This window comes from Streptomyces sp. NPDC103540 (assembly GCF_055584445.1).
In genome coordinates this window covers 1-55,626 of sequence record NZ_JBVJMA010000020.1, presented here as the reverse complement: position 1 = coordinate 55,626, position 55,626 = coordinate 1, and the positions used below count along the sequence as shown (strand labels likewise).

General features: G+C 72.2%; 52 protein-coding genes and 1 pseudogene (1 of these 53 only partly in view). 30 read left to right on the top strand and 23 right to left on the bottom strand.

Annotated features, from left to right (window positions below):
• On the bottom strand, positions 1-19 hold the start of the coding sequence (locus ACZ6ZI_RS34960) for a hypothetical protein (protein WP_469527925.1). 296 nt of this gene lie to the left of the window's left edge; the window shows 19 of its 315 coding nt (coding positions 1-19); the start codon lies at positions 17-19; its stop codon lies off the left edge, out of view.
• A 462-nt stretch (positions 20-481) separates the two neighbouring features.
• Between ACZ6ZI_RS34960 and ACZ6ZI_RS34955 the strand changes: the two genes are divergently transcribed.
• Positions 482-2,101: a hypothetical protein gene (locus tag ACZ6ZI_RS34955; protein ID WP_469527923.1), complete on the top strand. Its 1,620-nt coding sequence runs from the start codon at positions 482-484 to the stop codon at positions 2,099-2,101.
• Positions 2,102-2,112: 11 nt separating this feature from the next.
• On the opposite strand, the gene ACZ6ZI_RS34950 is transcribed toward ACZ6ZI_RS34955, so the two are convergent.
• Entirely contained in the window at positions 2,113-2,622 is a 510-nt protein-coding gene (locus ACZ6ZI_RS34950; protein ID WP_469527921.1) for an SCO4225 family membrane protein, read from the bottom strand.
• Between the two features lie 391 nt (positions 2,623-3,013).
• Positions 3,014-3,481: an HIT family protein gene (locus ACZ6ZI_RS34945; protein ID WP_469527919.1), complete on the bottom strand. Its 468-nt coding sequence runs from the start codon at positions 3,479-3,481 to the stop codon at positions 3,014-3,016.
• Positions 3,482-3,504: 23 nt separating this feature from the next.
• On the opposite strand from ACZ6ZI_RS34945, the gene ACZ6ZI_RS34940 reads away from it, so the two are divergent.
• From ACZ6ZI_RS34940 to ACZ6ZI_RS34925, 4 genes are all read left to right on the top strand, one after another.
• Positions 3,505-3,672, top strand: a complete 168-nt coding sequence (locus ACZ6ZI_RS34940; protein WP_469527918.1) for an RICIN domain-containing protein — start codon at positions 3,505-3,507, stop codon at positions 3,670-3,672.
• 77 nt (positions 3,673-3,749) lie between these two features.
• On the top strand, positions 3,750-4,232 hold the full coding sequence (locus ACZ6ZI_RS34935) for a WapI family immunity protein (protein WP_469527916.1): 483 nt from the start codon (positions 3,750-3,752) through the stop codon (positions 4,230-4,232).
• A 118-nt stretch (positions 4,233-4,350) separates the two neighbouring features.
• Positions 4,351-5,283 carry an NUDIX hydrolase gene (locus ACZ6ZI_RS34930; protein ID WP_469527914.1) on the top strand — a complete coding sequence of 311 codons (933 nt, stop codon included), beginning with the start codon at positions 4,351-4,353 and terminating at the stop codon, positions 5,281-5,283.
• Positions 5,284-5,811: 528 nt separating this feature from the next.
• Positions 5,812-6,309: a DedA family protein gene (locus ACZ6ZI_RS34925; protein WP_469527912.1), complete on the top strand. Its 498-nt coding sequence runs from the start codon at positions 5,812-5,814 to the stop codon at positions 6,307-6,309.
• Between the two features lie 17 nt (positions 6,310-6,326).
• Here ACZ6ZI_RS34925 and ACZ6ZI_RS34920 read toward each other — a convergent pair whose 3' ends face one another.
• Positions 6,327-7,025, bottom strand: coding sequence for an alpha/beta fold hydrolase (locus tag ACZ6ZI_RS34920; RefSeq protein WP_469528072.1), 699 nt, complete (start codon positions 7,023-7,025; stop codon positions 6,327-6,329).
• A 13-nt stretch (positions 7,026-7,038) separates the two neighbouring features.
• Between ACZ6ZI_RS34920 and ACZ6ZI_RS34915 the strand changes: the two genes are divergently transcribed.
• Positions 7,039-8,229, top strand: a complete 1,191-nt coding sequence (locus ACZ6ZI_RS34915) for an ArsR/SmtB family transcription factor (protein ID WP_469527910.1) — start codon at positions 7,039-7,041, stop codon at positions 8,227-8,229.
• 636 nt (positions 8,230-8,865) lie between these two features.
• On the opposite strand, the gene ACZ6ZI_RS34910 is transcribed toward ACZ6ZI_RS34915, so the two are convergent.
• The 3 genes from ACZ6ZI_RS34910 to ACZ6ZI_RS34900 form a co-directional block, all read right to left on the bottom strand.
• Positions 8,866-9,114, bottom strand: coding sequence for a helix-turn-helix domain-containing protein (locus ACZ6ZI_RS34910; RefSeq protein WP_469527908.1), 249 nt, complete (start codon positions 9,112-9,114; stop codon positions 8,866-8,868).
• Positions 9,114-9,605: a DUF2975 domain-containing protein gene (locus tag ACZ6ZI_RS34905; protein ID WP_469527906.1), complete on the bottom strand. Its 492-nt coding sequence runs from the start codon at positions 9,603-9,605 to the stop codon at positions 9,114-9,116. Before ACZ6ZI_RS34905 ends, ACZ6ZI_RS34910 begins: the two co-directional genes overlap by 1 nt.
• 340 nt (positions 9,606-9,945) lie before the next feature.
• Positions 9,946-10,659 carry a DUF1963 domain-containing protein gene (locus ACZ6ZI_RS34900; protein ID WP_469527904.1) on the bottom strand — a complete coding sequence of 238 codons (714 nt, stop codon included), beginning with the start codon at positions 10,657-10,659 and terminating at the stop codon, positions 9,946-9,948.
• A 532-nt stretch (positions 10,660-11,191) separates the two neighbouring features.
• Here ACZ6ZI_RS34900 and ACZ6ZI_RS34895 point away from each other — a divergent pair.
• Both ACZ6ZI_RS34895 and ACZ6ZI_RS34890 read left to right on the top strand, forming a co-directional pair.
• A pseudogene (locus tag ACZ6ZI_RS34895) lies at positions 11,192-12,291 on the top strand (serine hydrolase domain-containing protein).
• Between the two features lie 148 nt (positions 12,292-12,439).
• The gene (locus tag ACZ6ZI_RS34890) at positions 12,440-12,805 is read left to right on the top strand and encodes a hypothetical protein (protein WP_469527903.1); all 366 of its coding nucleotides are present in this window, start codon (positions 12,440-12,442) and stop codon (positions 12,803-12,805) included.
• 15 nt (positions 12,806-12,820) lie between these two features.
• Here the strand turns inward: ACZ6ZI_RS34890 and ACZ6ZI_RS34885 are convergent, their stop codons facing one another.
• Together ACZ6ZI_RS34885 and ACZ6ZI_RS34880 are read right to left on the bottom strand one after the other, a co-directional pair.
• Positions 12,821-13,114, bottom strand: a complete 294-nt coding sequence (locus ACZ6ZI_RS34885; RefSeq protein WP_469527901.1) for a PH domain-containing protein — start codon at positions 13,112-13,114, stop codon at positions 12,821-12,823.
• 307 nt (positions 13,115-13,421) lie between these two features.
• Complete coding sequence (locus tag ACZ6ZI_RS34880) at positions 13,422-13,898, bottom strand: DUF7919 family protein (RefSeq protein WP_469527898.1); 477 nt, start codon at positions 13,896-13,898, stop codon at positions 13,422-13,424.
• Between the two features lie 129 nt (positions 13,899-14,027).
• On the opposite strand from ACZ6ZI_RS34880, the gene ACZ6ZI_RS34875 reads away from it, so the two are divergent.
• The 3 genes from ACZ6ZI_RS34875 to ACZ6ZI_RS34865 all read left to right on the top strand — a co-directional run bounded on the left by ACZ6ZI_RS34875 (position 14,028) and on the right by ACZ6ZI_RS34865 (position 17,828).
• Positions 14,028-15,395 (top strand): tetratricopeptide repeat protein, encoded by a 1,368-nt coding sequence (locus ACZ6ZI_RS34875; protein ID WP_469527896.1) that lies wholly within the window; start codon positions 14,028-14,030, stop codon positions 15,393-15,395.
• A gap of 202 nt (positions 15,396-15,597) precedes the next feature.
• Positions 15,598-16,782, top strand: coding sequence for a ParA family protein (locus tag ACZ6ZI_RS34870; protein ID WP_363058881.1), 1,185 nt, complete (start codon positions 15,598-15,600; stop codon positions 16,780-16,782).
• Positions 16,779-17,828 carry a ParB/RepB/Spo0J family partition protein gene (locus ACZ6ZI_RS34865; protein WP_469527893.1) on the top strand — a complete coding sequence of 350 codons (1,050 nt, stop codon included), beginning with the start codon at positions 16,779-16,781 and terminating at the stop codon, positions 17,826-17,828. The genes ACZ6ZI_RS34870 and ACZ6ZI_RS34865 overlap by 4 nt, the downstream gene beginning before the upstream one ends.
• A 259-nt stretch (positions 17,829-18,087) precedes the next feature.
• Here ACZ6ZI_RS34865 and ACZ6ZI_RS34860 read toward each other — a convergent pair whose 3' ends face one another.
• Positions 18,088-18,915, bottom strand: coding sequence for an oxidoreductase (locus ACZ6ZI_RS34860; protein WP_469527892.1), 828 nt, complete (start codon positions 18,913-18,915; stop codon positions 18,088-18,090).
• Positions 18,916-19,026: 111 nt separating this feature from the next.
• Here ACZ6ZI_RS34860 and ACZ6ZI_RS34855 point away from each other — a divergent pair, with 111 nt between their 5' ends.
• Complete coding sequence (locus ACZ6ZI_RS34855; protein WP_469527889.1) at positions 19,027-19,479, top strand: MerR family transcriptional regulator; 453 nt, start codon at positions 19,027-19,029, stop codon at positions 19,477-19,479.
• 219 nt (positions 19,480-19,698) lie between these two features.
• Here ACZ6ZI_RS34855 and ACZ6ZI_RS34850 read toward each other — a convergent pair whose 3' ends face one another.
• A complete protein-coding gene (locus tag ACZ6ZI_RS34850) occupies positions 19,699-20,487 on the bottom strand; it encodes a YwqG family protein (protein ID WP_469527886.1) in 789 nt (262 codons plus the stop codon).
• A gap of 946 nt (positions 20,488-21,433) precedes the next feature.
• On the opposite strand from ACZ6ZI_RS34850, the gene ACZ6ZI_RS34845 reads away from it, so the two are divergent.
• The 5 genes from ACZ6ZI_RS34845 (at position 21,434) to ACZ6ZI_RS34825 (ending at position 30,073) form a co-directional block, all read left to right on the top strand.
• Positions 21,434-22,489, top strand: coding sequence for a bifunctional DNA primase/polymerase (locus tag ACZ6ZI_RS34845; RefSeq protein WP_469528070.1), 1,056 nt, complete (start codon positions 21,434-21,436; stop codon positions 22,487-22,489).
• Entirely contained in the window at positions 22,486-24,066 is a 1,581-nt protein-coding gene (locus ACZ6ZI_RS34840) for a DNA primase family protein (protein WP_469527883.1), read from the top strand. The genes ACZ6ZI_RS34845 and ACZ6ZI_RS34840 overlap by 4 nt, the downstream gene beginning before the upstream one ends.
• Positions 24,067-24,229: 163 nt before the next feature.
• Positions 24,230-24,610 (top strand): DUF6009 family protein, encoded by a 381-nt coding sequence (locus tag ACZ6ZI_RS34835; RefSeq protein ID WP_363058894.1) that lies wholly within the window; start codon positions 24,230-24,232, stop codon positions 24,608-24,610.
• A gap of 1,433 nt (positions 24,611-26,043) precedes the next feature.
• Positions 26,044-28,479 (top strand): trypsin-like serine protease, encoded by a 2,436-nt coding sequence (locus tag ACZ6ZI_RS34830; protein WP_469527882.1) that lies wholly within the window; start codon positions 26,044-26,046, stop codon positions 28,477-28,479.
• 202 nt (positions 28,480-28,681) lie between these two features.
• Complete coding sequence (locus ACZ6ZI_RS34825; protein ID WP_469527880.1) at positions 28,682-30,073, top strand: hypothetical protein; 1,392 nt, start codon at positions 28,682-28,684, stop codon at positions 30,071-30,073.
• Between the two features lie 33 nt (positions 30,074-30,106).
• Here the strand turns inward: ACZ6ZI_RS34825 and ACZ6ZI_RS34820 are convergent, their stop codons facing one another.
• Complete coding sequence (locus tag ACZ6ZI_RS34820) at positions 30,107-30,562, bottom strand: hypothetical protein (protein ID WP_469527877.1); 456 nt, start codon at positions 30,560-30,562, stop codon at positions 30,107-30,109.
• Positions 30,563-30,626: 64 nt separating this feature from the next.
• A complete protein-coding gene (locus ACZ6ZI_RS34815) occupies positions 30,627-31,301 on the bottom strand; it encodes an NAD(P)H-binding protein (RefSeq protein WP_469527875.1) in 675 nt (224 codons plus the stop codon).
• Positions 31,302-31,473: 172 nt separating this feature from the next.
• Here ACZ6ZI_RS34815 and ACZ6ZI_RS34810 point away from each other — a divergent pair, with 172 nt between their 5' ends.
• Positions 31,474-32,124, top strand: coding sequence for a uridine kinase family protein (locus ACZ6ZI_RS34810; protein ID WP_469527872.1), 651 nt, complete (start codon positions 31,474-31,476; stop codon positions 32,122-32,124).
• 123 nt (positions 32,125-32,247) lie between these two features.
• Here ACZ6ZI_RS34810 and ACZ6ZI_RS34805 read toward each other — a convergent pair whose 3' ends face one another.
• A complete protein-coding gene (locus ACZ6ZI_RS34805; protein ID WP_469527869.1) occupies positions 32,248-32,883 on the bottom strand; it encodes a histidine phosphatase family protein in 636 nt (211 codons plus the stop codon).
• Positions 32,884-33,035: 152 nt separating this feature from the next.
• On the opposite strand from ACZ6ZI_RS34805, the gene ACZ6ZI_RS34800 reads away from it, so the two are divergent.
• A complete protein-coding gene (locus ACZ6ZI_RS34800) occupies positions 33,036-33,857 on the top strand; it encodes a leucine-rich repeat domain-containing protein (RefSeq protein WP_469527867.1) in 822 nt (273 codons plus the stop codon).
• 40 nt (positions 33,858-33,897) lie between these two features.
• On the opposite strand, the gene ACZ6ZI_RS34795 is transcribed toward ACZ6ZI_RS34800, so the two are convergent.
• Both ACZ6ZI_RS34795 and ACZ6ZI_RS34790 read right to left on the bottom strand, forming a co-directional pair.
• Positions 33,898-34,476 carry a TetR/AcrR family transcriptional regulator gene (locus tag ACZ6ZI_RS34795; RefSeq protein WP_469527865.1) on the bottom strand — a complete coding sequence of 193 codons (579 nt, stop codon included), beginning with the start codon at positions 34,474-34,476 and terminating at the stop codon, positions 33,898-33,900.
• Positions 34,473-34,826, bottom strand: coding sequence for a DUF1304 domain-containing protein (locus ACZ6ZI_RS34790; RefSeq protein WP_469528067.1), 354 nt, complete (start codon positions 34,824-34,826; stop codon positions 34,473-34,475). Before ACZ6ZI_RS34790 ends, ACZ6ZI_RS34795 begins: the two co-directional genes overlap by 4 nt.
• 378 nt (positions 34,827-35,204) lie before the next feature.
• On the opposite strand from ACZ6ZI_RS34790, the gene ACZ6ZI_RS34785 reads away from it, so the two are divergent.
• The 3 genes from ACZ6ZI_RS34785 (at position 35,205) to ACZ6ZI_RS34775 (ending at position 39,673) form a co-directional block, all read left to right on the top strand.
• Positions 35,205-36,839, top strand: a complete 1,635-nt coding sequence (locus ACZ6ZI_RS34785) for an MFS transporter (protein WP_469527862.1) — start codon at positions 35,205-35,207, stop codon at positions 36,837-36,839.
• Positions 36,840-37,103: 264 nt separating this feature from the next.
• A complete protein-coding gene (locus ACZ6ZI_RS34780) occupies positions 37,104-38,618 on the top strand; it encodes a cytochrome ubiquinol oxidase subunit I (RefSeq protein ID WP_469527860.1) in 1,515 nt (504 codons plus the stop codon).
• Positions 38,615-39,673, top strand: coding sequence for a cytochrome d ubiquinol oxidase subunit II (locus ACZ6ZI_RS34775; RefSeq protein ID WP_469527859.1), 1,059 nt, complete (start codon positions 38,615-38,617; stop codon positions 39,671-39,673). The genes ACZ6ZI_RS34780 and ACZ6ZI_RS34775 overlap by 4 nt, the downstream gene beginning before the upstream one ends.
• 62 nt (positions 39,674-39,735) lie before the next feature.
• On the opposite strand, the gene ACZ6ZI_RS34770 is transcribed toward ACZ6ZI_RS34775, so the two are convergent.
• Together ACZ6ZI_RS34770 and ACZ6ZI_RS34765 are read right to left on the bottom strand one after the other, a co-directional pair.
• Entirely contained in the window at positions 39,736-40,368 is a 633-nt protein-coding gene (locus tag ACZ6ZI_RS34770) for a hypothetical protein (protein WP_469527858.1), read from the bottom strand.
• A gap of 54 nt (positions 40,369-40,422) precedes the next feature.
• The gene (locus tag ACZ6ZI_RS34765; RefSeq protein ID WP_469527856.1) at positions 40,423-41,001 is read right to left on the bottom strand and encodes a TetR/AcrR family transcriptional regulator; all 579 of its coding nucleotides are present in this window, start codon (positions 40,999-41,001) and stop codon (positions 40,423-40,425) included.
• 97 nt (positions 41,002-41,098) lie between these two features.
• Between ACZ6ZI_RS34765 and ACZ6ZI_RS34760 the strand changes: the two genes are divergently transcribed.
• Positions 41,099-41,545 carry an anthrone oxygenase family protein gene (locus ACZ6ZI_RS34760; protein ID WP_469527854.1) on the top strand — a complete coding sequence of 149 codons (447 nt, stop codon included), beginning with the start codon at positions 41,099-41,101 and terminating at the stop codon, positions 41,543-41,545.
• Between the two features lie 41 nt (positions 41,546-41,586).
• Here ACZ6ZI_RS34760 and ACZ6ZI_RS34755 read toward each other — a convergent pair whose 3' ends face one another.
• A complete protein-coding gene (locus ACZ6ZI_RS34755) occupies positions 41,587-42,240 on the bottom strand; it encodes a response regulator (RefSeq protein ID WP_469527851.1) in 654 nt (217 codons plus the stop codon).
• Complete coding sequence (locus tag ACZ6ZI_RS34750) at positions 42,237-43,460, bottom strand: sensor histidine kinase (protein WP_469527850.1); 1,224 nt, start codon at positions 43,458-43,460, stop codon at positions 42,237-42,239. The genes ACZ6ZI_RS34755 and ACZ6ZI_RS34750 overlap by 4 nt, the downstream gene beginning before the upstream one ends.
• 249 nt (positions 43,461-43,709) lie before the next feature.
• Between ACZ6ZI_RS34750 and ACZ6ZI_RS34745 the strand changes: the two genes are divergently transcribed.
• From ACZ6ZI_RS34745 to ACZ6ZI_RS34730, 4 genes are all read left to right on the top strand, one after another.
• Entirely contained in the window at positions 43,710-44,615 is a 906-nt protein-coding gene (locus ACZ6ZI_RS34745; RefSeq protein WP_469527849.1) for an SDR family NAD(P)-dependent oxidoreductase, read from the top strand.
• 68 nt (positions 44,616-44,683) lie between these two features.
• Positions 44,684-45,799: a hypothetical protein gene (locus ACZ6ZI_RS34740; RefSeq protein WP_469527848.1), complete on the top strand. Its 1,116-nt coding sequence runs from the start codon at positions 44,684-44,686 to the stop codon at positions 45,797-45,799.
• 151 nt (positions 45,800-45,950) lie between these two features.
• Positions 45,951-46,493, top strand: a complete 543-nt coding sequence (locus tag ACZ6ZI_RS34735; protein WP_469527847.1) for a PH domain-containing protein — start codon at positions 45,951-45,953, stop codon at positions 46,491-46,493.
• Positions 46,490-48,067 (top strand): PH domain-containing protein, encoded by a 1,578-nt coding sequence (locus ACZ6ZI_RS34730; RefSeq protein ID WP_469527844.1) that lies wholly within the window; start codon positions 46,490-46,492, stop codon positions 48,065-48,067. The genes ACZ6ZI_RS34735 and ACZ6ZI_RS34730 overlap by 4 nt, the downstream gene beginning before the upstream one ends.
• A gap of 147 nt (positions 48,068-48,214) precedes the next feature.
• Here ACZ6ZI_RS34730 and ACZ6ZI_RS34725 read toward each other — a convergent pair whose 3' ends face one another.
• A complete protein-coding gene (locus ACZ6ZI_RS34725) occupies positions 48,215-49,426 on the bottom strand; it encodes a pyridoxal phosphate-dependent aminotransferase (RefSeq protein WP_363057893.1) in 1,212 nt (403 codons plus the stop codon).
• 117 nt (positions 49,427-49,543) lie between these two features.
• Here ACZ6ZI_RS34725 and ACZ6ZI_RS34720 point away from each other — a divergent pair, with 117 nt between their 5' ends.
• Positions 49,544-50,194 carry a winged helix-turn-helix transcriptional regulator gene (locus ACZ6ZI_RS34720; protein ID WP_469527842.1) on the top strand — a complete coding sequence of 217 codons (651 nt, stop codon included), beginning with the start codon at positions 49,544-49,546 and terminating at the stop codon, positions 50,192-50,194.
• Between the two features lie 62 nt (positions 50,195-50,256).
• Here ACZ6ZI_RS34720 and ACZ6ZI_RS34715 read toward each other — a convergent pair whose 3' ends face one another.
• Both ACZ6ZI_RS34715 and ACZ6ZI_RS34710 read right to left on the bottom strand, forming a co-directional pair.
• Positions 50,257-50,412, bottom strand: a complete 156-nt coding sequence (locus ACZ6ZI_RS34715; RefSeq protein WP_469527838.1) for a hypothetical protein — start codon at positions 50,410-50,412, stop codon at positions 50,257-50,259.
• A 71-nt stretch (positions 50,413-50,483) separates the two neighbouring features.
• Complete coding sequence (locus ACZ6ZI_RS34710; RefSeq protein ID WP_469527836.1) at positions 50,484-53,318, bottom strand: tetratricopeptide repeat protein; 2,835 nt, start codon at positions 53,316-53,318, stop codon at positions 50,484-50,486.
• A 127-nt stretch (positions 53,319-53,445) separates the two neighbouring features.
• Between ACZ6ZI_RS34710 and ACZ6ZI_RS34705 the strand changes: the two genes are divergently transcribed.
• Positions 53,446-53,646, top strand: a complete 201-nt coding sequence (locus tag ACZ6ZI_RS34705; RefSeq protein WP_469527834.1) for a hypothetical protein — start codon at positions 53,446-53,448, stop codon at positions 53,644-53,646.
• A gap of 195 nt (positions 53,647-53,841) precedes the next feature.
• Positions 53,842-55,494, top strand: a complete 1,653-nt coding sequence (locus ACZ6ZI_RS34700; RefSeq protein WP_469527833.1) for a carbohydrate binding domain-containing protein — start codon at positions 53,842-53,844, stop codon at positions 55,492-55,494.
• The last annotated feature ends 132 nt before the right edge of the window (positions 55,495-55,626 follow it).

Genomic DNA, 55,626 nt, shown 5'->3' with positions numbered 1-55,626 from the left:
ACAGCGCGAGATCGCTCAACGCGTCGACACTCGTCCTGGCCTCCCCCCACGCCACCCGCGACAGGCGGCCCGGAACATCCTGCGCGGACCCGTAGGCATGCGTCAGTTCATGCCACCGCACACGGCTCATGGCCTTGAGGATCGTCCCCACCAGGACCCTGCCCCCTGTTCCCCTGTTGCTTGTCCCCGGTGTGACTCGCCCCTCCGGGTGAGGTCGCCCGCACCCGCCCACACCGCGCTGAACGCGAGGGTAGTTCCCGTCGGGGTCGGCGTGCACGGCATCTTCCGGAGGGGCTCGGGCCGTGGTTCGCGCAAGGCCGTCCGGCAGTTCGACCACCCCACGGATGAACAGGGCCGATTCCGCCGCTCATCGGGGTGTCCGACGCGTACGGTGGGCCCCGCCATCGCGTCCCGTCCTGCGGGTGGTGACGGATGAGGTGAGGGCGGTCGGGCACACCGCGCGGGTGGAAGGAGAAGCGGGATGACGGAGGCCACGGCGAACGAGCCGGACGAGCGGGTGCTGGGGCGCAGGTGGACGGTGCGGCTGGACCCCGTCGGCCGTGGCAGTACGGCGGTACGCGTCTCGTGCAGCCGTCCGTCCTGTGCCGAGCAGCGCCTGCCGTCGGCGGCGGCCGGGCGGGCGGCCGCGGTCGAGCACCTCAAGGCGCACCTGCGGAGCGTTCCCCGGCCCCGGGCGGAGGCGTACTGCGCCTGCCGGGCCGACAGTTGCCACACCCACCTCCGTCCCGAGGATCGGCAGGAGCGCGGCCGGCCGTGGCGGTGCGGCGGGGCGGTCGTCCTGGCCGTGGTCACCGACCGGGAAGGCCGCTGGTGGCGGGCCATGGAGTGCTGCTCCCGCTGCGTGGCGGCCACCCCCGGCGCGCGGACGGTCAGCTCCGCACCGCCGGCCGACGCCCCGCCCGCGGGCACCGCGTCGGCAGGCGCCCCGTCGGCCGCCTCCCCGTCGGCCGCCCCACCGGGTGCCGTCGACCGCCCCCCGGTCGTCTCCCCCGTCGGCGCCCCGCAGTTCTCCTCCGCCGCTCCCCCGCCGGCCGCGACCGGCCAGCAGCAGGTGCCGGGGCCGCGCACGCGGCCGGTGCGGCGCCGGCACCCGTACGGGCGGATCGCGCAGCGGGACATCCCGTACGATCTGCGACCCACCGCCCTGCGCGACGAACTCGGCGCCCTCGGCGACCGTTTCCGCACGTACCAGCAGCGCCCGGAGCCCGACCTCGCGATCCTCGCCGACCTCCAGGAGCGCAAGGCCCGCGCCTTCAGCGCCTGGGCCGAGGTCACGGGTGACCCCACTCTGCGGAGCGAGGCCGAGCGCGCCGAGCAGGCCGCCACCACCGCCCGCCTCCAGCACCAGCAGCGCACCGGCGAGAGCGCGGACGGCAGCGGGCCGGCGGTGGCCCGGTTGCTGACCGCGCCGGCCCAGTGGGAGCAGGCGCGCGCCGTCCTCGCGCACGTGGCCGGGCACGGCCCGCTGCCCGATCCCGAGGCACGGCTCCTGGCGGTGATGGTGACCCTCCGTACCGCCCTCACCGGCGTCGGCAACCTGGTCGGGCAGGACGTCGCCGCCCTGGGGCTGACCGACGCGCGGGGTCTGATCGAGAGGCTGACCGGCTGCGGCTGGCTGGTCGTCCCCGGAACGGCCGACGACCTGCTCGCCTCCCGGCCGGAGAACCCCACGCCCATCACGGTCCCGTCCCTGGTGCCCCCCGAGGACGGCCCCGGGCCCCTCGTGTTCGGCAAGAAGCTGCGGCCCCGGCTCTCCGGGTGGGCGCAGCGGATCGTCACGGACAAGAAGCTCCGCAAGGCCAAGGCCGGCGCGGCCACCCGGCTGCTCGCCCTGACCCTGGCCACGCGAGTGGGCCCCGACGGCCGACTCGGCGCGGGCGGCGACGACACCGAGGGCGGGGAGGGCGTCGAGCTGGAGGCGCTCGTCGCCTGGTGCGGCCCGCTGGGTCCCGAGGGGCTGCGGGGCCTCGTCGACGAGCTCATCGCGGCGCAGTGGATCGACGAGGCCACCCTCACCGACACCCACCTCACCGGCCGGCTGCACGAACGCGCCCTCCCGCTCACCTGCCCCCTGCCCTGACGGGCGGGACCCTACGCCGCCCCCGCACCCGGGGTCGCCGCCGGGCCGGGCTCCCGCCGTCGGCGCGCGAGGAGCCCGCTCAGGCCGCGTCCCAGCGCCCAGAGCGCGGTGGCGTTGGCCAGGGCGCAGGCCAGGACGACACCGTAGAAGCCGAAACCGAGCCAGGCGTCGGACAGTTCGGCGCCGCCGCCCGCCAGGTCCGGCATGGCCTCGGGCATGGCCTCAGGCATCGCTTCCGGCATCGCTTCCGGCAGCGCGACAGGGGCGGGCAGGGGCTCCGGCGGCACGGGGCCCGTGTGGACGGGCGGCGCGGCTTCCGCGGCCCCGAGCGAGGCGGGATCGGGCACGATCAGCCCCAGGGCGAGGACGCTGAGCGGCGCGGTGGCCAGCAGCGGCCAGACGCCGGCGAAGCCGGCGTCACCGGTCCGGACGAGAACGTCCACCCAGACCAGCAGCCCGACCACCAGGGCCAGGTATCCGGCCGGCACCCACACGTGCAGTCTTGCTCTTCTCGGTCCCACGACTCTCCCCCGTTTCGTCCGCTACGACAGCCAGTATCGAAACGGCGGAGACGGCGCGCCTGAGTACGCCTACTCAACCGCGCGTGCGCACCCGCGCACGCACTCGCACTCGCACACCGACGCGGTCCGTGATGCCGAAGCGGTGGAACAGCGCGCCGGAATCCGATCGGATGATCCGTCGGGACGGAGCGGGGCGCCCCGGGCCGAGGGGAGAGGGGATGGACAGACCAGGGCGCCTTCCGAGGCCGTTGAAGGGCCCCGGCGCAGTGGGCGGCGCTCGCGGCCCTGGTCGCCGTCCTCGTCGTCGCCGACCAGGCGGACCGCGCGCACGACGGGGCCGACACCGCCGCACCGTCCGAACTCGGGTTCTGGCTCACATTCCGTGATCTGCTTACCGAGCGCTGGGGTGCTCCTGAAGTTGCGCTCGGACAGACCGGGCCACCTGGTCTGCCCGGTCAGCTGTTACGTGCTCCTGCACGGGCCGCCTGAGCAGCTCGAAAACGCCCGGCCCACGATGCTCTGGTTGCAGATCCGCCATGCGCGGAACGATGTGGAAGTGCACGTGTGCGAAGCCTTCGGCTTCGGCGAACTGGACGACGTAGGTCTTGGCGCAACCAGTCACGCTCTGGAGAGCCCGCGAGAGCTTGACCTGCCACATCCCCAGGGCGGCTGCCTCGGCATCGGTGAGCTCATGAACTGCGGCAACATGGCGCCGAGGCAGTAGCACCAGCCAGCCGGGCGTTGCGGTGTTGATGGCGTGGGCTACCCGCCAATGCTGGTCGTGGACCACGCACTCCCTTGGCGGAAGGTCGTCGAACTCTGCTTCCTTGCTGCATGCGTAGCAGTCGAGAGTCGTCATGAACCTGATCGTAGAACTGTTTCATGGACCGCCGCGTAGGGATTCCCGTCGGTGCGCCGGCGCGGATCGTGAACCGGAACAGCGGTCTGTACCTGACGGTCGCGGGGTCGGACACCCCGCAGACCGCGGCGGTCGTCCAGTCCCCGTGCGGGAGCCGGCCCGAACGCCAGCGGTGGCTGACCGCCCGCTGACCGGCGTACGGAGCAAGGGGTGGGCGTACCGTCGTCCCCGACCCGGCCGATGGGCCCGCGTATGACATTCTGCGGTGATGCTCTTGAGTGATCGGGCCGGCAGTGTCGAGCTGCTCCCCCTCCGGTACCAGTTCTCCGCGACGCGGGGCGACGCGTACGACGACAACTGGCTGGTGATCGGCGGACGGCTGACGACCCCCGAGGGCAGCTGGTCCTTCACCGACCCGTGTCTGCTGACCGACGAGGCCCGCCGGCTGGCGCCCTGGCTGCGCGCGGTGGCCGCCGGGGCGGTGCCCGTGACGGAGCCGGACGACGACGGCGAACTCTCTCCGGACACCTCCTTCATCGAGCCGGTGCTGGCCTTCAGCCTCGCCGGGCGAAGCGAGACGGAGGCCGTGATCCGCGTGCACCTGTCCTTGGAGGCCGCGCCCCCGTGGCGACGGGACGACGACGGCGTGGACATCCACCAGTACGCCGTGGAGGTGCGGATGGGCACGGCCGCGCTGCTGGAAGCCGCCGACCGGTGGGACCTCGCCCTGGCCCCCTTCCCGCCGCGCTGATCCACGCTGATCCGCGCCAATCCGCGCCGATCCGCGCACCTCCACGCGCCCTTGCCACGGCCGGCCCACCCGAACGATCCTCCAGGTGACGCGCCCGCGAACGATCCGAGGAGCCCACGTGACCCTCCCCACCCCCGAACCGCGCGGCACCGCCGCGCTGTTGGTCAACGCGCGCGGCGAGTACCTCCTGCACTTGCGGGACGCCAACAAGCCCCACATCTGCGACCCGGGTACGTGGTCGATCCCGGGCGGCAACCGTGAGGACGAGGAGTCCTGCCGCCAAGCGGTGGAACGCGAACTCCGCGAGGAGACCGGCCTGACGGTCCCGCTGGAGCCGCTCGCCGTCGTCGACGCCAAGGGACCCACCGGCGGGGGCAGCCTGATCCAGGTGTACGTCGGCACCTGGGACGGGGACGCGAGCGGCCTTCCCTGCCCCGAGGGCATCATGTTCAAGTGGTTCCCCGCGGCCACCACCGCCTGGCTGACCATGTGCCCCTGGACGGCCCAGGTCATCGCCCTGCACCAGCGGACGGCCCCCGCCCTCACCCCCTCACCCGCCCCTCGGCCCGAAGCCCCGCCGGCCCGCGCCGGAGAGGGCCGGGCCCGCCCGAACGTGCTCGGCGTCCACCTCTACCTCCAGCGCGAGGACGGGCACGTCCTCCTCGGCCTACGCCACCCGAGCCTCCCCTTCGCCGGCCGGACCTGGCACTTCCTCGCCGGCCACTGCGAGACGGAAGGGGCGCTGGCCTGCCTGGTCCGGGAAGCCGAGGAGGAGGCGGGCCTGACGATCGCCCCCGAGGACGTCGAACTCGTCCACACCGTGCACGTACGGGGCGCCGACACCCACGCCGACGGCGAACGGCACCCACGACTCCAACTCGTCTTCCGGGCCCGCGCGTGGTCGGGAACCCCCGAGGTCCGCGAGCCGGACAAGTGCCTGGAGTGGCGGTGGTTCGACCCGACCCGCCTCCCCGAGCCCCTCGTCCCGTACACCCGGACCGCCCTCGACGGAATCCGCACGGGCCGCGCCTACTCCGAGCTGGGCTGGTGACCCCGGAAGAGGCCACCCCGATCGGGCCGGCCGTCCCTCTTCCCACCCTGCTCGGCGTGTTCGCGCACCCCGACGACGAGGCGCTCCTCGCCGGAGGGCTCCTCGCCCGGCACGCCTCCTCGGGCGCCTCCCCGCCCTGCTCTCCCGCCTCCCTCCCGAGGTCCGCGCCCGGATCATCGGCACGGAGTACTTCACCGCCGCCCACCGGGCCCGGGAACCGGGCGACCGGCTCACCCGGCTGACGGCCGGGGGCGGTGCCGGGGGCGGTGCCGGTGCGTCGGACCGTACGGGCTGACCGGGTGCCTGCCACCCCGTATGCCCGTTCGGTTAGGCTTACCTGGCCTGGCGTCCAGGTTCGCGTTCCCCTGTCGCAGGTGGCACGTGACACGTACGGATCGAAACGGCAGAGGCAGAGGCAGAGGAGGGCGCAGGTGAGGGTCGGTGACCGGGCTTGCGCCCGCCGGGGTGGGACGCCCGTAGGGGCGACGGGCATCGTGGGTTCAGGCCCCCGGTCGGGAATGAGGCGTCGTGGATAAGATCGCGTTCACGGCCGGCGCGCTGTACTTCATAGTCCTGCTCCGGGCCGGTGGCACGTTCGCCGTCGGGTGGCTCGCCGGCGCCGGGGCCCGGCGCAGCCGGTTCGCCGAACGGATCTCCTCGGCCAAGTTCCAGCGCGCCGAGCGGGCGATCCAGCGGTGGGGCGCCCCGGTGGTGGCCGTCTCCTTCCTGACGATCGGCTTCCAGACCGCCGCCAACTTCCTCGCGGGCAGCATGCGCATGCCGTTGCGGCGCTACATCCCCGCCCTGGTGGTGGGCGGAGCCGCCTGGGCCCTGATCTACGCGACCGCGGGCATCGGCGTGCTCAAGGTGCTGGGACGGCTCTTCGCCGAGCACACGGCCCTCGGGGTCGCCGCTGTGGCCGCGCTCCTCCTCGCGGTGTGCGCGGTGGTGCTGTACCGCAGGAAGCGGGCGGCGTCCCCGGCCCGCGCCAAGGCGACGGCCGAGCCCGCGACCGAGGAGTCCTGAGGGCACCCGTCCCGTGCTCAGGGCGTTTCGACGCAACGACCGCCACGCCCGCCACGCCCGAGGAAGCGTTCCACGGTCTCGGTGATCCCCCGGGCGTCGTCCAGCCACGGGTAATGACCGGCACCCGCCTGGACGGCGAGGCTCACCCGCGGGAAGAGCGCCGCAGCGTCGGCGGCGGACGCGGCGGTGGGCCACAGGTCCACCTCGCCCGCGAGGAGCAGGACCGGGCATTCCAGGGCGCCCAGGCGGCGCCGGAGGCCCTCGGTGTCGGGCGTGTAGCCCTTGTAGTAGTGCTCGCTGACCGCCAGTGCGCGCTGGGCCGGGTCGGACGCCGCGTGGGCGCGGGCCGTTTCGTCCCAGCGTCCGTACATCAGCGGTTCGAAGGCGAGCCGGTACGGGGCCGCCTCGGCGAAGGAGCGCGCGCTCTTCATGTGCCGGTACGCCGTCACGGCGTCGGCGTACCAGGGCTCGGCCGCGCGGGCGGCGATCACTTCCTCCGCGCCGGTGTCGGAGGGCTGTCCGACGGCGGCGAACGAGGGGGTGACCAGGGTCAGGCTGCGCAGCCGCTCGGGGTGGGCCGCGGCGTAGAGCATGGCGAGGCTGCCTCCGGCGGAGTGGCCGAGCAGGTCGAAGCGGTCCAGGTCGAGGTGCTCTCGCAGTGCCTCGACGTCGGCGGTCGGACGGTCGACGCGGTAGCCGGCCGGATCGTCGGGTATCGCGGAGGCCCCGGTGCCCCGGGTGCGGCCGGCGGTGTCGCCGCTGGCCGAGACCGTGCTCGGGGTACGGGCCGTGCTCGGGGTACGGGCCGCGCTCGCCGGGCACGGGCACGAAGTGCACCGGGCGTGGGTGCGCGAGGCGCGGCCGGTACTGGCCGGGGAGCCGGAACTGCCGTTGCTGCGGACCCCGCTCGGGGGCTGCCTGCCGTCGTTCCTGTTCCCGGTGCCCGAGGAACGGCTGCCCGCGTTCGAGGCCGAGCCGGCTCGCGTACGGGCCATGGACGCGGCGTACGTGCAGGCCGAGTGCGTCGCCGCGGTCGGTTCCGCCCGGGCGGCTGAACTGCCGCCCCCGGCCGCGCTGTTGGAGCGCGTGGCCGACGCACTGGCGCGCTGCCACGACCGGCTGGTGGCCCCGCACTGGGGGCGCATGCGGACGGTGCTGGAGGCGGACGTGAGCCGGCGGGCGGTGGCCCTGGTCGACGGCGGGGTGGAGGGGCTCTTCGCGCAGCCGCACGGCGATGTGGTGTGGCGGGAGGGGGAGTTGGTCGTACGGGGACGGCGCCGCGCGGGCGGGACGTGGACGGTCGGGGCGGGCGGTCACGGGCTGGTTCTGATGCCGTGCGTGTTCGGCCGGCCGGACGTCATCGTCGACCACTCCCCCCGCGCCGCCGCCTCCATCCGCTACCCGGCGGCCGGCGTCGGGTTGCTGTGGGAACAGCCCGGCCCGACGTCCGCCGGCCTGGCTGCCGTCCTCGGTCGCACCCGGGCCGCGCTCCTCGCCGAACTCGGCGAACCGCTCGCCACCCCCGACCTCGCCGCTCGTCTGGGGGTCACCGCGAGCGCGGTCTCCCAGCACCTGGGCGCACTGCGCGGTGCGGGGCTGGTGACGACCCGCCGCACGGGCCGTACGAACGTACGGCCGTACACCTGCGCACCCGAACAGGTACGGCGCTCACGGCCGAGCCGCCCGCCTGACGCGAGGGGGCGCGATGGCTCCGGAGGCTATCGCGGAACCACGTCGAAGGCGACGGTCGTGCTCCCCTTCTGTCCCCAGTCGGTGGTGATGTCGGCCGTCAGGGTGTACGCGCCGACCTGGTCGAGGGTGTCGCCGAAGCTGAAGAGAGTGATGCCGGGCGGCCTGCACCGCTCGCTGCGGGCCAGCTGTACGACCTCACCGGCGCGTTTGACGGTCCACTGGACGTAGCAGCCCCGGTCCAGTCGGCCTCCGGAGTCGTTCACGACGGTGTTGGCGCCGGGGGTGGACCGGGCCCGCCAAGTGGTCGGGCCCACCTTCCCGCTGGTCCCCATGTCGATGCGTACGAGCAGGGGGCCCGAGTGGGCGGGCGGTTGTGCCGCGGGGGTGGGTACGGTGGCCCGTCCGGGCGTCGAGGGCACGGATCGCGTCGGGCGGGTCTCCGGCTCGACGGTCTCCTCCTCCGGTTCGGGGAAGACCTCGACCGACCGGGTCCGGGTGGGTGACGGCCTCGACGTCGGCGTCGGCGGGGAGTCGTCGGCGCCGGCCGGGGGTGCCGGGGCGGGCACGGAGGCGGGTGCCGATCCCCCGGCTCTGGGCGGCGGATCGTCCGAGGAGAACAGGTCCTTTCCGGCAGCCAGGGCGCCGATGATCGTGGCGATCACGCCCAGGAGGATCAACACGGGGTGTTCGGTCAGTTTGCGCTGCGCACCACTCAAGGCGGCCTCCCTCTCCCCTTGGCCCGGCCGGCCTCCTGCCCCATGACCGTCGGGCCACCACTGTGCGCTGCCGACCTTAACGCTCCGTGGAACGCGCCGGTGGCCGAATGTGGAAGCCCGAACCCTCACGTGTAAGCCCTCGGGCGCGTCACGCGCCCCCGCCGACCCTCTCCTCCTCCAGCTCCTCGGCTTCCTCGGCTTCCCAGCGCAGGAGTTCGCCGGGCTGGCAGTCGAGCACCTCGCAGAGGGCGGCGAGGGTGGTGAAGCGTACGGCCTTGGCACGACCGTTCTTGAGTACCGCCAGGTTGGCGGGGGTGATGCCCACCCGGTCGGCGAGCTCGCCCACGGACATCTTCCGCCGGGCGAGCATCACGTCGATGTCGACGACGATCGGCATCAGATGACCTCGTCCAACTCGGCCCGCATCCGGGTGGCTTCGCCGTCGCGGTCGACGGCCTGGGCGAGGAGCGTCCGCAGGACGTGCACGATGAGCGCGACTCCGAGGATGGCCAGACCGATCCCGGCCATGATGACGGTGACGCCCGGGTCTTCCCGTTGGCCGGGCGCGTTGAGGGCGGTGACCACGAACCACAGGAGGGCGATCGCGACGATCGCCCCGATCACGCGGTCCACGTACCGGAACGCGGTACGGGAGAAGACGGTCCCGCGCCGCACCATCGTCACCAGCCGCCACACGCAGACCAGGGCGACCTGTACCGCCACCATGCCCAGGATCGTGATCACGCGCATCGGGGTCAGCGGGAGCGACCCGTCCTCCGGGTCGTTGCCCGAGATCACCATCCACGCCATCCCCGCCTGCACGAACACGGTGCCGACGAGCACCACCGCGAGCACGGCGCGCAACGCGTGCACTGCCAGATTGCCCATGACTCACCCTTCCATCGATTTACGATATGAATCTATCGATTTTCGATAGACGAGGCAAGGGACGCCGCAGAAGCCGCATAACGGACCTCCTCACCTCGCGCCGAAGTGCGTCGAGCCCTCCAACCCATGCCCCGAACTGCATAATTCACACTTATCCGGCGAAAAGCGACGCGCAGAACGGGGCCGTCAGCCGCCGAACGCAAGACCGCCGGTATGGATCGACCCGCACACCCCTCCAGGGCCCTCAGGCGGGCGCCTGCGGCCTTCGCGGCCTCCCCACAACGCCGAATCGCGCAATTCGGGGCTCATCACGGGGAGGTGTGACTCCGAACTCCGCGGATCAGTCGCAGTCCCACCAGTGAGCGAAGGGACGGTCCGGGCAGGCACGGCACTCGAAGAGGTACACCGAGCCCACGCTGCCGAGATCAAGGCCCGTGGGGTCTACGGGGACGGCCCGACCGCCGTCCTCGTCCCGGTCCTCCAGCGGCAGCCAGATGTGCCACGAGGCTCCGTCGCATTCCCAACTCGCCACGGTGAGCAGGTGGTCCATGCGGCCGCCGCATCCCTCGCAGTCCACCCACCCCTCCCCCGTGAACCAGGACGGATATCCGCCGAGCTTGGTGCCCGGCGCTTCGGCGAAGTCGGAGTAGGACAGCAGCGGAAGCGACGCATGAGGCGGGATGGCCGCCTCCAGTCGGCGGAAGTCGTCCCGCCACTCGTCGGCCAGGTCTTCCGGCAGATCCCAGGTCGGGTATTCCGTCACCCGCTCCGGGTGCACCACGCACGGCGCCGGAACCTGCCAACGGGTCGCAGCGGGATCCGTTGGTGGCGCCGGAAGCACGGCCTGGACGGCCGCGGAGTCGCGCCAGATCACCAGGGGCCACGGTGACGCGGGAAACTCGTGGGTGAACGGGCACCAGAGCACCTGCAAGACATCCGCGCCCTCGGGGAACGGCACCACGCCGGCCGGCAGGTCCGCGCGGAAGACCTGCACGACCGGCACCATCGGCACGCGTGAGCTGCTCGGCAGGCCGCTGCTGAAGTCTTGGTGCATTCGCGTACACACCGGCCAGTCCTCGTTCGCCGGCCACAGCAACGGCCCGCCCACGGAGCTCGCCGCAGACGACGGCGCACCCTGCCTCGGGTGCAGACGCACCGTGTCCCGCGCCCACGCGGCGAGCCCCGGAACCAACCCCTCCACGTTCACGGGACGCGACGGCGTCCGCCGTCTCGCCACGTCCACACCAGGCACCGAATCCATCAGGTGATCATTCATACGCGGAACCCTGCCAGGCGTGAGCCCACGGCTCTGCGGCGCGTCCCGTGGCCTCGACGGAGGACCATCCGCTCGCTCGGGTCGAGCGGGGTCGCCCACGCAAGGCAGGCAGCCGCGCGACGGCCTCGGCTCCGGACAGGCTTTCACCCACTGACCCACACAGACCCACACCGACCGTCCGTGTCAAGGGGGTTGGCCGCACTCCCGTCCGGGGGGCGGGCGCAATGATCTTCCGGCGGCATCCTGGCAGAGTCGTCAACGAGCAACCGACCGGCCCGCGCGGGCCGAAAGACGACCAGGGGGAACACTCATGTACCGCAAGCGCATAGCCGCCACGGTCCTACTCGCCGCCACCACCATCGGGGCACTCGCTCCCGTGGCGGCCGCCCGCCCGGTCGACCCCGTACAGCGGCAGTTGGACCTGCTCGTCAACCGCGACGACGTCCCGGGCGCCTTGGCCTACGACGGCAGGACGACGCGCACCGCCGGTGTCGCGGACAGGGATTCGGGCCGCCCCATGGTCGACGCTCAGGGTCGGATCCGGTTGGCCAGCAACACCAAGGCGTTCACCGCGGCGGCCGTGATGCGCCTGGTGGCGGACGGACGCGTACGCCTCGACGACCGCGCCGGCCGCTACGTGCCGCAGCTCGCCGAACGCGACATCACCGTCCGCCAGTTGCTCAAGCAGACCAGTGGACTCCCGGAGTACACCGGCCTGGTCGACTGGACCCGTGCCGGAACCTCCGAGGAGTACCTCGCCCTCGCCCTCAAGGAGAAGCCCTCTTCGAGCCCGGAACCGACTGGGGGTACTCCAACACCAACTACCTGGCGCTCGGCATGGTGATCGACAAGGCGTCGGGGGTCGGCTTCCGCACGTACGTCGAGCGCACCATCCTGCGCCCGCTGCGCCTGGACGACACGTACTGGCCCGCGCCTGGCGAGATGTCCCTGCGCGGACCGCACGCCCGCAACTACGGCGTCCACCCCGCCGCCCCGGAGGCGGGCCGCGTGGACGTGACCGAGCTTCCCGGGTACGAGTTCGGCGCGTCCGGCGGCCTCGTCTCCACCCCCAAGGACCTCAACGCCTTCTGGGACGGCCTGTTCGGCGGGCGCATCCTCCCCGACTGGGCGGTGAAGCAGATGACGCGGGACACCACCGCGATCGGTGGCCGCGACGTCTACCCGGCGGGCAGCCAGTACGGTTACGGCATCGCCTCCATCCCGCTCAGCTGCGGCGGCGTCTACTGGGGGCACGGCGGCGACCTGCCCGGCAACTCGGTCGGCGGGGGCCGGGCCACGGCGGGCCGCGGCACCGTGACGGTCTACACCACGACCTGGGCGGCCGAGGGCGAGAGCCTGCGCCACCTTCAGGGAGCCGTGGACGCGGCCCTGTGCGCGAAGCGCCGCTGACGCCGCCGGCACCGCCAACACCGCCGGCACCGCTGACCGGCGCCCCTGATCACACCGCCCCCCTGAGAATGGAACCGCGGCCGGCCCACCCCGACACCGAATCGTCGTGAGCCGGCCCGCGACCACTACGAAGGAAGGGAACGCGCCCGTGGGTGTGTACGTGTCGGTCAGGGGATGGTTGGAGTGCGACGAACGGCAACTGGCCGCCGCCCGGGAGATCATCGCCTCCCATCAGGACGACCTCTACTCCCACGGGTGGGCCGCCCCCGCCCGGCACATCAACTGGACGCACTACCTCTTCTACGGAGCCGACATCAGAGCGCCGGCCGTCGACTGGCTCCTCGACCAGATCGGAGAGATCGCGCGGATCCCGGCCTCCGACGAAGACGGCGACCGCGTCACGGGGTTGTTCCTCGCCACGCACGAATCCGACGGCACCGCCGAGTGGCAGGTCCGCGAAGGCCGACTCTCCATCGCACCGGGCGACATCAGGCACCGCTACCTCGACGGCTAGGCACTGTCCGGCGGCTCATGCTTCGGGGTCATGGGTCCGGAGGTCGTAGAGGTAGGAGCGATCGCCTTTGAAGCTGCGCCAGACGGTGGCCGGGGGTTCGGGTTCGTCAGCGTGGCTATTGAGGGGATGGGCGGTGACGAGGCCGTCAGCGATCTCGCAGTGCCAGCCGTCGGTCGGCGACCAAACACACCGCACGTTCCCGTCCGTTCGACGGTAGGCAGGACGGTCATTGTGCTCGCCGTCGCGTTCGAAGTGGTAACGAAGCCCGTCGATGTGGCGCACGAAGGTGAAGGATGAAAGTGCCGTCATACCTTCGGCACTGTACGAGACAACGCTGCCCGGCGGCCAAGCGGTTCTGGGCGTACCCAGATGCAGGGCGCATGTCACGGGCCGAGCCAGAGCCGGATCGCGGCGACGGCGACGGCGACGGCGACGGCGCCATGGAAGACGTAGGCCCTACGGCTCCAGCCGGCCCCACTCGGTATTCGTCAGATCACCCCGCCCCACGCCGGGAACAACGAGCCAGAATTCCGACACTCACATGATCCGCCGGACAGTGCCCGGGCCGTTCTCCGGCCGGGTCTTCCGGCTGGGTTCCGGCGGACGACGCTCGCCGCTACTCCAGCAGGCGTTCCGCGTCGTCCGGTACCCAGGGAAAGGGGATGTCGGGCCACCGTGTGGCGGCCCACGCGTCGAGGTCGACGGCAAGTACGGCGTCGATGAAGGACTGCGGCGGCCGATAGCCGTGGGCGGTGACGTAGTGCGTGATGAGGAACGGAGCGGCGTAGGCGATTCCGGGCCCGCCCGGAATCCGTACCTCCCCCGTCCCTTCCGGAGCCTCGTCCGCCGGGCACAGGTCGCACTCGTGGAGGCCGAGGCAGACGTTCATCCACTGGACCTCCTGAACGGCCTTCAGCTTCTCCAGGAACTCCGGGGACACCGCCCCTGTCGAGTACGGTTTGCCGGCCTCCAGCCAACCGACGTTCAGGCGGGTGTAGGCCGGGCGGTACCAGAGCGCGTAGAAGCCCGACTCGCGGTCCGTGAACTCGTCCTCGTCCCGGTAGTCGTAGTCGCTGAGATCTGCGTAGAACACCCGCACATCATCGCGGCACCGCTTCCGGTCCGCTCCCCCACCCACCCCACAACCGCGACCCCCACCACAACCGCCAATAGTTGGCCTCACCACGGATCGCTCTCGTGCGTCCGACTAGAGTGCGCTGCCATGGACGCTTCCGACCTTGATCGCCGCACTCGAACCCTCTCCGGCTGCGTCCCCCCGCACCTCGTCTCCCGGCTCCTCGACCTCGGCCACGAGGAGGAGGTGGCACGGCAGGCCGGCCGGGCGGAGTGGTTCTGCGCGCTGGAGTGGGCCCGGCTGCTCGGCGAGCGGGGGCGGCACGAGGAGGCGTTGGAGGTCCTCGATCCGTACGCCGCCACGGGCTGGTGGACGGCCGTCCGGGCCCAGGTGGAACTGCTGGAGGACTGGGGCCGGGCGGAGGAGGCGATCGCGCTGGCCCGGCCGCACGCCAGGGGCGGGGGTTTCAAGCTGGAACTGCTCGCGCGCCTGCTGGCCCGGCACGGGCGTCGGGACGAAGCGGTGACGCTGCTGAGCGCCGGCATCGAGGATTCGGGCCTCGCCTCCGCACTGGTCGAACTCTCCGCCGGGGCGGGCCGCGACGAGGAGATCGCCCTGCTGCTCGTCGCGCGCATCCCCGTCGGGCACCGCTGCGAGGACCCCTGGTGCTGTCGTGGCCTCGACCCCGACACCGCCATCGGCCTGCTGGCCACGATCCGTGAACGCCAAGGCCGCGTCGACGAGGCGATCGCTCTGCTGCGTACCCGACAGATCACCTCCGTCAGCGGCCGCGACCGGCCGGCCGACCTCCTGGCCGAGCAGGCCCGGACGGAGGAACTGCGCGCGTACGCCGCCTCGGAACCCCATGGGCACGCGCTACGGCGCCTCGCCGAACTGCTGGAGGAACGCGGCGACGTGGCCGGTGCGCTCGCCGTGTACCGGCAGTCGGACGACTCGGCGAGGGACGTGGCCGACCTCCTCGCCCGACAGGGCCGGCATGACGAGGCGATCGAGGTGATGCGCTCCCTCGCGCAGTCCGACGGCAGCGGGTCCGACGCCCACGACGACTGCGTCGTCCACGCGCTCTGCACCCTGTACGCCGACCACGGCCGGGCCCTCGACGGCCTGGCCTACCTCGACACCGTCACGGAGCACCCCACCGGCGGGGAGGAAGACATGCTGCGGCTGAGGCTACGACTGCGACTGATGGCCACCTGCGGCCTGCTCGACGAAGCGATCGAGCTCGTACGTCCGCACCTTGAGGGCGACACCCGGAGGGCGGCCTCGCTCATCGCCGACCTGCTGGCCAAGGCCGGTCGTACCGAGGAGGCCGTCGCCGTCCTGGAGCCGCACGCCGCCACCCACCGGACTCCCCTGGCCGGCCACCTCATCGAACTCGGCCGCGTCGAGGAAGCCCTGGCGCTCCTCCAGCACCGCGTGCGCGAGCCCTTCGTACCGGTCTGGTCGGGCACCTTCACCGACGCCGACCCGGTGGTGAACGCGCCGGGGTGCTAACCGCGTTAGCACCCCGACCCTTCCCCATCAGGATGCCCGGCGCGTGCCCGCGCTCCCTCTCCTCGCGGGGGTGCTAACCGCGTTAGCACCCCCGAGGGAACTGCTGCCGTTAGTAGTTTGGGCACGTACTAACGCGAGAAAAGTGAAGAAACACTGCCAGTGCGCCATCTTGAAGCATCGTCACGGCAGTATGCTGCCGTACATGGCATCTCCGACCTCGGGAGGTGAGCGGGAAAAGCTGGTATCCAAGCTCCCCCCGCACCTCCAGCAAGCACTCAAGGTCCGCGCGGCGCAGCTCCAGATCGACATGCAGGACGCCGTCGCCGCCGGCATCCAGGCGTGGCGCGACTGCGCCGACACCCTCCCCGAACTCAACACGGCGGGCGCCGAGTCGTTCGGCACGTACCTGCCCGAAGGCCTCTACGAGGAGTTCAAGGCGGACTGCCGCGACCGCGGCGTCTCCTACATCCAGGGACTCGCGCAGTCGGTCGCGCTCTGGCTGGTCGACAACCCGGCCCGCGACGAGAACGTCACCCGGCGCATCATCGTCTGCAACCAGAAGGGCGGCGTCGGCAAGACCGCCATCTCCGCCGGGCTCGCGCAGGCCCTCGCCGAGGTGCCGGACGCCCTCGAAGCGGCGGCGACCGCGGCCGCGAACGGTCTGCGGGTCCTCCTCGTCGACTACGACCCCCAGGGCCACCTCTCCCACCAGCTCGGCCTGACGGCGATCCCGGCCGGCGAGGAGAGCCTCATCACGCACATGCTCCACCGCGAGCAGGCGAAGAAGCCCCTCCTCGACCTGACCGTGGTCATAGGGGGTGACCGCTTCGGCGGCCGTCTGCGGATCCTGCCCGCCGCGTTCGAGGCCTTCCTCCTCGACTCCGGCCTCACCATGTTCCGCGGTCCCCGGCACGCCGCACTGGAGCGGGCCCTCGCCCCGCTGGAGGAGCACTTCGACGCGATCGTCGTGGACTCCCCCCCGAGCCTCGGCCTGGCGATGGACGCGGCCCTGTACTACGGCCGGCAGCGCGAGAGCGAGAAGCCGCGCACCTCCGGTCTGGTCATCCCCGTCGAGGCCGAGGACACCTCCGCCCAGGCGTACGGCATGCTGCTCCAGCAGATCGACTCCCTGTGCCGGGACTTCGACATCTCCATCGAGCAGCTCGGCCTGGTCGTCAACAAGTACGACAGCCGGCGCGGCTTCATCGCGACGTCCTCGCTGGAGAAGTGGAACTCCCTCGGCACTCCCCCGGTCCTGGCGGTGATCCCGGACGTCAAGGAGCAGCGGGAGGCCGTGCGCAAGCAACACGCGCTGCTGGACTACGCCCCCGACAGTGAGCAGTCGCATCAGATGCGGAAGATCGCGCGGGGGGTGACCACGGAATGAGCAAGGCGGACATGCTGGGGGACTCCCCCACATTCGACGCGGTCGCCCAGCCGATGAGCAGCCGGGCCGCGAGCTTCGCCCGGTTCTCGGGACAGGGCACCGAGCCGGCCGTCGTCGGTCGGCAGGAGACCCTGCGCGTGCCGGTCGAGGGCCTGGCGCACAACCCGTACAACCCGCGCGTGGAGCTCCGTTCCGTCGAGGACCTCGCCGACAGCGTGGCCTCGCGGGGCATCATCCAGCCGCTGACGATCGTCACCAGGATGGCGTTCCTGGAGGCCCACCCCGGACAGTCGGACCTCGGCCGCGCCGCGTTCGTCGTCGTGGACGGCAACAGGCGGCTGGCCGCCGCACGCCTCGCCGGCCTGGACGACGTCCCGGTCCACGTCGACGACTCCCTCGCCGAGAGCGCCGACACCCTCCTGGAGACCGCCCTCACCGCGGCCGTGCAGCACGAGGGCCTGGATCCGCTGGACGAGGCGAAGGCCCTGGAGCGCCTCGTCGCCGTCCACGGATCGCAGCGTGCCGTCGCGCGCGCCCTGGGCAAGTCCAGCCCGTGGGTGACCCAGCGCATCGCCCTGCTGAAGCTGACCCCCGAGCTCCAGGCGGCGGTCGAGGACCGCAGCCTGCCGGTGGCGATCGCGCGGAACGTCGGCCAGCTGCCGGCGCAGCAACAGCAGGAAGCGGCCGAGGAGGCCCTGGAGAAGCGGGCGCGGACCAAGGAGCGCAAGCAGACCCAGCCGGCCAAGGGTGCTAACGCGGTTAGCACCCCGCCCGCCCCGACCCACCTCGCCCCGCCCCCGGCACCCGCGCCGACGCCCACTCCCGCGCCCGTGGCTTCGCCGGCCCCGGACACCGCGAGCCCCTTCACGGAGCCCACGCCCGTTCCCCAGCCGGCCGCCCCCCAGGCGCAGCCCCGAACACAGCCGCAGACGCAGGCACCGTGGGACGACGGCCACAAGGTCGCCGACCTCATCTTCGAGCGGATGGACACGGCGCAGCGCGAAGTCCTCCTGGAACGCCTCCTGGCCGCCCACGGCAACGACTAGCCGACCCGCACCGTGCGAGAGCCCGTGCAGTGACCCCACTGCACGGGCTCTCGCACGTCCGGGGCCCCGGGGTTCCGGACCCCAGGGTGCTAACGCGGTTAGCACCCCACCGACCCGGGGGAGTGGAGCCGTCGAGGAACGGGCCGTCCTCGGCGGAGCCATCGGTGGGGGAGCCGTCGCTGGGGGAGTGGCCCGGCCCTCGAACCGGCGCCGGCGACGGCGCAGTCACCGGCGCCGTCGCGCAAGCGGGCGGCGGTCCTCAGTGAGCGGTGGAGAGCGCGACGTGGCGCCAGCGGTCGAGTTCGCTCCGTACCAGGTCCAGCTTCGCCTCGACGCGCTCGACCGCGTCCGCGCCCAACTGCAGGCGCAGCGGCGGACCGACGACCTCGGTGACGTCGACGATGGCCTTGGCCGCCTTCCTCGGGTCGCCCGGCTGGCGGCCGTCGTTCGCGGCCAAGGCTTCGCGCACCGGCCCCGCGCCGGTGGTGTAGTCGGCGATGGCGGCCGGTTCGACCCGGATGCTGGAACCGCCCAGGAAGTCCGTACGGAATCCACCCGGCTCGACGATCGTGACGTGGACGCCCAGCGGGGCCAGTTCGCCGTGCAGTGCCTCGGAGATGCCTTCCAGGGCGAACTTCGACGCGCCGTACAGGCCCACGGCCGGGGCGGTGGCGAAGCCGCCCACGGAGCCGATGTTCACCACGTGCCCGGAGCGTTGGGCGCGCAGGGTCGGCAGGGTCGCGCGCAACGTGTTGAGCACGCCGAACACGTTGACGTCGAAGAGGGCGCGAGCGGCTTCGTCGGAGGTCTCCTCGATCGCGCCCACGAGTCCGTATCCGGCGTTGTTGGCCACGACGTCGATCCGTCCGAACTCCGCCAGGCCGGCTTCCACCGCGGCCTCCAACGCCTGCGGATCGGTCACGTCCGCGCGCACCGCCAGCAATCCGCTCGGCTTCTCCGGGTAGGCCTCGGTCACAGCCGCGGCGTCCCTGGCCGTGGCGATCACCGCGTGCCCTCGCTCCAGTGCCTCACGGGTGATCTCCGCTCCGAGCCCGCGCGATGCACCGGTGACAAACCAGACGCTCATGTTTCCCCCACCTTCGATGACCCGATTGGCCCGACTGGCCGATTGGGCTGTGACTCGACGCTAAGAGCTAGAGTCCGGTCTAGATCAAGAGCCAGGGGAGGGGAGTCGTTGATGGACCTGAGCATCGGCGAGGTGGCGGAACGCAGCGGGCTGAGTGTCCACGCCCTGCGGTTCTACGAACGGGAGGGACTGTTCGCCAACCCGGTGCGCCGTCTGTCCAACGGCCGCCGGATCTATCACGAGGAGGATCTGGAGTGGCTGGCGATCTGCACCAAGCTGCGCTCCTCCGGCATGTCGCTGGCGATGATCCGGCAGTACATCGACCTCGTACGGCACGGCCCCGGCAACGAACCCGAACGGCTGGAGCTGCTGCGCCGGCACGTCGCCCAGGTGGAAACACAGATCCGGGGACTTCAGGAGACCCTGCACGTCATGCGGGGCAAGGTACGGCTCTATGAGGAGCACGTCATCCGCGGTGAGGCCGATCGGCTGTGGAACCCTTCGCACCGCGATGCGGCCGGGGCCGACACCGGCGACCTGTGCCGTCCGCCCGAGGGCACCTGATCGCCTGGTCGTTCAGCGGCTCATCAGGGACGGATGAGGGACGCATCAGGGACCGAAGCGACTGAAGCGACTCAACTTCGGATATGGAAAATTTTCCGGTGTCCTGTACACCCTATTTGGAAAGTTCGGTCCCTTCAGTCCCTGCCCCCTCGCCCCCTCCTTTCTGACCTGCTCTTTCTTCGAACGGTCTCCAGGGACCGGAGTGCCTCTCGGTCCCGATCAGTGCAGGTCCACCTGGAACGGGTGGCGGTGGTCGGTGGGGCAGGTGAAGAGGCGCAGCTCGCCATGGCGACCGACGACGACGCCCGTCTCCCCGTCGCTCGCCACCGTGAACAGGAGCGTCATCTCCGTACCGCAGGCATCGCAGGAGAAGGCCGTGGGGTGCGTCAGGTGCCAGGTGGGCCAGCCACCGAGCTTCAAGCCGGCGAGGCGGGTGACGGCGTCGCCCCCGTCACCGGTCTCGCGCACCAGCTCTTCGAGCCTCGGGCGGAGTTCGGCAGGTAGCTCCTCGCGGAAGGGGAAGTCGGTCACGGGTTCGACGGCGAGGGAACACGCGCAGGGCAGGTAGCCGTCCTCGTCGTATCGCGAGGGTGCCGGCGGCTCCATCAGTACCTCGGTCACGTCCGCAGCCCGGCGCCAGCGCACTTCGAGCACCGGGCTGAGGTCGGCCTGTCCGCGCCGAGGATCCCAGTGTGCGTTGGGACACCAGAGGATCTGGAGCAGGTCGATGCCGGGCGGCCACCAGGGACCGGGCGCGTCCGTACGGTGGATCTGGGCCACCGGAACCATGGCCACGGAGGGGCCGCCCGGGAAACCGCTCTCGTCGGGCAGGGAGCACTCGGGCCACGGTTCGTCACGCGGCCACAGCAGGGGACCACCGATCGAGCTGTTCCGCCGGTCCGCTTCGGCCCGCTCGGGATGGAGCAGGTTTGCCTCCCGCGCGTACGGAACGAGTTCGGGAAGCGCGTCGAGTATCGCTTCCTTCGTCGGTCGGGGAGTGCTCGTCATCGTGTCGTCCGCTCGGTCGGTCGTAGGTCGCTCGCAGGGTATCGGCCGGCACTGACAACGGCTCCGACTCTCGGACAACTCCCGAGCGGGAACCTCGGTCCCCCTCCCTCCCGTCCCTGTTCCGCTCCGGTCCCTGCCCGTTCGGTCCCTCTCCTCCCTCCAGGGACTGAAGCGTTTTCGACCCCCGCAGCGCCTCCTCAGGGTCCAGGGTCCAGGGTCTGTGAGGGACCCTTCGGTCCCTCACTGTTCAGTCCCTGTACAAAGATGCAGGTCAGAGCGTTTTCTCAGGCAAACGAGGGACTCAAGGGACTCAGTTTTCCTATTTCCACTCTTCGTGTGCGTGCGTGTATGCGCGGGCGTATGTAAGCCTTGTGCTCTGGTTACGTCATAACTAGGAAATTGAGTCCCTTCAGTCCCTGGAAAACGACGAGCAAGCCCCTGACCAGCAGGTTTGTCAGTGACTGAAGGGACAGGGACCGAAAGGGTCCGAAGGAGGGTCCGGACCCTGGTTCCGGGTGGAGCGGGAGGGAGGGGGACAGCAGGGTCCGAAACCTGACAGCCCCCCAGGGGCCGAACAGTCCCTGCCTTCTGACGGGAAGGGACCGGAGTCGTGGACGGCGCGCCACGCCCGGGATTTCCTATCCGGCCAAATCGGGATGTTCTGCGCAGAGCGCCAACTCAACAGTGGACTCAAGGGACTCAAGGGACTGAAAAGTGACTAGGGGGCCACCGACCTGCAGAGTTCCGGTGAAGAGCTGCGCTAGGCTCCGCAATACCGAAACTTCGGTCCCTTCAGTCCCTCAGTCCAGGAGCCGGGGCCAGGGGCCGGGTAGTACACCCAGCAACGCGACACCCAGGCAACCTGTCGAGGAAGCAGAACGTGCCAGCCCATTCCGGCAACCAGGCCCAGGCCACCACCCCCGCCGCGGCCGCGCGGCACCCGGGAGTGGCGCGCTGGTTCGCGGCACACGGCTACCCGGTGCACCCGCTGGCGACCGGCCTGAAGACCCCTCCGGCCAACTGCCCCGCCTGCCGTCCGCCCGCTCCACCCCACGAGCCCCAGAACTGTCCCTGCTTCGCCCAGGGCCGCTGGTGCCACGGCTTTCACGCCGCGACCACCGACCCCACCGTCGTCGAGGACTGGTGGCGCCAGGAGCCGGAGTTCGGCGTAGCCGTCTCCTGCGGTCCCGCCGGCCTCGTCGTCATCGACATCGACGCCCACGCGCCCACCCTTCCCGACCGGCAACGACTGCTCCCCGGCATCCGGATAGACGACCGTGTCGACCTGTCAGGCCTGGCCTCGGGATTCGACACCCTCGCCCTCCTCGCCGCCTGCCGCTCGCAGCCGAACCCGGCCGACGACACCACGACCCTGCGCGTACGGACCCCCTCGGGCGGACTGCACGTCTGGTACCAGGTCCCGCGCGGGGGACCCGCGTACCGCTCCTCCAGCGGCTCCAGCCCCCGCGTGGCCCTCGCCTGGCAGGTCGACGTACGGGCCACCGGCGGCTACATCGTCGCGCCCGGGACCCGGACCGGCGCGGGGACCTACGAGGCGCTCCCCGGCGCCCGCACACCCGCCGCCCTGCCCCTGTGGCTGAGCGCCGAACTCATCCGTACCGGCCACACAGGCCACACCGGCCCTACCCACACCCATACCCCGAGCACCGCGCCGACACGCAGCCCCGGGGCGGTGCCGTCCCGCACCGCCCCGCAGGACGGCACGGAAGCGCACCGGATCCTGCGTCCCCTCCTCGACGAGGTGCGCGGCTGCGCCACCACCCCCTCCGGGACGGCGTTCACCGAGAAGCTCAACCGAGCCGCGTTCACCGCCGGAGGCCTCGCCGCGGCCGGACACATCACACAAGCCGAATGCGCCGGCCTGCTGACCGCGGCCGCCGACGCGGCACGCCCCCGGCAGAGCCGCAGAAACCGACTCGTCATCGACTCCGCACTCCGCGCCGGCGGCACCCGCCCGATCCACCCCAAGGGACGTTCATGAGCAGCGCAGGCAGCAACGGGTTCGACGCGCACGCCGCGGCCGAGCAGCTCGCCGTCTTCAACGCCGAAGCCGCTCCGCCCGCCGCACCACAGTTGCCCGCCCAGCAGGGCGCCGTAGGCGCCGGGTTCCGGCCGGGCGACTTCGTCCAGTCGGGCCTGTTGGGCAACCTCACCGACCGGGGCAACGCCAAGCTCTTCGCCCACCTGCACAACCACCGCTTCCGGCACGTCGAGGGCCTGGGCTGGTACGTGTGGGACGAGTACCGCTGGAAGCGCACCGGTGGCGAGAAGGCCGCCATCTGGGCCGCGGGCGACATGGCCGAGGACATGCCGCTGCACGACCCGCGCGGCATGTTCACCGACCGGGAACTCAACCAGCACCGCAAGCGGGCCATGTCCACCTCCGGGGTCAAGGCGATGCTCGCCCAGGCCAAGGCCTCGCCCGAACTCGCCCTGGACCCCGACACCCTCGACGGCGACAAGTACGCCCTGTGCACCCCCGCCGGCGTCGTCGACCTGCGCACCGGCGACCTGCGCAAGCCCGACCCCCGGCGCGACCTGCACTCCCGCGCCACCTACGTGGCCCCCGAGGCCATGCCCACGCCCCGCTTCGCGCGCTTCCTCACCGAGACGTTCGGCGACGACGACAAGGGCAGGGAGATGATCAACTTCCTGCACCTGCTCCTCGGCTACTCCATCACCGGCGACGTCGGCGGCCAGGTGCTGCCCTTCCTCTACGGCATCGGCGCCAACGGCAAGTCCGCCCTCATGGACGTGGTCATCAAGATCCTGGGCGACTACGCCGACGTCGCCCCGCCCGGCTTCCTCATGGAGCGCGGCAAGTTCAACGAGCACTCCACCGAGCTGACCGAACTCCACGGCCGCCGGCTGTTCGTGTGCAGCGAGCTCAAGCCCCACGACAAGTTCGACGAGGCCCGCGTCAAGCTCCTCACCGGCGGCGACCGCCTCAAGGCGCGCCGCATGCGTCAGGACTTCTTCAGCTTCGAACCCACCCACAAGCTGTGGCTGCTCGGCAACCACCGCCCCGAGGTCGGCACCGGCGGCCACGCCTTCTGGCGCCGCATCCGCCTCATCCCGTTCGACAAGGTCGTCCCCGACCACCGCAAGATCGACAACCTCGCGGAGGAACTCGTCGCCGACGAGGGCCCCGGCATCCTCCAGTGGATGGTCCAGGGCGCCATGGCCTACCTCGCGACCAAGCCCTCCCTCGGCGGACCCACGGTCGTACGCACCGCCACCCAGGCCTACGCCACCACCGAGGACCACATCGGCCGCTTCCTCGCCGAATGCTGCACCACGACCGCAGACCTGGACGAGCCCTGCGACCTGCGCGTCGAGCAGGGCGCCCTCTACCGTGCTTACAGCAACTGGTGCCAGGAGGGGGAGGGGCTGCGCCCGGCGACGACCCGTGCCTTCGCCACCCGGATCCGCGCCGAGGCGGGCATCTCCTCGCCGAGCGAGATGCTCCGCTCCAACGGTCAGAAGTTCTATCCGGGCCTCGCCCTCCTCGCCGAGGAGAGCCCCTCGGGCGGGGCGAACGGAGCAGCCCGCGCGTGAACCGACCCCGGCGTACTGTCCGCAGCAATCCCAGCCCCCTACGATGGACGGAAGAAACCATGACCCAAGCCCGGCACGCCATAGCCGGACCACGGCAACCTGCCGAGCACGGGGCCACCTGCCCGACCGGACAGGAACGCAAGACCGAGGAGGGACGAAAGCCATGAGCTCGCTACTCGAACCGAGCGATCTCGCCCACGAGGACAAAGTGGTGTGGCTGGAGGACCCCGACGAACTCGATTACGTACGCCAGGCCCTCGACAAGACCCCCCGCCGCCGGGGCAAGCCCCGCTACTACCGTGACGGCCGCATGATCGGCTTCACGGAGCTGGGCGACACGGCGGAGGCGGACCCCGACAGCGGCCTGCAGAAGCGGCGCGTCTTCTACCTCCTCCCGCACGACCGGGACGCCGAACCGAACGGCCTCTACCGGGAGGGCGCTCCGGGAGAGGCCGTCGACCCGCGCACCATCGAGCCCCGCAAGGTCGGCCTCAAGACGCCCCGCTCCCAGCGGGGCCTCACGGCCAGCGAGACGGTGGCCTGAGTCGGACCGTTCGGTCCCTTCGGTCCCTGTGGTGTTCGAAAGTGCCCCTGAGCTGCGCTTTTCCCCAGGGTCCAAGAGGACGGAACAGCCCCTGGGCGCGCTCGCGGCGGCCCGCTGTCTCCCTGGGAATCCCCAGGGACGGCTCTCCATGGCCCCGGACCGCTCGGGAGCGCTCGGGAGCGCCCTGGAGCGTTCGGGATCACACCCAGGTGTGGTTCGCGTCGGTGACGGCCTCCAGGGCGGCGTCCGTGACGGCGGCGCGGGGGTGACTCAGGGCAGCCAGGGCGGGGCCGCCGTCGGGAAGCTCGTCCGGCTCCTGCCCGGCGAGCCCCGCGCGGACCTCGGGGGTGATGTGGAAGCGGTGGATCAGGGGGAGCCCCCGCGGGGTGTAGTGGGTGGAGTCGGTCCGGCGGTCCGTGTCCGCACGTGTAACCGTTCCTCCACAGCCGGCCCGGCTCTCGTGGGGCGGGGAAGAACCGCGGCTAGGGTCGTGGTCATGGGGGATCGGGTAACACGAGTCAGGCAGTGCAGGCAGTGCAGGCGACCGCTCGACGAGCGCCGCTGGGGGCGTCCGAAGCGGTTCTGCACCCGGTGGCACCGGGTGAGGTACTGGCTGGAGGAGCTGGGCGAACTCGTGTTGAGCTGAGGGCGTTCGACGCACGTGGTCGAACGGCGTCGCCGGCGACCCCGGCCCCGCCGGGATGTGCGGTGGGGCCTGTGCGGCGCGTCTCCTCGACATCCCTGGCCCACTCGTCTCGTCGTCCGGCGCCCGCAGTTGTCGGCCGCTGTCCTTCACTGGCGATCGTAGCCACTCCCCGATTCGGAATCAACCAGAGTTTATTTCGAATCAATTCCCGGACAGTTTTCCGAACCGTGCATCGCCGATCCGCCGTCACGGCATCAACCTTGCAGGTGAGGGCCTTGCTGGAGTGTTTCGTTCCCCTTCCTCCAGGGCTTTCCGTGCGAGAGAAATCCTCCCGGCATGGCGCCTGATGTGCGGCATTCAGGGCGAAATCTCACACTTTTTTGCAAGTTGACGAACCGACAGATCAGCCGGCTATCTTGCGCCGAGTGTTATCGCCTCGATGACAACCACGCAGAGCTCTCTGCGCTCTGTCGTCCGTCTGAAAGGGCCCCAATGACGCCGCGCCAACGGTCATACGGTCATTCCCCATGAGTGTGGCCGTCGCGGTCGGAGGCCTTCACCCCTTCCTCCCGTCGCCGACGCCGCCCCCGACCGGGCCGAAACCACCGCCCCCTCGACCTCCGGCATGACACCACCGGCACCCTCACGCCCCAGGGCCTGACCCGAGCCCCTGCTTCGGCGGCACCGCCGCCGCGCCTTCCCACCCCAGTGGTGCCCGGTGTCCGTCATGCCCGAAAACACAAGCGAACACCGGGCACCGACCCGGAATCCCTCACGAAGGAACCCCATGCCTGACACCCGTCCGCGCGCGCTGCGGATGACCGGCCTGCTCGTCACCGCCACCGCGGTCGCCGGGGCCCTGATCTCGTCCGGATCCGCCCAGGCACTGACCGGCCCCGAAGCTCCCGCCGACCAGTACGCGTACACCGCGAAGCTGAGCATCGGTCACGAGGTCGACAGCCGTGCCTGCACCGCGACGCTGGTCAACTCCCGCTGGGTCCTGACCGCCGCAGCATGCCTGGCGGCAAAGCCCGGCGACGCCGTCACGGCCGGGCCGCCCGCCCTCAAGACGACCGCCACCTTCAGCGGCGGCCAGACCCGCGAGATCGTCGAGGTCTCCGCGAGCGCCGCCGACCGCGACCTGGTCCTCGCCCGCCTGGCCACCCCCGTCACCGACATCACCCCCGTCAAGCGTGCCACCGCCGCCCCCGCGGTCGGTGGGGAACTGACCGCCGTCGGGTTCGGCCGTACGAAGACCGAGTGGGTGCCGGACAAGGCGCACACCGGCGCGTTCACCACGAACGGCAGCGACGCCACCACCCTGGCCATCACCGGCAAGGGGACGGACGCCATCTGCAAGGGGGACACCGGCGGCCCGCTCCTGAACGCCGCGGGCGAACTCGTCGCGATCAACAGCCGCTCCTGGCAGGGCGGCTGCCTCGGCCAGGTCGAGACCCGTACCGGAGCGGTGTCCGCGCGCACCGACAACGTCGGCGACTGGATCGACCGAGTCACCGGGCCGCGCAACGGTTCCCAGGTCTCGCTCCTGGCCGCCGGCGGCGGAACGATGTGGTCGCAGTCCGGGGACCTGGGCTACGGCGAGTACGGGCAGTCCTGGAGCAAGGTCGAGGGCCAGGACATCTCACGTGTAACCAGCGTGCGCTCGGGCGAGTACGTGCGCGCCTTCGGCATCGCCGGCGGCCGCGTCTACAGTCGGGACCTCAACACCCGTACGAACCAGTGGTCTCCGTGGGGTGAGGTCCCCGGCGGCGCGGCCGGTACGCGCGACATCGCGGCCTCGGTCGTGGGCAACGTGGTGCACCTCCAGATCGCCGGCGCGGACGGTTCGCTGTACACGCAGGTCGGGGACTACAACGCCGGCCGGTGGAACAACACCTGGAACCAGGTCGGCGCCTCCGGCCTGACGAACGTCACCAGCGTCGCGGCGGGAACCACCGTACGCCTCTACGCCGTCGCCGACGGCCGCGTGTACGGGCGGGACCTCAACACGCAGAACGGCTCGTGGACCGGCTGGGGCCAGCTCCCGGGCGGGGCCGCGGACGTCAAGGACATCGCCGCCGGCCTGGTCGGCAACAACGTCGAACTGCAGATCATCGGCGGCGACGGCGCGGTCTGGACGCAGTACGGCAACTACGACACCGGCTACTGGAACGACGCCTGGACCCGCGGGGGCGGTAGCGACCTCACCCGCCTGAGCAGCAGCCCCGTCGGAAAGAACGTCAACGTCTACGCCGTCGGCGCCTCCGGCAAGGTCCTCAACGCCACGCTGCAGAGCGGCCCCGGCACCTGGTCCGCGTGGAAGGAGGTCCCCGGCGGCCTCGGGGGCGCGGCCGACGTCAGCGCCGTCGCCATCGCGGCGCCGACCAGGGTCACCCTGGCCGCGGGCGGCCAGGGCACGCTCTGGAGCCAGCAGGGCGACCTGAACACCGGTTCCTACGGCGGCCGGTGGGGCAAGGTCGAGGGCCAGGACATCTCACGTGTAACCAGCGTCGCCGCCGAGCACCACGTCCGGTACTACGGCATCGCCGGCGGTCGGGTGTACGGCCGCGACCTGGACACCCGTACGAACCAGTGGTCTCCGTGGGGTGAGATCCCCGGCGGCGCGGCGGGCACGCGCGACATCGCGGCCTCGATCCTGAACAACGTGGTGCACCTCCAGATCGCCGGCGCGGACGGTTCGCTGTACACGCAGGTCGGGGACTACAACGCCGGCCGGTGGAACAACACCTGGAACCAGGTCGACGCCTCCGGCCTGACCAACGTCACCAGCGTCGCGGCGGGAACCACCGTACGCCTCTACGCCGTCGCCGACGGCCGCGTCTACGGGCGGGACCTCAACACGCAGAACGGCTCGTGGACCGGCTGGGGCGAACTCCCCGGTGGTGCCGCGGACGCCAAGGACATCGCCGCCGGCCTCGTCGGCAACAACGTCGAACTCCAGATCATCGGCGGCGCCGGCGGACTGTGGCTCCAGTACGGCAACTACGACGCCGGCCGCTGGAACAACACCTGGACCGACGCCGGCGGCACCGGCCTCAGCCGGGTGACCAGCATCGCGTCCGGGAAGAACGTCCACGTCTACACGGTCGGCGCCTCGGGCAAGGTCTCCGGCTCGATCCTCGTGAGCGGCCCCGGCACGTTCACGGCGTGGAAGGAACTCCCGGGCGGGCTCGCGGGCGTCACCGCCGCCGCCGGCAAGTAACACCACACCTCCCCGCGGCGGCCGCGCCACGCGGCCGTCGCCCTCCGGGCCCGCACGCCCCCGCGTCGCCACAGCGGCGGGGGAGCGGCGTCGGGCCCGGAGGCGCGGACGTGCTGCCGGACCCGGCCGTGCACCAGGAGCGCGCGCTGGGCTAGGTTCAGGGCGGAGTGTCTGTTACATGTCAGGTGAGAGGGGTCGGGTCATGCGGGGGCGCAGTCGGCGGGCGGTCACCACGGTCGCGGGGTTGCTGCCCTTGCTCGCGTTCTGCGTCACGGGCTGCGGACCGGACGCGCAGGACCGGGGCGCGCCGCCGAGCGGCGGGGCCGCCACTTCCGCCGACGCCCGCCCGCGGGCCTCGTCCGCCCCGCCGGCGCCCCGTCCGCTGACGGACAGCCAGACGATCTCGGCCTTGATCGGCCCGTCGGACCTGTCCGGGACCTGGACGACGACGAGCGAGGACCTGTCGCCGGACGTCGAGGAGGGCGACCAGGGCATTCACGGCGTGGACGGGGACACCGCCTGCGACGAGGTGGTCGCCGCCTCCTTGCGTGCTCCGCGGTCCACGGCAACGGTCAGCCGGACCATGAGGCAGGCCACGGGCCAATCGACGGTCGGCGTCGTCGTTCAGGCGTACGCCGACGTCGAGGGCGCGCAGCGGCAGGTCGAGCAGGTGAGGCAGCTCCAGCAGCGGTGTTCCGGGGCGAAGGTCGAGTCGTGGACGGTGGAGTACGCGGCGTGGAGCACTCCGCCACGCGGCGACGATTCCCACGGGATCCGGATGCACCTGGCCGGCAAGCGCTTCGACGAGGTCGTCATCCGCGTCGGGACGGCCACCTTGACCATCACCTTCGCCGGGACCGCCGGTGACGACACCGCCCTGGTGGAAGGCGTCACGGCGCGGGCGACGGAGAAGCTGCGTACGACCTCCACCGGGCAGGCGGACCGGGGGAGCGCTTCGAATGCCGTCGCCCGGGGAGGGGCTCGCATGGACACGTGGCAGGACCTGACGGCGCGGCTGGACGCGCGCGTGGATGCGGCGTCGCCCGGCGAACGCGGCGTCTTCGCCGCGGGCGTCGCCGAGCGGCTGATGGGCTGGCACGAAGCCCTGCCCGAGGGCGAACGGGCGGCCTTCACGCTGGGCCTGCGCCCGCTCCTGGACACGGTGTGGGAGGGCGTCCTCGGCGATCCGGAGGCGTACGTCGCCGTCAACCGCGGCCTGGCGGAGTTCATGCTCAGCGCGTACTGCCACGTCGACCGCCTGGCAGGACCCGAGGACGCCTACGAACCCGCCGCCGCCGCGACCCTCCACGCCGCGCGCGCCTACGTCTTCGGCTGCGCCGACTTCGCGGTCTGGGCCGGCCGGCGGGCCGTCGACGATCGGCACCTCGAACACATCGCCGGCCTCGGGCTCGAAGACGGAGACCCCCTGGACACCGACAGCGCCCTGATCGACGAGCTGAAGCGGCAGCTTCGCGACCTCGACCTCATCGCCGCACGCGCGAAGGAACTGCGCCACGCCCGCTTCGGGCTGCCCCTGGACACGTCGGAGCGGCTGCGCACGGAACTGCGTACTCCGCTCTCCCGCCGCGACTGACGGGACGGGGGAGCGCGGAAGCGCGGGCAGCCCCTACAGGCCCAGGCGCGCGACGAAGTCCGAGAACGTGGGCGTCACGATCCGCCACCGGCACATCCGGGGATCCGTCCGGTAGTCGCTGCCGACGACGCGGGGATCGGCGGGGTCGGTGCGGTAGTCGAGCGCCAGGGCGCCGTCGTCGCCGGGGTTGCGGGTGCAGGCGATCAGAACGGCCTGTTCGACGTCCAGCCAGGGCAGTTCGAGCGGGACGGCGCTCGCGCTCCCGCGCGCCTGGCGAAAGTACGTGGAGTGCGGATCGTCGGCGATCAGGTCCATCGACCGGGACGCGAACGTCATCTGCTCCGGGTCCCGCACGAAGGCGAGGGGGTCCTCGAACCACGGAACGACCTGCGCCATGGCCGCGTCGCCGGGGTGTCGCCACAGGCCGCGGTCGATGAGGGATGTCAGCGGGACGGGCAGCGGGAGTCCGCGGACTGTCGAAGGTGCCATGGCCCGAAGCCTCGCACGTCGACACGTGACACCGCACACCCGGCCCCGAAGGCGTCCGTCCAGGTCAGCGGAAGTCCGCGGCGTGGTCCACCGCCCACTCCCGGAAGGACCGGGCCGCGGTGCCCGTGATGCGCTCGACCTCGTCGCTCACGGGCTCCGGATCGTCGAGCATCGACGCCTGGGCCGGCAGTACGGCCTCCACCAGCTCCGCCGGATAGCCCGCCGCCCTCATCTCCTCGACGGCCTCCTCCAGCGTGAGCTCCTCGAAGCGCAGCGGTCGCCCGATCGCCTCGCCGATCAGGGCCACCTGACGTTCCTGGGTGACGCGTTCGGGACCGGTGAGCACGGGGCGGGCACCGAGCAGGGCGTCGGTCGTCAGCGCACGCACCGCGACCGCGGCGATGTCCGCCTCGTGGATCAGCGGGCGGGCCAGCCCCGCCAGCGGCGCCCGTACGGCACCGGAGGCGCGGACGCCGTCCGCCCAGCCCAGCGTGTTGCTCGCGAACCCGGTGGGCCGCAGCGCCGTCCACTCCAGGCCCGACGCCTCGATCAGCCGCTCCAACTCCGTGTGGAACAGGGTGATCGCCTCGCCGGGCGCCTCCGTCTCCTTGCCCTTCCCGACCCCGGCGGACGACAGGTAGACCACCCGCCGGGCCGTCGCCGTTCGATGACACGACCTTCGTACGTCAACCAAACTTGAGGTCAAGCGTCGACGGTCGAGGCCGTCCGGCCCGGTCACCCCGCGGTGGCGGTGCGCACCGTGCGCAGGCTCATGGCCGACATCATGGCCCGCCTGGGAGCCCGCAGCAGATTTCGGGCGGGCATGAAGGCTGACCCTCCACCGCTACCTTCGATCATGGATCCGCCGCGATCCCGCGGCATTGTGCACCGCATGACGAGGAGCGAGATTCATGCCCGAAATCCCCTGTGACATCGAGGCGTTGGCCAAGACCATCGAGACCGGAGCCGCCGAGCGCGACCGACCGGTGCTCGTGGGCATCGACGGCCCGGGCGGTACGGGGAAGAGCACACTGGCCGCTCTCCTCGCCGTACACCTGCCGGATCCGGTGATCGTGCACATCGACGACTTCTACCTTCCCTCCGCCGATCGCCCCGCCCGCTCCGACGCAGACGCCGTCGCCGCCAACTTCGACCTCGCCCGCCTCGACCGCCAGGTCCTGCGACCCGCCATCGCCGGCCTGCCGACGCGCTACCAACGCTACGACTGGGACAACGACCGCCTCGGGGACTGGACCGAACTGGCGCCCCTCACCCCTCTGATCGTGGAGGGTGTCCATGCGCTCCACGCCGATCTCCGCCACGCCTACACGCACACCATCCACTGCCAGGCTCCCCGCGACGTGCGTCTGAACCGGGGGCTGGAACGCGACGGAGAGGAGGCTCGCACGACCTGGGAAGACGAGTGGATGCCCGCGGAGGACGCCTACCTCGCGGCCCACCTGCCCCACCGGCACTCCGACACCCTCCTCGACAGCCACACCCTGTCGCCCGCCCCGGACGGGACTCCTCGCTACACGCTCGTCACCCCCACCCGGCCGTGATCCGCCTCGCGGCCGCCCCCTCGCCGCCGAGGCGAGGCCGGGGCGGCCGCACGACCGTGCCCCACCCGTGCCCTCACCCGTGACCACCCCGGTACGGCCCCCACCCCACGTCCGGAGTCGAGGTCAGGCGTCGGGGGAGAGGTGGCGGGTGTCGCCGAGGGTGACGACCTGGCGGTTGTGGAAGAAGTCGTCCTCGCGGAGCGTGGTGATGCTGCCGGAGGGTGCCCGGAAGGAGGCGTAGCCGGCCGACTCGATCGGCATCCTGATCCAGGACGCCACGACACAGGTCAGGGTGCCGCCGTGCGTGACGATGATCTGGTGCTCGCAGGGGCTGCGCAGGATCTCGTCCATGGCCGCGTAGACGCGTCGCGCCCACACCTCCTTGGTCTCGGCGCCCCGCACGCCCTCGTCGTGGTCCATGCGCTCCCCGACGGCCGGGGGCGGGACGAAGCGCCGGTCGAGCCACTCCTGCGGCATCCCTTCCGCTTCGCCGTAGGACTTCTCCCGCAGCCTGCGGTCCAGGACCGGCTCGACGCCGAACACCTCGGCCACCCGATCCGCCGTCTCCCGGGTGCGCCGCAGGTCCGAGGAGTACAGCTCAAGCTCGGTGCCGTCCGGGATCCGGGCCCGCAGTGCCCGCGCGATGGAGGCCGCCGCACGTACGCCGACGGACGTCAGGCGTGATTCGTGCCAGCCGCCGACGATCCCCTCGACGTGATGCGTCGCCTCGGGATGGGTGACGACGTGAAGCGTGCGCATCGGGGGTGTGTACCTTCCGCGTGTGGGTGGCGTCCCGGCCTGGTGGCCGATCGCAACCATGGAACGGGCGTTTCGAACCGGCAAGCGATTTTCGCCCTGTGCGGGCTCGATATCGTCTGATGTCCCGTCTCTGCCACGTCTAGTGTGTACCGATGGGTAACGAATCGAATCCGCAGGTGTTCTCGAACCGTTGGGCCGATGCCGTCGGGCCCGGCGGCGGGGAGTCGTCGCGGGATCGCTGCGGGTGCATCGAGCACGGCTCCGGGGCGCAGGGGCCGACCCGCTTCCATCCGGAACGTCAGGACACCACCGCGCCCGGATGGATCCGCCTCCTGGAGCTGGTCGAGGAGGCGGCGGCCGACGGGCGGGAGGTCTTCAAGCCGCTGGTGGAACTCACGGCGCGGGAGCGGCGGCAGGTCGTCACGCTCCCGGCGACCATCGCGAAGCTGACCTCGGTGCGACACCTCGTGCTGTACGGGAGCAACCTGGTGCGCGTCCCGCCGGAGATCGGCGCGATGAAGAGCCTGGAGGAGTTCACCCCGTACACCTCCTACCGCCTGCACTGGTTCCCGTACGAGCTCACCCGGTGCCTCGACCTGAGCCGCAGCACGGTCAGCACCCGTGCCCTCTACGGCAACCCCAAGCGGCGGCCCCCGTTCCCGTCGCTGTCGGGCGAGACGGAGGCCGGCCTCCGAGGGGTCGACCCCGAAGACCTCGACCCCGAGGTGTGGGGTGCCACGGCGATCCGCACGTGCAGCGTCTGCGACCGGCCCCTCCAGGGGGCGGACCTCCACCGGGTCTGGATCTCCCTCAGGACGTCGGGCGCCGACGTGCTGCCCCTGCTGGTCAACGCCTGCTCGACGGCGTGCGTCGAGGCGCTGCCCACGCCGGCCGACGGCTACGCCCGTACGCCGCACACCGGCGGGCCGCACACCGGCGGCCGACCGAACACCGGCCGGCTCTCCGCCGGCTGAGGCCTCGCCGGCGCCCGGCCGGCGCCCGGCCGGTTCCTCGTCACACCGCCCGGTGCAGCCCCATCAGCAGCAGCCACAGCTGTTCGGCGAGTGCGTCTGGGTCCATCGGGACGGTGCCGTGCAGCCAGTCCGCGAGGACCCCGGTGAAGGCGGCGGCCACCGCCGAGGCGACGAGTTCGGGGTGCGGGGCGCCGGCGGCCTCGCGTTCGGCGCGGGCGCGCTCCCGGAGCTCGTGGTGGAGGCGTTCGCCCAGGGGCCCGAGGCCGCCGGGCAGCAGCAGTACGCCGTACAGCGGTGCCCGCGCCGCCGCCTGCGCCAGGAATCCGGCCAGCGCGGCGGGAGGTTGCCTCGGCGGTCGCGCGGCCGGGCCGGTCTGCCAGGCGTGCAGGGCGTCGACCGCCGCGCGCACCACGTCCGCGCAGGCGTCCACCGCGAGCGCGGTGAGGTCCTCGTAGTGCAGGTAGAAGGTGGCGCGGCCGACCCCCGCCCGCCGTACCACCGCCGAGACGCTGACCTCCGCGAGCGCGGTCGTGGCGCACTCGGCGAGCAGGCTCTCGCGCAGCCGCTGCCGGGTCCGCGCCGTGCGGGGGTCCGGGGCCCGCTCCCGGCCCGGGCTCACGAAGCCGCCAGTGCCGAGGCGAGGGCGAGCGCCGCCGGCAGGGCCTGGACGAACAGGATGCGGCGGTTGGCGGTCGCGGCCCCGTACACCCCGGCGATGATCACGCAGGCCAGGAAGAAGATCTGGGTGGCGAGCGAGTCGATCACCAGCGCCCAGACCAGCCCGGCGGCCAGGAAGCCGTTGTAGAGGCCCTGGTTGGCCGCGAGCGTCGCGGTGACGCGGGCGGTCTCCGCGTCGAACCCCGACAGGCGTCGTCCCGGCGGCCGCTGCCACAGGAACATCTCCAGCACCAGGAAGTACGCGTGCAGCGCGGCCACGAGGCCGATGAGTATCTGCGCCGTCGTGTGCATGGCCGCCTCCGGGGGTCCAGCTCTCATCCGTATATTTCCTGGACAACTGTACAGGATCTCGAAGAGCGGGCCCGCGCGGGCCCGACCCGGAGCCGAGCGCGCGAACAGCCGAACGCTACGTCGACGGCCTGGGGCGCGGCGCCTCCACGGGCCGCTTCTGCGGCGGAGGCGTCTTCGGAGGGAAACTCGGCGGAACCTTCGGACCCTTGGCGTGCGCGACCTCGCTCATGCCTCGCACGCTACGCCGCCCGCCCCCGCCGCGCAGGGGCATCGAGTACGCGCCGGTGACGGTGGGTCGACCATCCCAAAGGGTGCGAAGTGGGGCACGGTGGACCAGGCAAGGCTCCCGCCAGGCCCACATCCCGCCCCGGAGGTTCCATGGCGACCAGCGGCACGCCCCGCACCGACGTCCCGAGCGAGGCCCCGGCCCGGCCGTCGCTCGTCCTGGCGTCCCTGATCACCGTCGCCGCGGTGGCCAACCTGAACCTGTCCGTGGCCAACGTGGCGCTGCCCGCGATCGGGAAGGCGTTCGACTCCTCCCAGACCTCCCTGAACCTGGTCGCCGTCGGCTACTCCCTCGGCCTGGCCGCGTCCGTGCTCTACCTGGGCGCGATCGGCGACCGCCACGGGCGCAAGCTGCTGCTGCTCCTCGGCATCGCCCTGTCCGTCCCCGCCTGCCTGCTCGCCGCGTACGCGCCGAGCGACGGCGTCCTCGTGATGGCCCGGGTCCTCGGCGGCCTCTCCGCCGGCATGGCGTACCCGACCACCCTGGCGCTGATCACCGCCCTGTGGGCCGGGCCGGGACGGACGAAGGCGATCGCGCTGTGGGCGGCCCTGGGCGGCGGCATCTCCATGCTCGGCCCGGTGATCGCGGGCGCCCTGCTGGAACGCTTCTACTGGGGCTCGGTGTTCCTCGTCACCCTGCCCCTCGCCCTCGTAGCGCTGGTCATGGCCCTCATGTTCGTGCCCGCGCACGCCAACGAGTCGGTCGAACCGGTGGACAACCTCGGCGGCGTCCTGTCCGTCCTCCTGATCGCGGGACTGGTGCTGGCCATCAACTTCGCCGCCGTCCCCGGTCAGGGGCGCCTGGTCATCGGCCTCGCCGTGATCGCCGCGCTGGCCGGGGTGGCGTTCTTCCGGCGCCAGCGCCGCGCCGCCAACCCGTTGTACGACCTCCACATCGCCGGTCGGCGCACGTTCTGGGTCGCGGCCTGCGCGGGGATCATCGTCTACGGAGCCCTGATGGGGTCGGCGTTCATCAGCCAGCAGTACCTCCAGAACGTGCTGGAGTACAACCCCGTCGAAGCCGGCGCCGCCATCCTCCCCCTCGTCGTGCTGATGGTGCTCGTGGCACCGCGCTCCGCGAAGCTGGTCGAGACCCGCGGCGCCCGCGCGACCCTGTTGATCGGCTACACGTTCCTCTTCCTCGCCTTCGCCTGGATGCTGCTGTTCTGGGATGAGGACAGCCGCTACTGGCAGATCGGCCTCGCCTACGTCCTCATCGGCACCGGCGCCGGCTTCGCCGGGACCCCCGCCTCCCACTCGCTCACCGGATCGGTGCCCGTACGCCGCGCCGGCATGGCCTCGGGCACCGCCGACCTGCAACGGGACCTGGGCGGGGCCATCATGCAGTCCGTCATGGGCGTCCTCCTCACCGCCGGCTACGCCTCGGCCTTCAGCGCGGCGATCGCCGCCTCCCCCGAGAGCCGGAAGGTGTCGGAGCAGGTCCAGAGCGAGCTGACGAAGTCGTTCGCCTCCGCCGACGAGGTCGCCGGGCAGCACCCCCAGTACGCCGACCAGATCGTCGCGGCGGCACGCCAGTCGTTCCTCCACGGCGACGACTGGGCGTACGCCGTCGCCCTGGCCGCCATCGGCCTGGGGGCGCTGCTGATCCTCTTCAGGTACCCGCACCGCGACGCCGAACGGGAACTCCTGCTGCGTTACCACGCCGAGGACGCCGCCCCCGCCCCCGCCTCCTCCCCGGCGGGGAGGCCGAAGGGACCGGGGGCCTGAGGGCGGAGGCGTCGTCCGGCCGCGTCCGCCCCCCCCGGCCGACGTTGAGCCGTTCGGTTCGCCGGAGCACTCCATCGGGTCAGTGGCGGTCGCGCCACCCGGCCGTGACGAGGCGGCGGTGCTGTCGTGAACGACACCACCGTCGGCCGAGGCCCCAGAGCTCCCGCCGTCCGCCGAGAAACCCGTCCGCCGAGAAACCCGTCCGCCGAGAAGCCCGTCCGCCACGAAAGCCGTCCGCCACGAACCGCCGAGGCTCACCAGCACATGAACAGCGCGATCGCGATCCTGGCGGACACCCCTCCGCAACTGCTGCCCGCCCGCCAGCTCATGGCCTTCACCCTGGCCTCCCACATCCTGCTCGTCCCCTTCGGCGTGGCCCTGCCCGCCATCACCCTCCTGATGCACTACCGCGGGCTGCGCAAGGGCGACGCGGTCGCCCTCCTGCTCGCCCGCCGCTGGTCGGCGGTCATGGCCGTGCAGTTCGCCATCGGCATCGTCACCGGGACCGTGCTCTCCTTCGAGTTCGGTCTGCTGTGGCCGGGCCTGATGGGCCGGTGGGGCGACGTCTTCGGCATCGGCTTCGGGGTCGAGGCGTGGGCGTTCTTCCTGGAGGCGATCCTCATCGCCATCTACCTCTACGGCTGGCGACGCCTGGCGCCGTGGACGCACTTCTGGCTGGCCCTGCCCCTGCCGCTGACGGCCCTGCTGGGGGCGTTCGGCATCATCGCCGCGAACTCCTGGATGAACACCCCGCGCGGCTTCTCGCTCGACGCGGCCGGCAACCCCGTGGACATCGACATCCGCAGGGCCATCTTCACGCCGATGTTCGGCCCCGAGTACTGGCACTTCGTGGCGGGCGTCGTCCTCACCGCGGGCTACGTCGTCGCCGGGGTGTACGCCGTCGGCTGGCTGCGCGGCCGGCGCGACCACTACCACCGGCTCGGCTTCACCGTCCCCTTCACCGTCGCCGCGATCCTCACCCCCGTGCAGTTCGTGCTCGGGGACTCCATCGCCCGCTCGGTCTTCCACGAGCAGCCGGTGAAGTTCGCCGCCACCGAGATGGTCTGGAAGACCGGAACCCACGTACCCGAGATCATGTTCGGACGCCTGCACGCCGACGGAACGGTCACCGGCGGCATCAGGATCCCCCAACTGGACTCGATCCTCGCCGGCTTCAGCCCGAACACCGAGGTCAGGGGGCTGTCGTCGGTCCCCGCGAGCGACCGTCCGACGGCGACGCAGGCCACGATCGCCCACTGGGCGTTCGACATCATGGTGACGATCGGGAGCCTGCTCGTCCTGCTCGCCCTCTGGTACGGCTGGTGCTGGCTGCGCCGCCGCGACCTGCCGCGTTCACCGTGGTTCTTCCGGTGCGCCGCCGTCGCCGGGGCGGCCTGCCTGCTGACGGTGGAATGCGGCTGGATCACCACCGAGGTGGCGCGCCAACCCTGGATCGTCTACGAGAACATGCGGGTCTCCGAAGCCGTCACGGACACCGCGGCCGCCCCGCTCTGGACGATGCTCGCCGTCGTCATCGTCGTCTACGTCCTGATCTTCGGCACCTTCCTGGGCGTCCTGCTCAAGATGCGCACCCGCTGGCGGATCGCCGACGAGCGACAGGGCGCGGCCGAGACCGCCGGCACCCCGGAAACCGACGCCCCCTACGGCCCCCGGCGGGCGATCGCCGTCGCGGATCGGGCACCGGATCGGGCACGGGACGGCGTAGCGGATCGGGCACCGGATCACGGTTCCGCGCGCGGCGACGGAGGAGAGCGATGATCCAGGACGTCGTGGCCTGGGTGCTGCTGGCCGCCGTGGCCGCCTACGCGTGCGCGGGCGGCACCGACTACGGCGCCGGGTTCTGGGACCTCTTCGCCGGCGGGACGGCACGCGGCAAACGGCCCCGGTGGCTCATCGACCACGCCATGGAGCCCGTCTGGGAGACGAACAACGTCTGGCTCATCTTCGTCCTCGTGTTCATGTGGACCGGCTTCCCGATCCTCTTCCAGACGGTCTTCACCGCCATGTGGCTGCCCCTGGCGCTCGCGGCCGTGGGGCTCGTCCTGCGCGGCGCGGGCTTCGCCCTCCGCAAACCCATGACCGACCTCGTGCGGCGCAGGATCTACGGCACCACCTTCGCCGCGTCCTCCCTCCTCGTGCCCTTCTTCCTCGGGGCCGTGGTCGGCGGACTGGCCACCGGCCGGGTCGCCCCCGGCGCCGAGGCCTCCGCGGACGCGTGGTCGAACGGGACCTCCGTACTCGTCGGACTGCTCACCGTCGCCGCGACCGCCTTCCTGGGCGCGGTGTTCCTGACCGCCGACGCCCGCCGCTTCGACGCCCCCGACCTCGTCCACTACTTCCGGCTGCGGGCCTGGTGCAGCCTCGGGGCCATCGCCGTCCTGACCGTCATCGGCCTCGTCGTCACGCGCGACGACGCGCGCCACGTCCACGACGGCCTCACCGGCGGCGTCGGCCTTGCCTTCGTCCTGGCGGCCGCCGCCTGCGCGGTGGCCACCGCCGTCCTGCTGTACCGCATGGCGACGGGCTGGGCGAGGGTCACCGCCGTCGGCAGCGTCGCCCTGGTCGTGGTCGCCTGGGGCCTGGCCCAGCGCCCCTACCTCATCCCCACCTCGCTCACCGTGGACCAGGCGGCCGGCGCGCCGACGACGCTGCGCTGGCTGCTCCTGGTCACGGTCATCGCGATCGTGCTCGTCGGCCCGCCGCTGGTCCTGCTCTACCGCCTGGACACCAGCGGCGCCCTGCAACCCCTCGCCGCCGACGACCTGCGCCGGACGGCCGTGAACCGCGACCCGGGCTCACCCCCCGTCGCCTGAACCCCCGTGGCCCGAACCCCCCCGTGGCCTGAACCCCCCCCGTGGCCTGAGCCCCCGTCGCCTCAACCCGCCGCGTCGAGTCCGGTGTAGATCGTGGCGGTGCGCCACAGGGGGGCGTTCACGGCCGCGGCCTCGCCGCGGTAGAGGGAGACGAGGGTGTCGGCGCGGCGCCACCAGGTGTCGGTGAGGCCGGCGACCTCGGGGACGGGCTCGAATCCGTCGAGGTCGAGCGTGTCGACCTCCTCACCCGTCAGCCTGGTGGTGGCGCGCGCCCACCTGCGGGCGTGGTGGGCCAGGGCCAGCGATTCGACCCATCCCTCGACGCCGGCGTGCAGCGGCGCCCAGGCGGTGCCCTGGAGGCCGAACTCCCCGCCGGGCCCGATCATGAACGAGTAGGGCAGCGAGGTGCGTTGGTCACCGGCCCAGAACCGCCAGTCCGGGTGGGGGCCGTACGGTCGGTCCGCGCCCAGTGAGTGCGGGCCTCCGTCGTAGGAGGGGGAGGGCGGCAGAACGAGTCCGCCCCAGGTCGCCTGGTAGGCGACCACGCGGTCGATCTGCGCGTCCGGGACACCGTCTCGCGCCCATTGAGCCCGGTACGGCTCCAGGTCGACGCACTCGGTCCAGTGACCGTGCACACGGACGAAGGACGCGGCCCTCTCCGTGAGGCCTTCGGGTGTTGCCTTGGTGATGGGCACGTGCGCTCTCTCCTTCGGAGGGGCTCGGGGGTTGTGGTCCCGTCATCCGGTGCGTCAGGTCACGGCGAGCCGGTCCACCAGCAGCCCCACCCGCGTCTCTGCGTCCCGCGCCGGCAGCCTTCCCGCGCGGGTGAGGGTGGCCAGCCCGTGCAGGGCCGCCCAGAATACCTCGGTGAACAGCCCCGGGTGGACGCCGTCCCCGGCGACCCCGTCGAGGGTCTCCAGCAGGGCCGCGAACGCGTCCTTCAGCGGCGCCGGGGTGTCCTCCTCCGCGAAGGCCAGGCCTCCGTCGAGCTCGAACATGGCGTCGTAGACCGCCGGGTTGCGGGTGGCGAAGTCGAGGTAGGCGCGGGCGAGATCGGCGACCCGGCCGCGGGGGTCGTCCGAGGCGGAGGTCGCGGCCCGCAGGGCTGCGGCCAGCTCGGCGGCACCCTCCAGGGCGACGGCGCCGATGATCTCGCGCTTGCCGCGGAAATGGCTGTAGAGGACGGGCTGGCTGTATTCGATCCGCTCGGCGAGCCGGCGGGTGGTGACCGCGTCCCAGCCCTGCCGCTCGGCGAGTTCACGGGCCGTGGCCACGATGAGGCGCTCGCGCTCCGCCCGTTCGCGCTGCTTGCGTTCCTGTACCGACATGATTCGATCCTAGCACTGCTAGACAATCGGGCGTCGATAGGTCTAGCGTTGCATCAGGAGCTAGCGCCGCTAGATTCCAGCAACGGGAGGGCCCGCCATGCACAACGCACTTGAGGTGTTCACCATCGTGGTCGTCGGCGTCATGGTGGGGGTGGAGTTCTCCGTCGCCTTCGTCATCAACCGGATCCTCGACGCGCTGCCCGAGGACAGCGGCCAACTCGGCCGCGCCCACGGCGGCCGGATGCTCGGCGCCGTGATGCCGGTCTGGTACATCGGCTCGCTCGTCCTCGTCGCGATATGGGCCGTCACCGGCTGGAGCGACCCCGGCACCGGCCTCGTCGTCACCGCGGGCGCCCTCCTGGTCCTCAGCGTCGTCATGTCGCTGCTCCTGCTCGTCCCGATCAACAACCGGGGCAAGACGTGGACCCCGGAGAACCGGCCCGCCGACTGGAAGCAGCAGATGAAGCGCTGGGACCGCTACCACCACGTCCGCGTCGCCGTCATCGTCGGCGCCTTCGCCCTGCTGGCCGCCGCACTCGTCTGAACGGGCGGGCGGCGGGCCGGCCGGCCCGCCACACCGTCGGGTCAGTCCGCCGTGACGCCCGTGAGGACGGCGAGGACGGCCAGCCGGATGCGGTTGTCCCGACCCGTCTTCGCCATCAGGTTGGCCACGTGCGTCTTCACCGTGGTGACCCCCAGATGCAGCCGGTCGGCGATCTCCTTGTTGGACAGGCCCACGCCCAGGAGCCCGAGGACCTCCCGCTCGCGCGGCGTGATCCCCGCGACCACGGGCTCCCCGGAGACCTCCGGTGAGGAACGCGAACGCAGGGCCTGGGCGACGAGCCGGTCGAGGACGTCCCGGCTGAACGGGGTCCCGCCGCCGGCGGCCCGACGTACGGCCTCCAGGAGCTCGGCCGGCGGGGTGTCCTTGACGAGGAACCCGCAGGCACCCGCCGCGAGGGCCGGATACAGGTGGTCGTCGTCGTCGAACGTGGTGAGCGCGACGACCCGGGAGGCCGGCCGCGCGGCCAGGATGCGGCGCGTGGCCGTGATGCCGTCCGTGCCCGGCATCCTCAGGTCCATGAGGACGACGTCCGGAGCGAGACGTTCGGCCAGCCGAACCGCCTCCGCCCCGTTGTCCGCCTCGCCCCCGATCTCGATGTCCGGAGCCTGCTCGAAGAGCATGCGCAAACCCATGCGCACGAGATGCTGGTCGTCGACGACGAGGACGCGGATCACGGGCGGGGCTCCATGTCGATCGCGGGTACGGGAAGTTCGGCTCGCAGTCGCCAGCCCTCGGCGGCGGGGCCCGCGTCCAGTCGGCCGCCGAGCAGGTCCACCCGTTCGCGCATGCCGATCAAACCGTGTCCGGCCGGACCGCCCGTTCGCGTCGGGTTCCCACCGGCCCGGCCGGCCCCGTCGTCCTGGATCGTCACGTGCACGGCGTCATCGGCCACCCGCACCGTCAGCTCGGCGTGCGCGCCCGGCCCCCCGTGCCGCGCCGCGTTGGCCAGACCCTCCTGCGCCAGACGCAGCACGGCCAGCCCGTGCACCGCGTCCAGCCCCGCGACCCGCGGATCCACGGACGGGGTCACGCTCAGACCGGCCTGACGGACGCGCGTGACCACCGACTCCAACGCCGCCGGCAGCGCCCCGGGCGTGACCAGGGAGTCGTCGCTGCGCGGTCCCGTCCGGTCGGGGTCCCTCAGCACGGTGACCAGGCGCCGCAGATCGGCCAACGCGGCGCCGGCGCTGGAGTGCAGGTCGTCCAGGACTTCGGTGATCCGGGGATCGGGGGTGCCGGTGCCGGTGCCGGTGCCGGTCGCGGCGAGGACGTGCCGGGCGACACCGACGCGCAACACCATGGAGGAGACGTGGTGCGCGACGAGGTCGTGCAACTCCCGCGCGATGGCCGTGCGTTCCGCCGTACGGGCGGCCAGGAGCCGTTGCCCGGCCCGCAGCTCCTGCTGCCGCGCGTACGCGCGCGCCTGCGACGCCGCGTCACGGGTGACCCGTACGTAGGAGCCCAGGAGCAGCGGCGCGCCGGCGAGCATGGCCATCTTGTAGAGCACGGGCAGGAGACCGCCGGGCAGCTCGTCGAAGCGGTGCACGGCGACGGTGAGGGCCAGTGCCGTCGCCCCGGTGGTGAGGAGGCGTCCGGAACGCTGCACCGCCAGCTCGAAGAGGGTGACGGCGGCCAACACCTTCAACGACGAGGCGGTGCCCGCGCCCAGCGCGTGCGCGGCCACGAGCAGCGCCGACTGGGCCAGGAGCGAGGCGAACACCCAACTCCCCGCGACGAGGCACAGTGCGAGACCGCCCGCCGCGACGCCCCAGTCGAGCGCCCCGGACGGATGCCGCAACAGCAGGAAGTAGCCGACGAGTACGCCCGCGAGCGCCAGGATCCGTAAGCCGGCGAAACTCTTGTCGAACGCGAGCTCGATCCACGGTCGGTTCATGGCCCCCACGATAGGCGGGCGTCCGTGCGCCAGGGGTCCTGCCGTGGGAGGAGGACGGCTCCTCCCACCGGCCGTGTGGTCGGACCGGTGGAGGGAACCGGCGGCCCGGGTCGGGCGCCGAGGATGATCGTCATGAACACCGAGGCGAACACGAACACGAACACGAGTGCCGGCGCGAGCAGGGGCGCGAGCAGGGGCACGAGCACGGGTACGGATACGGATACGGACAGGACGGCGGGATCCGCCGCCGTGGGACGGCGCTCCCTCCTCGGCGGTGCGGCCGCCCTCGGCCTCGGGAGCGTGGCCTTCGCCGGCACCGCCCGGGCGGCCGAGGCCCCGTCGGAGTCCCGCCGACAGGGCGGCCGCTTCCAGGGCAAGTCCGTACTGGTCACGGGCGGCACGTCCGGCATCGGCCGGGCGACCGCCAAGGCGTTCGCCCGCGAAGGGGCCCACGTCGGATTCTGCGGCCGACGCGCCGAGTTGGGGCGCCAGGTGGAACGGGAGATCCGGGACGCGGGCGGCGAAGCCGTCTACCTCCAGGCCGACGTACGCGTGGAGGCCCAGGTGCGCGCCTTCGTGGACCGGGTCGCGAGCCGCTACGGCGGCATCGACGTGGCCTTCAACAACGCCGGGATCGGCGCCGGAAAGCTCCCCCACGAGATGAGCGTCGAGGAATGGGACGACGTCCAGGCCACCAACGCCCGGGGGGTGTTCCTCTCGATCAAGTACGAGATCCCGCACATGCTCGGGGAACGCCGCAGCGTCATCATCTGCACCTCGTCGTCGGCGGCCGAACAGGCCCGGCCGAACAGCGCCGCGTACACCGCGAGCAAGCGCGCGGTGCAGGGCCTGGTGAAGTCCGCGGCGCTCGCCTACGGTCCCCAGGGGATCCGGATCAACGCCCTGCTGCCCGGCACCACCGACACCCCCTTCGTCCGCCCGCCCGGCATCCCGGACGCGGACTGGACGCGGTACAAGCAGGCGTGGGGACCGCTCAACGTCGACGGCCTCGAACGGATGGCCGACGCCGAGGAGATCGCGCGCGCCGTGCTCGGGCTCGCCTCGGACGACTTCCCCTACATGACGGGCACGTCCGTCACGGTGGACGGCGGAAGCACCGCGGGCCGCAAGATGATCCAGCCGAGCCTCACCTGAGGCACGACGCCGCCCCCGAGCCCGGGCCCCGCCCCCGAGGGCGGTGACGCCATGAGGACAATGAGGACGTGACGATGGAGTTTCCCGCCGTGATGCCGGCGACGGTGTTCGAGGCGGAACGGGTGGGCGATCTGGTCGGCGGGTCCGCCGGGGCCGAGCGGTTCGCGGTGGGCGGCGCCGACGTGGTCCTGGGCCCCTCCGGGACACTGATCATCGCGGAAGCGGCGGACGTCCCGGGCCGGAGCGGCGTGTGGAACGCGGAGGAGTTCCGCCTGTTCGGCCCGGCGCCCGCGTCGGTGACCGATCGCCTGATGGAACCGCCCCTCCACATCGCCGTCCGCACGGGCGCGGAGGTGCTGTACCTGGGCACCGCGTTCATGAGCCAGTGCGCCATGTCAGACGGGGTGCTGACCGACTGCGAACTGCTCCTCGACACCCCCCTGAGCAGGGACCTCCTGGACCGGGTACGCCCGCCCGGCCCGCCGGTGGAGCTTCCCGGCCTGGGCTGGCTGGGCGAGGTGAACGGCGACCGCGCGGCGGCACTGGAGGAGTTCGTCACCGCCTGGTACCCCGCCGGCACCGCACACGACAACGGCGCCGAGTCTCCGTCCCCTCACCCCACGCCCCCTCTGCCACCTGCCCTGAGGCACCTCCACCGGCTCGCGCGGCAATGGCCGGCGGCCCTCGGCGCCCAGAACAGGATCCTGCCCGGCTCGGACCCGCGCACCGACCCCCTCGGGGAGATGATCGTCTTCGGCGTCGAGAACCAGGGCGGCTTCTTCTGGTCCCTCCTGTGGACCCTCGACGACGCCGACCCCGAGGCGGATCCGACCGTCTGGTTCCGCCGCCACGACGAGCCGCCGATCCCGGAACGGGAACCGCTCAGCGGGTTCCTGCTCCAGTTCGCGCTCTACGAGGCCTCCATGGGCGCCGACCACCTGGCCCTGGCCCGCGGACTGACCCGGACCGAGGTCGAGCACCTGACCCGGAACCTGCGCCCGGTGCCCCTGCGCCCCTTCCAGCCCGACTCCGCCACCCGCTTCCACGTGGCCCCCGGCCTGGTCCTGCACGTCGACACCGCCCTGCACGGCGACCGCTACGACGCCTGGGCCGGCGCCACCCACCGCAGCGCCCTGACCCCCCTGGCCGACCTCCCGGTCGCCTGGACGCGCTTCGACGGCTAGCGAACGGGTCCAAGGGCCTCGACCTCTTGCCCCCGGTAGGCTGTCGATGTTTCGGTGCCTCCAACTGGGCGCCCCTCGCAGTCCTGTTGGCGGTCCGGCGCCCGCTTCCCGAACCGCATCGAGCGACCACCCGACCTCCTCGGAGCTGAAGATGGCCGACCCCGCCACCGACACGCAGCCCTCGTCGACCGACGGACCCACCGACGGCCGGCTCGTGCTGAGACCGCCGAGTCGTCGGGTGGAGCGTCGTGCCATCGGCTGGTGGGCGGCGCAGGCCGTCGCCGTCGTGCTTCCGCCGGTCCTCGTGCTGGTGCTGCTCGCCGTGCTGATCACACCGGCCCGTCCGTGGCTGCTGCTGTCCGCCGCCGTGATCGGGGTGCCGGGCCTGCTGACGATCCTGGTGATGCCCTACTGGCGCTACCGGGTGCACCGGTGGGAACACACCGACGACGCGGTGTTCACCCGCGCGGGGTGGGTGCGGCAGGAGTGGCGGATCGTTCCGCTGGCCCGCGTCCAGACCGTCGACACCGTACGCGGCCCGCTCCAGCAGATGTTCGGGCTGGCGACGGTCACCGTCACCACCGCCTCGGCGGCCGGCCCCGCCAGGATCGACGGCCTGGACCACGCGTTGGCCCGCGACCTGGTCGAGGAGCTGACCAGGATCACTCAGGCCACGCCGGGGGACGCGACGTGAGCACCGACGGGATCGACGCGGAAACGCCGGGGGCCGACCGGGCGCCCGGGGGCGGCGACGTCGCCTGGCGGCGGCTCGACCCCCGCGTCATCGCCGCCGTCGGCATCTGGTGCCTGCTGGTGGTCCTCGCGGCGGCCGCGGTCATGTGGTGGCGCGACGCCCCCTGGTGGCTGCACGTCTGCGTACCCGTGCCCGTGCTGGGGGTGCTCGGCTACGAGGTGCTGCGCTGGACCAAGACGTTCTACCGGCTGACGCCGGAGCGCGTCGAGCTGAGGACGGGCGTGGCCGTGCGCAGCCACCGCTCGATCCCGCGACAGAGGGTGCGCAGCGTCGACGTGACGGCGGAGCCGATCCACCGGATCCTGGGGATAGCGACCGTCAAGGTCGGTACGGGCCACCGGACCGGCTCCTCGACGAGCGCCGCCCTCACCCTGGACGCGCTGACGGTCGAGGACTCCGAGTCGCTGCGCGAGGAACTGCTGCGCCGCCCCGGCCACCCGGACGCGGAGGGGGCCCGGAGGGAGGCGCAGCCGCAGGCCGCGATCGACTGGCGCTGGCTGCGGTACGCGCCGCTGTCGGTGTCCGTGCCGCTGCTGGGCCTCGCGTTCGTCGGCGCCGTGTACGAGTGGTCGGACATCCTCGGAGCCGACCCCGACACCGTCGTGATCCCGAAGCTGATCACGTGGCTGGGTACCACGGAGCACCTGTGGCCCGTCGTGGCGGCGGCGGTCGTCGCGGTGGCACTGGCCGGAACCGTGGGCTCGCTCGGCCTGTTCGTCGAGATGTGGTGGGGCTTCCGTCTGACGCGCGAGCCCCACGGGACGCTGCGCACCGTGCGGGGCCTGTTCGTCACGCGGTCGGTCACGCTGGAGGAGGCGAGGCTGCGCGGCGTGGAGATCGCGGAGCCGCTGTCGCTGCGCTGGGGCGGCGGCGCCCTCACGTACGCGGTCGCCACCGGCTCGGGAACGGCCGAGGAGGAGATCGGCGTCGGCAACAGCAGTGCGCTCCTGCCTCCGGCCCCGCTGGCCGAGGCGCACCGGGTGGCGGCGGCCGTGCTGCGCGAGGAACGGGATCCGACCGAGGCGGTCCGCCTGGTGCCCCACACGCGGCACGCGCTGCACCGCCGGCTGCGCCTGGTGTTCCTCGCGGGCACCGCGCTCGGCGGAGCACTGGTGACGCTCGGCGCGCTGCTGACGCCGGTACTGGTCCACATCGGCTGGGTGACGGCGCTGGTCGTGTACGCGGGGGGCTGCTGCTTCGCCGTGGACGCCTACCGCAGCCTCGGGCACGGCATCACGGGACGCCACCTGGTGACCCGGCACGGCTCGCTCAAGCGCCGCACCATCGCGCTGCGCCGCGACGGGGTGATCGGCTGGCGGATCGGCCAGTGGGCGTGGCACCGGCGGTCGGGACTGTGCCGGGTCACGGCGACGACGGCGGGCGGACGCGGCGCCTACCACGTGAAGGACGTACTGCTGCCCGAGGGACTGCGCTTCGCCGACGAGGCGGTGCCCCGTCTGCTGTCACCGTTCCTGGTCGGACGCGGCGGGGTGTCGGAGGACGGCCCGGGGTGAGGGGACCGGCCAGGTGCGAGGGTGCCCGCCGAGGCCCGGGCCTCCGGGCGGCGGGGGTACGAGGAGAGCGCCGCTCCCTGCCGGGAGCGGCGCTCTCGTCCGTGTCCGGGCGGTTCTCCCCGGTCCCGGTCCCGGTCCCGGTTCCGGTTACTGGCGGTACCCGCTCAGGAAGCGGCCGATCCGGCTGATCGCCGCGTCCAGGTCGTCGGCGTACGGCAGGGTCAGGATCCGGAAGTGGTCGGGGCGGGGCCAGTTGAAGCCCGTGCCCTGGACGACCTGGATCTTCTCCCGCAGCAGCAGGTCGAGCACGAACCGCTCGTCGTCGTGGATCGGGTGCACCTTGGGGTCGATGCGCGGGAACGCGTACAGCGCGCCCTTCGGCTTCACGCAGGACACGCCGGGGATCTCGTTCAGCTTCTCCCAGGCGCGGTCGCGCTGTTCGAGGAGTCGGCCGCCCGGGGCGGTCAGCTCCTTGATGGACTGGCGTCCGCCGAGCGCGGCCTGGATGGCGTACTGGGCCGGGGCGTTGGCGCACAACCGCATGGAGGCGAGCATCGTCAACCCCTCCAGGTAGCTGCGCGCGTGCTGCCGGGGGCCGCTCACCACCAGCCAGCCGGACCGGAACCCCGCCACCCGGTACGTCTTCGAGAGCCCGCAGAAGGTGAGGACGACCAGGTCGGGAGCGAGGACGGCGGCGCTGTGGTGGACCTCGTCGTCGTACAGGATCTGGTCGTAGATCTCGTCGGCGAAGACCATCAGACCGTGGCGCCGGGCGAGTTCGAGGATGCCCTCCAGGACCTCCCGGGGGTAGACGGCGCCCGTCGGGTTGTTCGGGTTGATGATGACCACGGCCTTGGTGCGGTCGGTGATCTTGGACGCCATGTCGTCGAGGTCCGGGTACCAGTCGGCGGACTCGTCGCAGACGTAGTGCACGGCCTTCCCGCCCGCGAGGGTGGTCACGGCGGTCCAGAGCGGGAAGTCGGGGGCCGGGATGAGGACCTCGTCCCCGTCCTCCAGCAGTGCCTGGACGGCCATGGAGACCAGCTCGGAGACGCCGTTGCCGAGGAAGACGTCGTCCACCGTCACATCGGTCAGGCCGATGGCCTGGTAGCGCTGGACGACGGCCCGCCGGGCGGAGAGCACGCCGCGCGCGTCGGTGTACCCGTGGGCCTTGGGGAGCATCCGGATCATGTCCTGGATGATCTCCTCCGGCGCCTCGAAGCCGAAGGCGGCCGGGTTTCCGGTGTTGAGGCGCAGCACGCTGTGGCCCGCCTCCTCCAGCGCGTTGGCGTGCTCGATCACCGGGCCCCGGATCTCGTAGCAGACCTCGCTGAGCTTGCTCGACTGCCGGAACTCCATGCCGTGCCCTCCCTGTTCCCGCTGCTGCCGCCACTGTTCCCGTACTCCGGGGACGTGTTGCTTGGTTTTACCAAGTGAGAGCTTGGAAAGTCCAACTTACTGTCTAGACTGCGCTGCATGTCACCTCGTCAGCCACGCCGTCGAAGCTACGACCAGTACTGCGCCTCGGCCCGCGCCCTGGACGCGGTAGGGGACCGCTGGACCCTGCTCGTCGTCCGGGAGCTGCTGGCCGGCCCCCGGCGGTACACCGACCTCCACGCCGACCTGCCCGGCGTCTCCACGGACGTACTGGCCGGCCGGCTCAAGGACATGGAGGCGCAGGGCCTCGCGACCCGCCGCAAGCTGCCGCCGCCGGCGGCCGCGACCGTGTACGAGCTGACCGCGCGCGGCGCCGCACTGCTGCCCGTGCTCACGGCCCTCGCCGAATGGGGCGCCCCCGACCTCGCCGAACGCCGCCCCACCGACGCGCTGCGCGCCCACTGGTACGCCCTCCCCCTGCTGCGCCGCTTCCCGGCGACCGGGAGCCCGGGCGTGGTCGACGTGGTCCTCGACGAGGGGGTGTTCCACCTCCGCCTCGGCCCGACCCCGGGGGACGGGCCCGTTTACGGGGACGGCCCCGCCGACGCGGCGGACGCCCGCCTCGTCCTCGACGCCGACACCTGCCGGGAGCTCGGCGAGGGCGCGCTCGACGTGGCACAGGCCGTCAGGACGGGCCGCCTGGAGGTCCACGGCGAGGGCCCGGTGGCCGCGGCACTGCGCGGGAACTGACCCCGGGCGGAACGGGCAGGTGCCTCACCGGCTCCCGATCTGGCTCCCGATCTGGGTCCGGCTCAGAGTCCGTCGGTCTGGGGCTCGCGTAGCCAGGGGCTGAGCCACCAGGGTTCCCCGACGGTGGTCCCGGTGGGTTCGCCCGAGATCCACAGGACCTGGCCGTCGTCGAAGGTGACGTCGAGCGACTCGTCCGCGTGCCGCACGGCCGTCGCCACGTACCGGTTGTTGACGCGGGCCAGCTCCGACAGAACCGCGGCGGCGGATCCGCATGCCGTCCGTACGGGCGCTACCGCCCCGGCTCGTTCCCCAGGAGGCCGGCTTCGCGGTGGCGTCCGAGGTGGTGGTAGACGGCGGCGAGGGTGGTGCGGGCGCTGTGGGTGTGCGGGTGGTCGGGCCCCAGGAGGCGCTCGCGGTCGGTGAGGAGGGCTTCGTGGAGGGGGAGTGCTTCGTGGTGACGCCCGAGGTTGCTGTAGGCCACGGCGAGGTTGGCGCGGGCGAGGAGGCTGTGCGGGTGGTCGGGCCCCAGGGCGCGTTCGCAGTCGGTGCGGACGGCTTCCAGGAGGGGGAGTGCTTCGTGGTGCCGTTCGAGCTGGTGGTAGGCGGAGGCGAGGTTCGAGCGGGCGAGGAGGGTGATCGGGTGGTCGGCCCCCAGGGAGCGCTCGCGGTCGGTGAGGACGGCTTCGTGGAGCGGAAGTGCCTCGTGGTGGCGCCCCAGGTCGCTGTAGGCGACGGCGAGGTTGGCGCGGGCGCTGACGGTGTGCGTGTCGTCGGGGCCGAGGAGGCGTTCGCAGTCGGCGAGGACGGCCTCCTGGAGGGCGAGGGCCTCGTGGTGGCGTCCGAGGTGGTGGTAGGTGACGGCGAGGTTGGTGCGGGCGCTGATGGTCTGGGGGTGCTCGGGCCCCAGGAGGCGTTCGCGGTCGGCGCGTACGGCTTCCAGCAGGGAGACCGCGTCGTGGTGGCGTCCGAGCTCGAAGTAGGTGGCGGCGAGGTTGGAGCGGGCGTGGAAGGTGGTGGGGTGGTCGGGTCCGAGGAGGCGTTCCGCATCGGTGCGAACGGACTGTTCGAGGGCGAGGGCGTCGTGGGGGCGCCCGAGGCCGCGGTACGTGTCGGCGAGGTTCGCGCGCGCGTAGAGCGTGGTGGTGTCGTCGGGGCCGAGCAGGCGCTCGCAGTCGACGAGGACGGCCTCCTGGAGGGGCAGCGCTTCGCGGTGGCGCCCCAGCCGCTGGTAGGTGACGGCCAGGTTGGAGCGGGCGAGGAGGGTCTCGGAGTGGTCGGCCCCGAAGAGGCGTTCGCAGTCGGTGCGGACGGCCTCCTGGATGGCGAGGGCGTCGTGGTGGCGTCCGAGTTCGTTGCAGCCGGCGGCGAGGTTGGCGCGGGCGCTGATGGCGCCGGGATGGTCCGGGCCGAGTGCGCGCGCGGCCGTTTCCGCGACCGACGTCCAGTAGGCGTGCGCGTCCCGGTGGAGGCCGCCGGCCCGGAGGCTGTGTCCGTTGAGGAAGATCACCCGGTGGATGGCGCCGCCCTGCCAGAGGTGCCTCTCGGCGTGCCGGAGCAACGTGGTCGCGTTGCCCCGCAGGGTTTGTGCGAGCTCCCGCGGGAGATCGGTCGGCGGCCAGATCGCTACCAGGGCGTCGGCGGCGGTGACGGCGAGACCGGCGTGCCGGTCGGCGGGGGTGGCCTCCCGCACGGCACGGCCGGTGAGCGCGTGCATCCGGATCTGACGGTGCGGGGTGTGCGGGTCGGTGCTGATCAGCGCGTACCGGCGGAGAACCCGCAGCCCACGCACCACCTCGTCCGCAGTGGTCGCCGGCCCGTCGCCCCGTCCCCGGGCCTCGGTGAGGAACGCGGTGACGGACGGGGTGGTCCAGAGGGCTTCCGGTTGGCCGTCCGGGTCGAGCAGCGCCACCAGCCGGACGAGGGGCGCGATGACGCCCTCGGGTCCGGCCTGTTCGGCCGCCTCCAGGGAGAGGAGCAGGGCGGCGGCCACCTGCCGCTGATAGCCCTCGGTGTCCGCCCACTCCGGCAGTACGTCGTTCAGCCGCAGGGCCCGGTCGGCCAGGCGGGTCAGGTACGCGGCGCAGTGGAGTTCCTCGGCGAGGAGGTACGCGGCCGCGTGGCCGAGCGCGAGCGGGAGGTGGCCGAGCGCGCGGGCGACCTCGGCCTCCCGGCCGTCCAGAAGGTGGCCGCCACCGTCGCCGGCGACCCGTTCCCGGAGGTAGTCGACGGCTTCCTGCGGGGTGTAGACGTCGACGTCGATCCGGGTACGGCCGCCGCCGGTCAGGCGCGGGTCGTGCAGGCGCGTCGTGGCCAGCGTCCAGCCGATGCCGGGCCGGGCCGGCGGCCACCACGGGCCGACGACGCCCGGGTCGCCGACGTCGTCCAGTACGACGAGCCAGGACCGGTCGGTGGTGGCCAGCCACTCCAGGAACGCGCGCGCGTCCTGCTCGGGATCCTCCCCGCTCGCGCCGGGCGCACCGACCCGTGAAGCGGCCTGCGCGTAGACGGCGATGATCTGAGCGCTCACGCCGGCCGGGACCCACAACACCAACCCCGTCGCCTCGGCCACCGCCTGGTGGGCGTACTGGGCGGCGAGCTGGGACTTCCCGACCCCGCCCATCCCCGACAGCACCCCCGCCGACGCCCGCCGGGCCTGCGTCAACACCACCGAGCCCCCGGCGCGCGCGGCATCGACGCGTGCCCGCAGCCCCTCGCGGGGCTGGAACGCCGACGCCTCCAGCGGCGGCGCCCCGACCAGCAGACCCCGCTGCCCCGTCGCCGCCCTGCCCGAAGAGCCCGGAATGGCGGACTCCGCCCCACCCCGCGCACCCGGCCCGCGACCCTGAACCGCCTCCGCTTCGGCTTCGGCCTGCCGCCGCAGCTTCAGCAGGCTGTTTCCGTCGAGGCGCAACGCCCGCGCCATCGCGGCCACGGTCCGCGCACTCGGGACGGACGGCTTGTGCAGGGCGTTGCTCACGCTCGTACGCCCCACACCGGCCCTGCGCGCCAGCAAGGTCACCGTCTCGTCACTCGAAGCCAGTGCGTCGGTGAGCTGAGCCTGCAACCGGGACAAGGCCTCATTGGCCTCGTTTTCAGGGTGCCGTTCCTGATCCACGGTGCTCATGGTTCCCCCCCGGGCGGTGTGCACGCCGTTGTTCGGCAACGTTCAACTTTGCCCGGCTGAACCCCGTCGCACACCCGATTCGGGAGAGTCGGTCCATCAACCGACGCTTCCTTGCGAGGAGTTCGACATGTCCGCTCTGGCCGTGGTGCTGTTCGCGATCTGCCTGGTCCTGATCGGCGGCCTCGCCGTCGCCGCGGTGGCCGGGAAGCTCGCCCGCCTCGACGGCGCCACCTACCCGGCCGCCTGCCTGCGCGCCGCCACCGCCTTCGCGGCGTTCCTGACCCTGGCCGCCGCCGTCACCGCGGCCCTGGCCGCGGTCCTGACCTGATCCGGCCCGATCCGGCCTGACGGCAGCCTCCGTTCCCGTCGGCTCTCCATTGGTCCATACCTATTGACCGACCCCTGCGGCCCCCATACGATCCGGACCGGCACAGCCCCACCTGTCCCCACCTCACCCGGAGCCGGGCGTCGCACCCCCACGTGTAGGTCATGTACATGACGTCCAGCGGGAAGGGAGCACTCCATGTTCCGTCGGCGTTCGCACGTTCCGCGCCACAGCGGCGATCTCCACCCCGGTCCCCCTCCGACCCGCGCCCGACGCGGAGCGTCCGCCTTGGTGCGTTCGCTGGCCGGAGTGGGCGTCGCCGCCCTCCTCGGCGCCGGCCTGGCCGTCTCCGGGACCGGCTCGGCCGGGGCGGTCACCGCAGAGCTGTTGACCAACTCCGGTTTCGAGGACGGGCTTTCCGGCTGGACCTGCTCCGGCGGTTCGGGCGTCGCCGTATCCGCCCCGGTCCGCTCCGGTTCCGCCGCGCTCAAGGCGACCCCCACCGGATCCGACACCGCCCGGTGCACCCAGACCGTGAGCGTGAAGCCCAACTCCTCGTACACGCTCAGCGCGTACGTCCAGGGCAGCTACGTATACCTGGGCGCCACCGGTACCGGCGTCGGCGGCGCGGGATCCACCTGGACCCCGAACAGCCCCTCGTACGGACTGCTCAGCGTCGGCTTCACCACCGGCCCGAGCACCACGTCGGTCACCGTCCACCTGCACGGCTGGTACGGACAGCCCGCCTTCCACGCGGACGACGTGTCCCTCTCCGGCCCCGGCGGCAGCACCCCGACGCCGACGCCGACGCCGACCCCCACTCCGACGCCGACCCCCACGCCCACGCCCACCCCGACCCCCACCCCCACGGTCACGCCCACCACCCCGCCCACCGACACCTGCCCCACGAAGCCCAAGCCGTCCGGCAAGGTCCTCCAGGGCTACTGGGAGAACTGGGACGGAGCAGCGAACGGCGTCCACCCCGGCATGGGCTGGATCCCCATCACGGACAGCCGGATCTCCGCGCACGGCCACAACGTGATCAACGCCGCCTTCCCCGTGATCCTCTCCGACGGCACCGTCCTGTGGGAGGACGGCATGGACGCCGGCGTCAAGGTCGCCACCCCCGCCGAGATGTGTCGGGCCAAGGCGGCCGGAGCGACGATCCTGATGTCCATCGGAGGCGCCACCGCCGGCATCGACCTCAGCTCCAGCGCCGTCGCGGACCGCTTCGTCGCGACCGTCGTCCCGATCCTCAAGAAGTACAACTTCGACGGCATCGACATCGACATCGAGACGGGCCTCACCGGCAGCGGCAACATCAACACCCTCTCCGCCTCCCAGTCCAACCTGATCCGCATCATCGACGGAGTCCTCGCCCGGATGCCCGCCGGCTTCGGCCTCACGATGGCCCCCGAGACCGCGTACGTCACCGGAGGCAGCGTCACCTACGGTTCGATCTGGGGCTCCTACCTGCCGATCATCAAGAAGTACGCCGACGACGGCCGGCTGTGGTGGCTCAACATGCAGTACTACAACGGCAGCATGTACGGCTGCTCCGGCGACTCCTACCAGGCCGGCACGGTCCAGGGCTTCACCGCGCAGAGCACCTGCCTGAACAACGGCCTCACCATCCAGGGCACCACCATCAAGGTCCCCTACGACAAGCAGGTCCCCGGCCTCCCCGCCCAGCCCGGGGCCGGCGGCGGCCACATGTCCCCGAGCCTGGTCGGTCAGGCGTGGAACGCCTTCGGCGGCGCGCTCAAGGGCCTCATGACCTGGTCGATCAACTGGGACGGCTCGAAGGGCTGGACCTTCGGCGACAACGTCAAGTCCCTCCAGGGACGCTGACCCGCCCCGCACCACCACCCGGGGCCGGCGCCCCCCCCCCGGGGCGGGGGGCCCCGCCCCCCCCCCCCCCCCGCCCCCCCCCCCCCCCCAAACCCGGGCCCCCGCACGGCGCCCCCGAACCCCCCCGCCCCC

Coding starts and splice junctions, on each gene's coding strand:
- ACZ6ZI_RS34885 (WP_469527901.1), bottom strand. CDS start 13,114: ATGACGGCACTTTCATCCTTCACCTTCGTGCGCCACATCGACGGGCTT.
- ACZ6ZI_RS34810 (WP_469527872.1), top strand. CDS start 31,474: ATGCCCGAAATCCCCTGTGACATCGAGGCGTTGGCCAAGACCATCGAG.
- ACZ6ZI_RS34875 (WP_469527896.1), top strand. CDS start 14,028: ATGGACGCTTCCGACCTTGATCGCCGCACTCGAACCCTCTCCGGCTGC.
- ACZ6ZI_RS34780 (WP_469527860.1), top strand. CDS start 37,104: ATGAACAGCGCGATCGCGATCCTGGCGGACACCCCTCCGCAACTGCTG.
- ACZ6ZI_RS34705 (WP_469527834.1), top strand. CDS start 53,446: ATGTCCGCTCTGGCCGTGGTGCTGTTCGCGATCTGCCTGGTCCTGATC.
- ACZ6ZI_RS34800 (WP_469527867.1), top strand. CDS start 33,036: ATGGGTAACGAATCGAATCCGCAGGTGTTCTCGAACCGTTGGGCCGAT.
- ACZ6ZI_RS34775 (WP_469527859.1), top strand. CDS start 38,615: ATGATCCAGGACGTCGTGGCCTGGGTGCTGCTGGCCGCCGTGGCCGCC.
- ACZ6ZI_RS34765 (WP_469527856.1), bottom strand. CDS start 41,001: ATGTCGGTACAGGAACGCAAGCAGCGCGAACGGGCGGAGCGCGAGCGC.
- ACZ6ZI_RS34945 (WP_469527919.1), bottom strand. CDS start 3,481: ATGACGACTCTCGACTGCTACGCATGCAGCAAGGAAGCAGAGTTCGAC.
- ACZ6ZI_RS34940 (WP_469527918.1), top strand. CDS start 3,505: ATGGACCGCCGCGTAGGGATTCCCGTCGGTGCGCCGGCGCGGATCGTG.
- ACZ6ZI_RS34825 (WP_469527880.1), top strand. CDS start 28,682: ATGCGGGGGCGCAGTCGGCGGGCGGTCACCACGGTCGCGGGGTTGCTG.
- ACZ6ZI_RS34790 (WP_469528067.1), bottom strand. CDS start 34,826: ATGCACACGACGGCGCAGATACTCATCGGCCTCGTGGCCGCGCTGCAC.
- ACZ6ZI_RS34760 (WP_469527854.1), top strand. CDS start 41,099: ATGCACAACGCACTTGAGGTGTTCACCATCGTGGTCGTCGGCGTCATG.
- ACZ6ZI_RS34850 (WP_469527886.1), bottom strand. CDS start 20,487: ATGACGAGCACTCCCCGACCGACGAAGGAAGCGATACTCGACGCGCTT.
- ACZ6ZI_RS34840 (WP_469527883.1), top strand. CDS start 22,486: ATGAGCAGCGCAGGCAGCAACGGGTTCGACGCGCACGCCGCGGCCGAG.
- ACZ6ZI_RS34955 (WP_469527923.1), top strand. CDS start 482: ATGACGGAGGCCACGGCGAACGAGCCGGACGAGCGGGTGCTGGGGCGC.
- ACZ6ZI_RS34935 (WP_469527916.1), top strand. CDS start 3,750: ATGCTCTTGAGTGATCGGGCCGGCAGTGTCGAGCTGCTCCCCCTCCGG.
- ACZ6ZI_RS34865 (WP_469527893.1), top strand. CDS start 16,779: ATGAGCAAGGCGGACATGCTGGGGGACTCCCCCACATTCGACGCGGTC.
- ACZ6ZI_RS34735 (WP_469527847.1), top strand. CDS start 45,951: ATGGCCGACCCCGCCACCGACACGCAGCCCTCGTCGACCGACGGACCC.
- ACZ6ZI_RS34835 (WP_363058894.1), top strand. CDS start 24,230: ATGAGCTCGCTACTCGAACCGAGCGATCTCGCCCACGAGGACAAAGTG.
- ACZ6ZI_RS34860 (WP_469527892.1), bottom strand. CDS start 18,915: ATGAGCGTCTGGTTTGTCACCGGTGCATCGCGCGGGCTCGGAGCGGAG.
- ACZ6ZI_RS34870 (WP_363058881.1), top strand. CDS start 15,598: ATGGCATCTCCGACCTCGGGAGGTGAGCGGGAAAAGCTGGTATCCAAG.
- ACZ6ZI_RS34830 (WP_469527882.1), top strand. CDS start 26,044: ATGCCTGACACCCGTCCGCGCGCGCTGCGGATGACCGGCCTGCTCGTC.
- ACZ6ZI_RS34725 (WP_363057893.1), bottom strand. CDS start 49,426: ATGGAGTTCCGGCAGTCGAGCAAGCTCAGCGAGGTCTGCTACGAGATC.
- ACZ6ZI_RS34905 (WP_469527906.1), bottom strand. CDS start 9,605: ATGGGCAATCTGGCAGTGCACGCGTTGCGCGCCGTGCTCGCGGTGGTG.
- ACZ6ZI_RS34700 (WP_469527833.1), top strand. CDS start 53,842: ATGTTCCGTCGGCGTTCGCACGTTCCGCGCCACAGCGGCGATCTCCAC.
- ACZ6ZI_RS34750 (WP_469527850.1), bottom strand. CDS start 43,460: ATGAACCGACCGTGGATCGAGCTCGCGTTCGACAAGAGTTTCGCCGGC.
- ACZ6ZI_RS34785 (WP_469527862.1), top strand. CDS start 35,205: ATGGCGACCAGCGGCACGCCCCGCACCGACGTCCCGAGCGAGGCCCCG.
- ACZ6ZI_RS34805 (WP_469527869.1), bottom strand. CDS start 32,883: ATGCGCACGCTTCACGTCGTCACCCATCCCGAGGCGACGCATCACGTC.
- ACZ6ZI_RS34720 (WP_469527842.1), top strand. CDS start 49,544: ATGTCACCTCGTCAGCCACGCCGTCGAAGCTACGACCAGTACTGCGCC.
- ACZ6ZI_RS34900 (WP_469527904.1), bottom strand. CDS start 10,659: ATGCACCAAGACTTCAGCAGCGGCCTGCCGAGCAGCTCACGCGTGCCG.
- ACZ6ZI_RS34820 (WP_469527877.1), bottom strand. CDS start 30,562: ATGGCACCTTCGACAGTCCGCGGACTCCCGCTGCCCGTCCCGCTGACA.
- ACZ6ZI_RS34910 (WP_469527908.1), bottom strand. CDS start 9,114: ATGCCGATCGTCGTCGACATCGACGTGATGCTCGCCCGGCGGAAGATG.
- ACZ6ZI_RS34710 (WP_469527836.1), bottom strand. CDS start 53,318: ATGAGCACCGTGGATCAGGAACGGCACCCTGAAAACGAGGCCAATGAG.
- ACZ6ZI_RS34855 (WP_469527889.1), top strand. CDS start 19,027: ATGGACCTGAGCATCGGCGAGGTGGCGGAACGCAGCGGGCTGAGTGTC.